General features: G+C 54.7%; 59 protein-coding genes, 3 tRNA genes and 2 riboswitches (2 of these 64 running past the window's edge). Of the genes, 24 read left to right on the top strand and 38 right to left on the bottom strand.

Features of this window, described 5'->3' with window-relative positions; translation table 11 throughout:
* Nucleotides 1-906, top strand: the 3' portion of a protein-coding gene (locus ABIE60_RS03530; RefSeq protein ID WP_354467806.1) for a UbiH/UbiF/VisC/COQ6 family ubiquinone biosynthesis hydroxylase. 303 nt of this gene lie to the left of the window's left edge; only the last 906 of its 1209 coding nucleotides appear in the window; its start codon lies off the left edge, out of view; its stop codon occupies nucleotides 904-906.
* A 67-nt stretch (nucleotides 907-973) separates the two neighbouring features.
* Here ABIE60_RS03530 and ABIE60_RS03525 read toward each other — a convergent pair whose 3' ends face one another.
* Complete coding sequence (locus ABIE60_RS03525) at nucleotides 974-1468, bottom strand: phasin family protein (protein WP_354407372.1); 495 nt, start codon at nucleotides 1466-1468, stop codon at nucleotides 974-976.
* Nucleotides 1469-1741: 273 nt separating this feature from the next.
* Nucleotides 1742-2116 carry a phasin family protein gene (locus ABIE60_RS03520; RefSeq protein WP_354467804.1) on the bottom strand — a complete coding sequence of 125 codons (375 nt, stop codon included), beginning with the start codon at nucleotides 2114-2116 and terminating at the stop codon, nucleotides 1742-1744.
* Nucleotides 2117-2444: 328 nt separating this feature from the next.
* On the opposite strand from ABIE60_RS03520, the gene ABIE60_RS03515 reads away from it, so the two are divergent.
* Nucleotides 2445-5369, top strand: a complete 2925-nt coding sequence (locus ABIE60_RS03515) for an insulinase family protein (protein WP_354467802.1) — start codon at nucleotides 2445-2447, stop codon at nucleotides 5367-5369.
* Nucleotides 5370-5468: 99 nt separating this feature from the next.
* On the opposite strand, the gene ABIE60_RS03510 is transcribed toward ABIE60_RS03515, so the two are convergent.
* Together ABIE60_RS03510 and metH are read right to left on the bottom strand one after the other, a co-directional pair.
* Nucleotides 5469-7697 (bottom strand): NADP-dependent isocitrate dehydrogenase, encoded by a 2229-nt coding sequence (locus tag ABIE60_RS03510; RefSeq protein WP_354467800.1) that lies wholly within the window; start codon nucleotides 7695-7697, stop codon nucleotides 5469-5471.
* A 264-nt stretch (nucleotides 7698-7961) separates the two neighbouring features.
* Entirely contained in the window at nucleotides 7962-11684 is a 3723-nt protein-coding gene (gene metH, locus ABIE60_RS03505; protein WP_354467799.1) for a methionine synthase, read from the bottom strand.
* Nucleotides 11685-12050: 366 nt separating this feature from the next.
* Between metH and panD the strand changes: the two genes are divergently transcribed.
* The 5 genes from panD (at nucleotide 12051) to ABIE60_RS03480 (ending at nucleotide 21729) form a co-directional block, all read left to right on the top strand.
* The gene (gene panD, locus ABIE60_RS03500; RefSeq protein WP_206841578.1) at nucleotides 12051-12485 is read left to right on the top strand and encodes an aspartate 1-decarboxylase; all 435 of its coding nucleotides are present in this window, start codon (nucleotides 12051-12053) and stop codon (nucleotides 12483-12485) included.
* A gap of 162 nt (nucleotides 12486-12647) precedes the next feature.
* Nucleotides 12648-14717, top strand: coding sequence for a propionyl-CoA synthetase (locus tag ABIE60_RS03495; protein WP_502914938.1), 2070 nt, complete (start codon nucleotides 12648-12650; stop codon nucleotides 14715-14717).
* Nucleotides 14718-14859: 142 nt separating this feature from the next.
* The gene (locus tag ABIE60_RS03490; protein WP_354467797.1) at nucleotides 14860-17217 is read left to right on the top strand and encodes a sensor domain-containing diguanylate cyclase; all 2358 of its coding nucleotides are present in this window, start codon (nucleotides 14860-14862) and stop codon (nucleotides 17215-17217) included.
* Nucleotides 17218-17344: 127 nt separating this feature from the next.
* A complete protein-coding gene (locus ABIE60_RS03485) occupies nucleotides 17345-19411 on the top strand; it encodes a DctP family TRAP transporter solute-binding subunit (protein ID WP_354467796.1) in 2067 nt (688 codons plus the stop codon).
* The gene (locus tag ABIE60_RS03480; RefSeq protein ID WP_354467795.1) at nucleotides 19408-21729 is read left to right on the top strand and encodes a putative bifunctional diguanylate cyclase/phosphodiesterase; all 2322 of its coding nucleotides are present in this window, start codon (nucleotides 19408-19410) and stop codon (nucleotides 21727-21729) included. The genes ABIE60_RS03485 and ABIE60_RS03480 overlap by 4 nt, the downstream gene beginning before the upstream one ends.
* A gap of 5 nt (nucleotides 21730-21734) precedes the next feature.
* Here the strand turns inward: ABIE60_RS03480 and ABIE60_RS03475 are convergent, their stop codons facing one another.
* Nucleotides 21735-22169 (bottom strand): DUF6691 family protein, encoded by a 435-nt coding sequence (locus ABIE60_RS03475; protein ID WP_354467793.1) that lies wholly within the window; start codon nucleotides 22167-22169, stop codon nucleotides 21735-21737.
* Nucleotides 22166-22612, bottom strand: a complete 447-nt coding sequence (locus ABIE60_RS03470; protein ID WP_354467791.1) for a YeeE/YedE family protein — start codon at nucleotides 22610-22612, stop codon at nucleotides 22166-22168. The genes ABIE60_RS03475 and ABIE60_RS03470 overlap by 4 nt, the downstream gene beginning before the upstream one ends.
* 167 nt (nucleotides 22613-22779) lie before the next feature.
* Between ABIE60_RS03470 and ABIE60_RS03465 the strand changes: the two genes are divergently transcribed.
* The 3 genes from ABIE60_RS03465 to ABIE60_RS03455 all read left to right on the top strand — a co-directional run bounded on the left by ABIE60_RS03465 (nucleotide 22780) and on the right by ABIE60_RS03455 (nucleotide 24062).
* On the top strand, nucleotides 22780-23112 hold the full coding sequence (locus tag ABIE60_RS03465) for a 4a-hydroxytetrahydrobiopterin dehydratase (RefSeq protein ID WP_354467789.1): 333 nt from the start codon (nucleotides 22780-22782) through the stop codon (nucleotides 23110-23112).
* Between the two features lie 89 nt (nucleotides 23113-23201).
* Complete coding sequence (locus ABIE60_RS03460) at nucleotides 23202-23483, top strand: hypothetical protein (protein WP_354467788.1); 282 nt, start codon at nucleotides 23202-23204, stop codon at nucleotides 23481-23483.
* 27 nt (nucleotides 23484-23510) lie between these two features.
* Entirely contained in the window at nucleotides 23511-24062 is a 552-nt protein-coding gene (locus ABIE60_RS03455; protein ID WP_354467786.1) for a DUF6933 domain-containing protein, read from the top strand.
* Between the two features lie 401 nt (nucleotides 24063-24463).
* On the opposite strand, the gene ABIE60_RS03450 is transcribed toward ABIE60_RS03455, so the two are convergent.
* The 4 genes from ABIE60_RS03450 to ABIE60_RS03435 are packed head-to-tail and all read right to left on the bottom strand — an operon-like array spanning nucleotide 24464 to nucleotide 26711.
* Nucleotides 24464-24760: a hypothetical protein gene (locus tag ABIE60_RS03450; protein ID WP_354467784.1), complete on the bottom strand. Its 297-nt coding sequence runs from the start codon at nucleotides 24758-24760 to the stop codon at nucleotides 24464-24466.
* Nucleotides 24761-24806: 46 nt separating this feature from the next.
* Nucleotides 24807-25547 (bottom strand): response regulator, encoded by a 741-nt coding sequence (locus tag ABIE60_RS03445; RefSeq protein ID WP_354467783.1) that lies wholly within the window; start codon nucleotides 25545-25547, stop codon nucleotides 24807-24809.
* Nucleotides 25548-25554: 7 nt separating this feature from the next.
* The gene (locus ABIE60_RS03440) at nucleotides 25555-26004 is read right to left on the bottom strand and encodes a response regulator (RefSeq protein WP_354467781.1); all 450 of its coding nucleotides are present in this window, start codon (nucleotides 26002-26004) and stop codon (nucleotides 25555-25557) included.
* 41 nt (nucleotides 26005-26045) lie between these two features.
* Nucleotides 26046-26711, bottom strand: a complete 666-nt coding sequence (locus ABIE60_RS03435) for a DNA-binding protein (RefSeq protein ID WP_354467779.1) — start codon at nucleotides 26709-26711, stop codon at nucleotides 26046-26048.
* A 142-nt stretch (nucleotides 26712-26853) separates the two neighbouring features.
* Here ABIE60_RS03435 and gap point away from each other — a divergent pair, with 142 nt between their 5' ends.
* From gap to ABIE60_RS03415, 4 genes are all read left to right on the top strand, one after another.
* Nucleotides 26854-27858, top strand: coding sequence for a type I glyceraldehyde-3-phosphate dehydrogenase (gene gap / locus ABIE60_RS03430; RefSeq protein ID WP_354467777.1), 1005 nt, complete (start codon nucleotides 26854-26856; stop codon nucleotides 27856-27858).
* A 108-nt stretch (nucleotides 27859-27966) separates the two neighbouring features.
* Nucleotides 27967-28052, top strand: a tRNA-Leu gene (locus ABIE60_RS03425).
* A gap of 281 nt (nucleotides 28053-28333) precedes the next feature.
* Entirely contained in the window at nucleotides 28334-28549 is a 216-nt protein-coding gene (locus ABIE60_RS03420) for a hypothetical protein (protein WP_354467776.1), read from the top strand.
* A gap of 37 nt (nucleotides 28550-28586) precedes the next feature.
* A riboswitch (glycine riboswitch) is annotated at nucleotides 28587-28671 on the top strand.
* 2 nt (nucleotides 28672-28673) lie between these two features.
* A riboswitch (glycine riboswitch) is annotated at nucleotides 28674-28772 on the top strand.
* Between the two features lie 29 nt (nucleotides 28773-28801).
* Nucleotides 28802-29419, top strand: coding sequence for a trimeric intracellular cation channel family protein (locus ABIE60_RS03415; protein WP_354467775.1), 618 nt, complete (start codon nucleotides 28802-28804; stop codon nucleotides 29417-29419).
* Between the two features lie 181 nt (nucleotides 29420-29600).
* Here ABIE60_RS03415 and ABIE60_RS03410 read toward each other — a convergent pair.
* From ABIE60_RS03410 to mtnN, 9 genes are all read right to left on the bottom strand, one after another.
* Nucleotides 29601-29674, bottom strand: a tRNA-Cys gene (locus ABIE60_RS03410).
* Between the two features lie 14 nt (nucleotides 29675-29688).
* Nucleotides 29689-29764: transfer RNA gene (locus tag ABIE60_RS03405), tRNA-Gly, on the bottom strand.
* An 89-nt stretch (nucleotides 29765-29853) separates the two neighbouring features.
* The gene (gene pgsA, locus ABIE60_RS03400) at nucleotides 29854-30402 is read right to left on the bottom strand and encodes a CDP-diacylglycerol--glycerol-3-phosphate 3-phosphatidyltransferase (RefSeq protein WP_354468205.1); all 549 of its coding nucleotides are present in this window, start codon (nucleotides 30400-30402) and stop codon (nucleotides 29854-29856) included.
* Between the two features lie 33 nt (nucleotides 30403-30435).
* Nucleotides 30436-32301 carry an excinuclease ABC subunit UvrC gene (gene uvrC, locus ABIE60_RS03395; RefSeq protein ID WP_354467774.1) on the bottom strand — a complete coding sequence of 622 codons (1866 nt, stop codon included), beginning with the start codon at nucleotides 32299-32301 and terminating at the stop codon, nucleotides 30436-30438.
* Nucleotides 32288-32605, bottom strand: a complete 318-nt coding sequence (locus tag ABIE60_RS03390) for an excinuclease ABC subunit C (RefSeq protein WP_354467772.1) — start codon at nucleotides 32603-32605, stop codon at nucleotides 32288-32290. Before ABIE60_RS03390 ends, uvrC begins: the two co-directional genes overlap by 14 nt.
* 78 nt (nucleotides 32606-32683) lie before the next feature.
* Nucleotides 32684-32830, bottom strand: coding sequence for a hypothetical protein (locus ABIE60_RS03385; RefSeq protein WP_354467771.1), 147 nt, complete (start codon nucleotides 32828-32830; stop codon nucleotides 32684-32686).
* A 71-nt stretch (nucleotides 32831-32901) separates the two neighbouring features.
* On the bottom strand, nucleotides 32902-33774 hold the full coding sequence (locus ABIE60_RS03380; protein ID WP_354467769.1) for an NAD(P)-dependent oxidoreductase: 873 nt from the start codon (nucleotides 33772-33774) through the stop codon (nucleotides 32902-32904).
* A gap of 9 nt (nucleotides 33775-33783) precedes the next feature.
* On the bottom strand, nucleotides 33784-34962 hold the full coding sequence (locus ABIE60_RS03375; RefSeq protein ID WP_354467768.1) for a pyridoxal-phosphate-dependent aminotransferase family protein: 1179 nt from the start codon (nucleotides 34960-34962) through the stop codon (nucleotides 33784-33786).
* Between the two features lie 34 nt (nucleotides 34963-34996).
* Nucleotides 34997-35767, bottom strand: coding sequence for a 5'-methylthioadenosine/S-adenosylhomocysteine nucleosidase (gene mtnN / locus ABIE60_RS03370; protein ID WP_354467766.1), 771 nt, complete (start codon nucleotides 35765-35767; stop codon nucleotides 34997-34999).
* Between the two features lie 405 nt (nucleotides 35768-36172).
* Between mtnN and ABIE60_RS03365 the strand changes: the two genes are divergently transcribed.
* Nucleotides 36173-36379 carry a cold-shock protein gene (locus ABIE60_RS03365; RefSeq protein ID WP_091824050.1) on the top strand — a complete coding sequence of 69 codons (207 nt, stop codon included), beginning with the start codon at nucleotides 36173-36175 and terminating at the stop codon, nucleotides 36377-36379.
* 135 nt (nucleotides 36380-36514) lie between these two features.
* Here ABIE60_RS03365 and ABIE60_RS03360 read toward each other — a convergent pair whose 3' ends face one another.
* A complete protein-coding gene (locus ABIE60_RS03360; RefSeq protein WP_354467764.1) occupies nucleotides 36515-37816 on the bottom strand; it encodes a DEAD/DEAH box helicase in 1302 nt (433 codons plus the stop codon).
* A 272-nt stretch (nucleotides 37817-38088) separates the two neighbouring features.
* Between ABIE60_RS03360 and ABIE60_RS03355 the strand changes: the two genes are divergently transcribed.
* The gene (locus ABIE60_RS03355; protein ID WP_354467762.1) at nucleotides 38089-38568 is read left to right on the top strand and encodes an S-ribosylhomocysteine lyase; all 480 of its coding nucleotides are present in this window, start codon (nucleotides 38089-38091) and stop codon (nucleotides 38566-38568) included.
* Nucleotides 38569-38580: 12 nt separating this feature from the next.
* Here the strand turns inward: ABIE60_RS03355 and ABIE60_RS03350 are convergent, their stop codons facing one another.
* Nucleotides 38581-39351 carry a pseudouridine synthase gene (locus ABIE60_RS03350; RefSeq protein ID WP_354467761.1) on the bottom strand — a complete coding sequence of 257 codons (771 nt, stop codon included), beginning with the start codon at nucleotides 39349-39351 and terminating at the stop codon, nucleotides 38581-38583.
* Nucleotides 39352-39494: 143 nt separating this feature from the next.
* Between ABIE60_RS03350 and ABIE60_RS03345 the strand changes: the two genes are divergently transcribed.
* From ABIE60_RS03345 to ABIE60_RS03315, 7 genes are all read left to right on the top strand, one after another.
* On the top strand, nucleotides 39495-40175 hold the full coding sequence (locus ABIE60_RS03345; RefSeq protein ID WP_354467760.1) for a Bax inhibitor-1/YccA family protein: 681 nt from the start codon (nucleotides 39495-39497) through the stop codon (nucleotides 40173-40175).
* A 68-nt stretch (nucleotides 40176-40243) separates the two neighbouring features.
* Nucleotides 40244-40642: a sulfurtransferase complex subunit TusD gene (tusD, locus tag ABIE60_RS03340; RefSeq protein WP_354467759.1), complete on the top strand. Its 399-nt coding sequence runs from the start codon at nucleotides 40244-40246 to the stop codon at nucleotides 40640-40642.
* On the top strand, nucleotides 40639-41001 hold the full coding sequence (gene tusC / locus ABIE60_RS03335) for a sulfurtransferase complex subunit TusC (protein WP_354467757.1): 363 nt from the start codon (nucleotides 40639-40641) through the stop codon (nucleotides 40999-41001). The genes tusD and tusC overlap by 4 nt, the downstream gene beginning before the upstream one ends.
* Entirely contained in the window at nucleotides 40998-41279 is a 282-nt protein-coding gene (gene tusB, locus ABIE60_RS03330; RefSeq protein ID WP_354467755.1) for a sulfurtransferase complex subunit TusB, read from the top strand. Before tusC ends, tusB begins: the two co-directional genes overlap by 4 nt.
* A gap of 1 nt (nucleotide 41280) precedes the next feature.
* Entirely contained in the window at nucleotides 41281-41616 is a 336-nt protein-coding gene (locus tag ABIE60_RS03325) for a TusE/DsrC/DsvC family sulfur relay protein (RefSeq protein ID WP_354467754.1), read from the top strand.
* A gap of 2 nt (nucleotides 41617-41618) precedes the next feature.
* Nucleotides 41619-42413: a hydroxypyruvate isomerase family protein gene (locus ABIE60_RS03320; RefSeq protein ID WP_354467753.1), complete on the top strand. Its 795-nt coding sequence runs from the start codon at nucleotides 41619-41621 to the stop codon at nucleotides 42411-42413.
* A complete protein-coding gene (locus tag ABIE60_RS03315) occupies nucleotides 42410-42976 on the top strand; it encodes a chemotaxis protein CheW (protein ID WP_091824021.1) in 567 nt (188 codons plus the stop codon). The genes ABIE60_RS03320 and ABIE60_RS03315 overlap by 4 nt, the downstream gene beginning before the upstream one ends.
* Before the next feature lie 27 nt (nucleotides 42977-43003).
* Here the strand turns inward: ABIE60_RS03315 and ABIE60_RS03310 are convergent, their stop codons facing one another.
* The 14 genes from ABIE60_RS03310 to ABIE60_RS03245 all read right to left on the bottom strand — a co-directional run bounded on the left by ABIE60_RS03310 (nucleotide 43004) and on the right by ABIE60_RS03245 (nucleotide 53805).
* Nucleotides 43004-43909 carry a radical SAM protein gene (locus tag ABIE60_RS03310; RefSeq protein ID WP_354467751.1) on the bottom strand — a complete coding sequence of 302 codons (906 nt, stop codon included), beginning with the start codon at nucleotides 43907-43909 and terminating at the stop codon, nucleotides 43004-43006.
* 1 nt (nucleotide 43910) lies between these two features.
* A complete protein-coding gene (locus ABIE60_RS03305) occupies nucleotides 43911-44690 on the bottom strand; it encodes a TatD family hydrolase (protein WP_354467750.1) in 780 nt (259 codons plus the stop codon).
* A gap of 12 nt (nucleotides 44691-44702) precedes the next feature.
* Entirely contained in the window at nucleotides 44703-45053 is a 351-nt protein-coding gene (locus ABIE60_RS03300; RefSeq protein WP_354467748.1) for a PilZ domain-containing protein, read from the bottom strand.
* A 19-nt stretch (nucleotides 45054-45072) separates the two neighbouring features.
* Nucleotides 45073-46065 (bottom strand): DNA polymerase III subunit delta', encoded by a 993-nt coding sequence (locus ABIE60_RS03295; protein WP_354467747.1) that lies wholly within the window; start codon nucleotides 46063-46065, stop codon nucleotides 45073-45075.
* On the bottom strand, nucleotides 46055-46690 hold the full coding sequence (tmk, locus tag ABIE60_RS03290; protein WP_354467746.1) for a dTMP kinase: 636 nt from the start codon (nucleotides 46688-46690) through the stop codon (nucleotides 46055-46057). Before tmk ends, ABIE60_RS03295 begins: the two co-directional genes overlap by 11 nt.
* Nucleotides 46691-46696: 6 nt before the next feature.
* Nucleotides 46697-47731: an endolytic transglycosylase MltG gene (gene mltG, locus ABIE60_RS03285; RefSeq protein ID WP_354467745.1), complete on the bottom strand. Its 1035-nt coding sequence runs from the start codon at nucleotides 47729-47731 to the stop codon at nucleotides 46697-46699.
* A complete protein-coding gene (pabC, locus tag ABIE60_RS03280; RefSeq protein WP_354467744.1) occupies nucleotides 47725-48570 on the bottom strand; it encodes an aminodeoxychorismate lyase in 846 nt (281 codons plus the stop codon). Before pabC ends, mltG begins: the two co-directional genes overlap by 7 nt.
* Nucleotides 48571-48586: 16 nt before the next feature.
* Nucleotides 48587-49825: a beta-ketoacyl-ACP synthase II gene (fabF, locus tag ABIE60_RS03275; RefSeq protein ID WP_354467742.1), complete on the bottom strand. Its 1239-nt coding sequence runs from the start codon at nucleotides 49823-49825 to the stop codon at nucleotides 48587-48589.
* Nucleotides 49826-49919: 94 nt separating this feature from the next.
* Nucleotides 49920-50153, bottom strand: coding sequence for an acyl carrier protein (gene acpP / locus ABIE60_RS03270; protein WP_010323864.1), 234 nt, complete (start codon nucleotides 50151-50153; stop codon nucleotides 49920-49922).
* 182 nt (nucleotides 50154-50335) lie between these two features.
* Nucleotides 50336-51079, bottom strand: a complete 744-nt coding sequence (gene fabG, locus ABIE60_RS03265; RefSeq protein WP_354467741.1) for a 3-oxoacyl-ACP reductase FabG — start codon at nucleotides 51077-51079, stop codon at nucleotides 50336-50338.
* Between the two features lie 25 nt (nucleotides 51080-51104).
* Nucleotides 51105-52034: an ACP S-malonyltransferase gene (gene fabD / locus ABIE60_RS03260; protein WP_354467739.1), complete on the bottom strand. Its 930-nt coding sequence runs from the start codon at nucleotides 52032-52034 to the stop codon at nucleotides 51105-51107.
* 93 nt (nucleotides 52035-52127) lie between these two features.
* The gene (plsX, locus tag ABIE60_RS03255) at nucleotides 52128-53171 is read right to left on the bottom strand and encodes a phosphate acyltransferase PlsX (protein WP_354467737.1); all 1044 of its coding nucleotides are present in this window, start codon (nucleotides 53169-53171) and stop codon (nucleotides 52128-52130) included.
* A 2-nt stretch (nucleotides 53172-53173) separates the two neighbouring features.
* Entirely contained in the window at nucleotides 53174-53353 is a 180-nt protein-coding gene (rpmF, locus tag ABIE60_RS03250; protein ID WP_091823987.1) for a 50S ribosomal protein L32, read from the bottom strand.
* A 17-nt stretch (nucleotides 53354-53370) separates the two neighbouring features.
* Nucleotides 53371-53805 (bottom strand): YceD family protein, encoded by a 435-nt coding sequence (locus ABIE60_RS03245; RefSeq protein ID WP_354467735.1) that lies wholly within the window; start codon nucleotides 53803-53805, stop codon nucleotides 53371-53373.
* Between the two features lie 212 nt (nucleotides 53806-54017).
* Between ABIE60_RS03245 and ABIE60_RS03240 the strand changes: the two genes are divergently transcribed.
* Nucleotides 54018-54611, top strand: coding sequence for a Maf family protein (locus tag ABIE60_RS03240; RefSeq protein ID WP_354467733.1), 594 nt, complete (start codon nucleotides 54018-54020; stop codon nucleotides 54609-54611).
* Here ABIE60_RS03240 and ABIE60_RS03235 read toward each other — a convergent pair.
* The 3 genes in view from ABIE60_RS03235 to ABIE60_RS03225 are tightly spaced (at most 44 nt apart) and all read right to left on the bottom strand, a layout consistent with a single transcriptional unit that may run on beyond the window.
* Entirely contained in the window at nucleotides 54603-55643 is a 1041-nt protein-coding gene (locus ABIE60_RS03235) for a S49 family peptidase (protein WP_502914937.1), read from the bottom strand. The two genes, ABIE60_RS03240 and ABIE60_RS03235, sit on opposite strands and share 9 nt — an antisense overlap.
* A 9-nt stretch (nucleotides 55644-55652) precedes the next feature.
* A complete protein-coding gene (locus ABIE60_RS03230) occupies nucleotides 55653-56318 on the bottom strand; it encodes an HAD-IA family hydrolase (RefSeq protein ID WP_354467732.1) in 666 nt (221 codons plus the stop codon).
* Nucleotides 56319-56362: 44 nt separating this feature from the next.
* On the bottom strand, nucleotides 56363-56376 hold the 3' portion of the coding sequence (locus ABIE60_RS03225) for an SDR family oxidoreductase (RefSeq protein ID WP_354467730.1). Its footprint extends 733 nt past the window's final position; only the last 14 of its 747 coding nucleotides appear in the window; its start codon lies off the right edge, out of view; it ends in the stop codon at nucleotides 56363-56365.

Raw genomic sequence — 56376 nt, 5'->3', positions numbered from 1 at the left:
GGCTACGACCACCTTGGCCATATCGTTGAGAACCGCCTGATCCAGATCGCACTGCTGGAGCGCCTGAAGGCATTCGACAACGTTGATCTGATTTCACCAGCCCCAACAACACGGATTGACTACGCTCCTGGCGCGACGCTGGTGCAGCTGGAGGATGGTCGTGAACTGGTCGGCAGGCTGGTCGTGGCAGCGGATGGAGGAGACTCAAAGGTGCGCCAGGCGGCCGGTATCGGTGTGACCAAGTGGGATTACGAGCAGCACGCACTGGTCGCCGGTGTCACGACTGCCTACGGCCAGCAGGACATCACCTGGCAGCAGTTCACTCCGACCGGGCCACTGGCCTTTTTGCCATTGAGTGGGAATAACGCTTCGCTGGTCTGGTACAACACGCCAAACGAGGTCAAGCGCCTGCTGGCGTTGCCTGAAGAGCAGTTCCTGCAGCAACTGCATGCTGTATTTCCAAGCGAGTTGGGTCACATAACTGAAATACAGGGACGCAGCAGCTTCCCGTTAAGACGTCAGCATGCGCAGCAATATTGCCATGAGGGCGTAGTGCTGGTTGGGGATGCGGCGCATATGATTCATCCGCTGGCCGGGCAGGGCGTCAATATTGGCCTGTTGGATGCAGCAGCACTGGCGCAGACTCTGCTTGCAGCACACCAGTGTGGTGAGTCAATCAGCGACTTAAGTGTGCTGGAACGCTACGAAAAACAGCGCCGCCGTCACAATCTGCTGATGATGCAGGTCATGGACGGATTCTATCGCATATTCAGCAATGATATCGGGCCGCTCAAACTGCTTCGGAATGCGGGGCTGGGTCTGGCCGGGCACTTGCCGCCGGCACGTAACCGGGTAATGGAGTTTGCGATGGGGCTCAGAGGAGAGCTACCCGATCTGGCAAGATAGGCGCCGGGTACAGAAACAAAAATGACCGCCCAAGGGCGGTCATTTCATATACAGCGAAGAGGCGGTATCAGGATGCAGCAGAGGCACTGGCTGCTGAAGCGGCCTTGCGAGCAGCAGGTTTGGCTGCCGGCTTTTCAGCTTCAGTTTTCGGCATGAAGTTGCTGATATCGAACTTGGTCATATCAAACTGGTTCATGTCGAACTTGGGCAGATCGAGTTTGGTCAGGTCGAAGTAGGGCATTTCGCTCAGTGAGCTCAGGCTCTGCTCGAACAGGCTGGATACTTCTTCACGCACTTCATTCAGCGTGGCCAGTTCCTGTTCGGCAACTTCGGTCCACTTCGCTTCCTGCTGCTTGATGAAGCCCATCTGAAGCTCCAGCGCCTGCTTCGGCTCTTTCACTTCAGCCAGTGCCTTGACCTGGGCCAGGCTGGCATTAACGCAATCGGCAAAATAGCCGGACTGCAGAGCAAAAATCTTCTCAACAGCTTTCTTGTTGATTTCAGCCAGCTCGGTAACGGGCTTCATTTTGTCCTGCATCTCTTTCAACATGTTGTCGTACATAGTCACTTACCTTTAATAACAGTGCAAAGAACCGACTTCAGCGTTTTTGCTGCGGTGCAAAAACTGCATGATAGACATTCAATTCTCACTCTGTCAAACTTGCAGCCAACAAAGTGAATTCTTTTTGATTTGCGTTAATCTGACCGGCAGATCGACGAAATTCAGTACCTTTTAGCAGACAGCATAGCGCTGAAAGCAGGCCGTCGGTTGGCATCATTCCCGTGCGGCCAGTAGCCAGGGATATGTGCAGGTGCACAATCCCTGTCGACCGATTTACTTGGTGCTCTTGGCAGCCATGTCCATCGGCTTCATGAACTTCTGCAGTTCAGCCATGAAGGGAACATCCTTCAGATCACCAATTTCGGCAACGCTTTTCTCAACCAGACCGGTGAGCTCTTCCTTGGCTTCAACCAGGGCAGCCATCTCTTTTTCGGCCACGTCGGTCAGTTTGGCTTCGATCTCTTTCAGGTATTTGACCTGAAGTTCCAGTGCGGCCTTGGGATCGCGGGACTCAGACAGGGTCTTCATTTGATTCAGACTGGCGTTAACGAATTCAGACACGTAGGCAGACTGCAGGGCAATCAGCTTCTCGGTGGTCTTTTTGTTGATTTCAGCCATATCCATGACCGGCTTCATTTTATCTTTCATGTTCTCGTACATAGTAAGTCACCTCTTCAATGACGTTTGCAGCATTCGCTGCGTTTTTGTGCATTGCAACAATGAGTTCACTTTAGTGATATGAGAGCAGAGTGTCAAGCCTGTTTTGTGCATTGCACAATAATATTTTTTCGCAGCCTGCACTGCCTGAATATACAGGGATGATGAGCGATGGGGCGGCTTTATGCCAACAACCCTGTCATCATTGGGGGCGGCATGCGGCAGTGCAACAAACAGGTCGACCGGGTTGAACTGCAATGATGATCCGGAATGGTTACAATGAGGTAAATACGACATGAATTCCGACACAAGGCACTTTATGCATACTGAAATCTGTCATCCCGGGTTCCGCTTTCTACAGCGCAAGACGATCGAGTCACTCAATATTGAGGTGGGAGAGTACGAGCACAGGGCAACGGGGGCACTGCATTATCATATCGCGTCAGAGCATGACGAGAATGTATTTCTGGTTGCCTTCAGGACCATGCCGGAAGACTCTACCGGCGTGGCACACATTCTGGAACACACCGCACTTTGTGGCAGTGAGCGCTATCCCGTACGTGATCCCTTCTTCATGATGACCCGGCGCTCGCTTAATACGTTCATGAATGCATTCACCAGCAGCGACTGGACGGCTTACCCTTTTGCCAGCCAGAACCGGAAGGATTTCTTCAATCTGCTGGATGTGTATCTGGATGCCACCTTCTTTTCACGGCTTGATCCGCTGGATTTTGCTCAGGAAGGTCATCGTGTCGAGTTCAGCGAAGCGACCAACCCTGACTCCTCACTAGTGTACAAGGGTGTGGTATACAACGAGATGAAGGGGGCGATGAGCTCACCGGTTTCCACACTATGGCAAACGCTGACACGCTACCTGTTTCCCACCACCACCTACCACTACAACAGTGGTGGTGAGCCGGATTGCATTCCGGATCTCAGTTATGAAGAGCTGCTGGCGTTCTATCGCAGTCACTATCATCCCAGCAACGCGGTCTTCATGACGTTTGGCAACCTGCCGGTTGAAGAGCTGCAGCAGCGTTTTGAAGAGCAGGCTCTGTCCCGCTTTGAACGCCGTGATGAGGCGCTGAGTGTGGATGACGAGAAGCGTTATTTCGCACCGGTACGCGTTGAAGAAGCATATGCGCTTGAGCAGGACGACCTCACGGCTGCGACCCATCATGTAATGGGCTGGCTGCTGCCGCGTTCAATTGAGCTGGACCAGCTGATGCAGGCACATCTGCTCAGTCGGGTGTTGCTGGACAACTCCAGCTCTCCGCTGCGGGCGGCGCTTGAATCAACCGACCTGGGCAGCGCTCCTTCACCACTGTGTGGACTGGAAGACTCCAACCGCGAGATGAGCTTTATGTGCGGCCTTGAAGGCAGCGAGCCCGAAAAGGCAGTGGCCTTCGAGCAACTGGTGATCGATACGCTTGAAAAGGTTGCAGAGGAGGGCGTACCGCAGGAAATGGTTGAGGCCCAGCTGCATCAGCTGGAGTTGAGCCAGCGCGAAATTACCGGTGACGGCTATCCATTTGGGCTGCAGCTGATTCTGTCTGCCATGCCGGCCGCCATTCACCGCGGCAACCCGATTGGTGTACTGGATATTGATCCCGCTCTGGAAAGGCTGCGTGAGCAGATCAAGGATCCGGCGTTCATTCCTGGACTGGTCCGCCGCTGGCTGCTGGACAATCCGCACCGTGTGCGCCTGACCCTGCGACCGGATGCCGAGCTGGCTGTTCGCCGTGATACTGCTGAAGCGGCACGGCTGGAGCAGATCAAGGCGAAGCTGAGTGAAACCGACAAACAAGGCATCATTGAACGCGCTCAGGCGCTTGAAGCACGTCAGCAGCAAGTTGATGATGACAGCATTCTGCCCTGCGTGACGCTTGAAGATGTCCCTGCCGAGCTCAATCTGCCGACCGCAAGCGAGCTGTCTACTGACCCGCTGAAGACAACCTGGTTCGGTGCCGGTACCAATGGTTTGGTGTATCAACAGGTGATTATTGACCTGCCCGAACTGAGTGAGCGCGAGCAGTCCCTGATGCCGCTCTACACCTACTGCCTGACAGAGCTGGGTTGTGGTGAGCGCGACTATCGCGCCAATCAGGCCTATCAAAGCCAGGTGACCGGAGGCCTGCATGCCTACACGAGTCTGCGAGGCAGCGTCGATGACGAACAGCAGGTCAGTGCCTACCTGGTCATGTCCGGCAAGGCTCTCAGTGTCAACAGTGAAAAGCTGACCGCACTGATGGCCGAAACACTGGCTGATGCACGCTTTGATGAAACCGCCCGCATTCGGGAAATTGTGGCGCAGCAGCGTGCTCGTCGTGAGCAAAGCGTTACCGGCTCAGGGCACAGTCTCGCCATGATGGCAGCAGGTGCGGGCTTCAGTCCGGTCGCTCAGCTGTCACATCAGACCCGCGGTCTGGCAGGGGTTCGCTTCGTCAAGCAGCTGGACAAGAGCCTGGCCGAAGAGAACATGTTGACCGCCCTGTCAGCCGAGCTGACGGCGCTGCATGAGCGTATTCGGTCGGCGCCGCGCCGCTTCCTGCTGGTTGCGGAAGAAGAGCACCGCGACAGTTTGCGCCAGCAGATGGAGCAGTTCTGGTCAGAGGGTATTGTGCGTAGCCAAACCGATTTCATACCTCTGTCACTGCCGGAAACCCGCTCTGCCGTGCAGCAGCTCTGGCTGACCAGCACACAGGTCAGCTTCTGTGCCAAGGCCTACCCGACAGTACCTACAGGCCACCCGGACGCAGCGGCATTGACCGTACTGGGTGACTATTTGCGTAACGGCTATCTGCACCGTGCCATCCGTGAAAAAGGCGGTGCCTATGGCGCAGGAGCGGGGCAGGACAACGGTGATGCCATCTTCCGCTTCTTCTCTTACCGAGACCCTCGTATCGAAGGCACGCTGGATGACTTTGATCGGGCACTGGAGTGGTTGGCCACCTCTGAAGGCGATCCGCAGCGACTACAGGAAGCGATTCTGGGTGTGGTCAGCTCCATGGACAAGCCGGGCTCACCGGCAGGTGAAGCCAAGTCGACCTATCACAGCGGGCTATTCGGGCGCACGCCGGAAATTCGTCAGGCATTCCGACAGCGCATTCTGTCGGTCACGCTTGATGATCTCAAGCGCGTGGCATCTACCTGGCTCTCGCCCGAAAAGGCGAGCCTGGCCGTTGTGACCAGTCACAAGGCTGCAGATGCACTGCCGGCAGAGTGGGAACGAATCGAAATCTGACATCCGCTTGCGGCAGCATGCAACATGGCTGCCGTAATGCTTACAGACAGACACAAAAAACCCGGGCAAGCCCGGGTTTTTCTTTTTCGATCTCAGTGATTACTTCTTGAAGTCATCCAGGATCTTGTTGAAGGTAGCGCTTGGGCACATCACCTTGAACACGGTATCCAGATTGGCGTGGTAGTAGCCATCCAGCTCGGCAGGCTTGCCCTGTACCGCATTCAGCTCGTCCACAATGGCCTGCTCGTTCTGAGTCAGGGCATCAGCCAGCGGCTTGAATTCGGCTGCCAGGTCAGCGTCATCGGCCTGAGCGGCAACTTCCTGTGCCCAGTACAGGGCCAGGTAGAAGTGGCTACCACGGTTATCCAGCTCGCCGGCCTTGCGGGAAGGTGACTTGCCATTCTCCAGCAGACGCTCGGTTGCCTTGTCCAGTGCTGTTGCCAGTACTTTGGCGCGGGCATTGCTGTGCTTGATGCCCAGCTCCTCAAGGGACACTCCCAGTGCCAGGAATTCACCCAGCGAATCCCAGCGCAGGTGGTTTTCCTGCATCACCTGCTGTACGTGTTTCGGTGCAGAACCGCCGGCACCAGTTTCGTACATGCCACCGCCAGCCAGCATCGGCACGATGGACAGCATCTTGGCAGAGGTTCCCAGCTCCATGATCGGGAACAGGTCGGTGAGGTAGTCACGCAGTACGTTACCGGTTACGGAGATGGTGTCCTGGCCGCGGATCAGGCGCTCCATGGAGAAGCGGATCGCTTCGTTGTAGGACATGATGTGGATTTCGAGACCTTCAGTGTCGTGCTCTTTCAGGTACTCTTTGACCTTCTTGGTCAGTTCCAGGTCGTGGGCACGTTCCTGATCCAGCCAGAAGACGGCCGGAGTGTCGGACTGGCGTGAACGGTTGACTGCCAGCTTGACCCAGTCACGGATCGCCGCGTCCTTGGTCTGGCAGGCGCGCCAGATGTCACCTTTTTCCACTTCGTGCTGCATCAGCACTGTGCCGTCAGCCTTGACTACACGCATGGTGCCGTCAACTTCAATTTCGAAGGTCTTGTCGTGAGAGCCGTATTCTTCGGCCTTCATCGCCATCAGGCCAACGTTCGGTACGCTGCCCATGGTGGTAGGATCGAACGCACCGTTGGTCTTGCAGAAGTTGATCATCTCCTGATAGATGCGGGCATAGGTGGACTCAGGCATAACCGCCTTGGTGTCCTTGGTCTTGCCATCGCGGCCCCACATCTGGCCGGAGTTGCGGATCATCGCCGGCATGGAGGCATCAACGATCACGTCAGACGGGATGTGCAGGTTGGTGATGCCCTTGACAGAATCCACCATCGCCATTTCAGGACGGTGTTCGTAGCAGGCATGGATCGCTTCTTCGATCTCATCCTGAGTGGACTGGGGCAGGGACTTGATCTTCTCGTAGACGCTGCTCATGCCGTTGTTCGGGTTAACGCCAAGCTGCTCGAACAGTTCACCGTACTTGTCGAACACTTCACGGTAGAACACACGCACCGCGTGACCAAACACGATCGGGTGAGACACCTTCATCATGGTTGCCTTGACGTGCAGGGACCACATGACACCGGCTTCTTTACAGTCCTGCAGCGTGTCTTCGAAGAAAGCGTCCAGCGCTTTGGCACTCATGAACATGCTGTCCAGAACTTCGCCTTTTTCCAGGCTGAGCTCTTTTTTCAGAACAGGCTGACCACCCTTGGGAATGAATTCGATGCGCACATCGGTTTCTTCCGGCATGGTGACCGATTGCTCGCTGGAGAAGAAATCACCGCCACGCATGTAATCAGCGTGGGAGCGTGAAGACTTGCTCCATTTGCCCATTGAATGCGGGTGCTTGCGAGCGAAAGCCTTGACCGCAGCCGGTGCACGACGGTCAGAGTTGCCCTGACGCAGAACCGGGTTTACAGCGCTGCCGAGAATGCCGGCGTAACGGGACTTGGCTTCTTTTTCTTCGTCGGTCTGCGCGTTCTCAATGTATTCAGGCACGTCGTAGCCCTGCTCCTGCAGCTCTTTGATGGCGGCACGCAGCTGGGGAACGGAAGCACTGATATTCGGCAGTTTGATGATGTTGGCATCAGGGTCTTTGGCCAGTTCGCCGAGGAAAGCGAGGCCATCTTCGACGCGCTGCTCTTCGGTGAGGCGCTCGGGGAAGGCAGCAAGAATACGGGCAGCCAGGGAGATATCGCTCAGATCAACTTCAATATCGGCAGAAGAAGCGAAGGTGCGAATAATCGGCAGCAGCGAAGCGGTCGCCAGTGCCGGAGCTTCATCAGTTAGGGTATAGATGATTTTTGATTTTGTAGGCATGTTTTTCCCCGAAATGATTTATGGCTGGATTGCCAAGGGCTCGTTCGGGCGATGGATAATCACCCTGCGCTGTTTGAATGAGCCTGGCGCTTGTAAATCGGCTACAAATTATAAAGGCTGAAGGGCCGTTTTGATACCCGGGCACTATCGACTTAGGGCTAAAGAGTGGGGTGGAAATGATAAAAAAGCGTTACAGGATGTAGCCAAACGACAACCGATCAGACCTCGACAGGGAGGTCTGATCGGATACAGCAGGGCGGTGCTTCAGTTCTGTTCCGGCTCGTAACCCAAATTGGGCGCCAGCCAGCGTTCGGCTTCATCCATGCTCATTCCCTTGCGTTTGGCATAGCTTTCAACCTGATCTTCACCAATTTTGGCCACACCGAAGTAACGTGCATCAGGATGGCTGAAATACCAGCCGCTCACCGCTGCCGTTGGCAACATGGCAAAGCTTTCGGTCAGTACCATTCCTGCGTTGTGTTCCACATCGAGCAATTCCCACAGCAGGGCCTTCTCGGTGTGATCCGGGCAGGCCGGATAACCCGGAGCGGGGCGGATACCCTGGTACTGCTCACGAATCAGGGCATCGTTATCAAGATTTTCATCTGCCGCATAGCCCCAGAACTCGGTACGAACGCGCTTGTGCATGCATTCAGCAAAGGCTTCGGCCAAGCGATCGGCCAGCGCCTTGACCATGATGCTGTGGTAGTCATCATGATCGGCTTCAAACTCGGCGATCATTTTGTCGATGCCAATGCCGGCCGTGACCGCAAATGCGCCGATGTAATCCTCAACGCCTGAATCGTGAGGGGCAATATAATCACCCAGACAGTGATTGTAGCGTCCCTCGACTTTTTGTGTCTGCTGGCGAAGGTGATGCACACGCATGCGTACCTGATCCCGCGTGTCATCGGTATAGATTTCGATGTCATCCGCGTTACGACTATTGGCCGGGAACAGGCCGATTACACCACGGGCACGCAGCTTTTTGTTGTCGATGATATCGCGCAGCATCAGCCTGGCATCTTCATACAGCTTGCGTGCTTCTTCACCAACAATTTCATCATCAAGAATGCGCGGGAAGCGCCCGGCCAGCTCCCATGACTGGAAGAAGGGTGTCCAGTCGATGTAGCGACTCAATTCTTCCAGCTCATAGTCTTCAAACACATGAATGCCGGGCTTGGCCGGTGCAACCGGAACGTAACTGCTCCAGTCGATCGGTTGGCGATTGGCACGGGCGGCCTCCAGCGTTACCCGGCGCTGATCGTTCTGACGCGCCGCATGACGCTCGCGTACTGCCTGATATTCATCCTGTATCTCTTTGATGAAATTGATTCTTTTTGTCTCAGACAGCAGCGATGATGCCACGCCGACAGAGCGCGAAGCGTTCGTGACATGCACGACCTGATTGTTCTTGTAGTTGGGTTCAATCTTCACCGCCGTATGCGCCTTGGAAGTGGTAGCGCCGCCGATCATCAACGGAATGGTAAAGCCCTGGCGCTGCATCTCTTTCGCCACATGCACCATTTCGTCCAGTGACGGGGTGATCAAACCGGAAAGGCCAATAATATCGGCATTGTGCTCACGGGCGGCCTGCAGGATTTTTTCCGAAGGCACCATTACGCCCAGGTCGACGATTTCGAAGTTATTGCACTGCAGAACGACACCGACGATATTCTTGCCAATATCATGAACATCACCTTTCACGGTGGCCATGATCACCTTGCCGGCGGAGCTGCTGGCATTGTCGGCCTTTTCCTCTTCGATGAAAGGCATCAGATAGGCGACCGCCTTTTTCATCACGCGAGCGGACTTCACCACCTGGGGCAGGAACATTTTGCCGGCGCCAAACAGGTCACCCACAACCCCCATGCCGTCCATCAACGGGCCTTCAATTACCTGCAACGGGCGCTCATAGAGGTGGCGACACTCTTCCACATCCTCTTCAACATAGTCAGCAATCCCCTTGACCAGTGCATGAGCCAGGCGCCTGTTGACCTCCCAGCTGCGCCACTCCAGATCCTGCTTGACCGAAGATTCAGAAGCACCGCCCCGATATTTCTCCGCCAGCTGCAGCATCCGTTCGGTGCCGTCTGCACGTCGGTTCAGAACGATGTCTTCGACATGCTCGCGCAGGTCTTGTGGCAGGTCATCATAGATCGCCAGCTGGCCGGCGTTGACGATACCCATATCCATGCCGTTTTTGATGGCGTGGTAAAGGAAGACGCAGTGAATCGCTTCACGCACCTTGTCATTGCCGCGGAACGAGAAGGAAACGTTGGAGACGCCACCGGACACCTTGGCGTAGGGCAGGTGCTGCTTGATCCAGCCGGTGGCATTGATGAAATCGTTGGCGTAGTTATCGTGTTCTTCGATGCCGGTGGCAATGGCGAAGATGTTAGGGTCAAAAATAATGTCTTCCGGCGGGAATCCCACCTTGTCCACCAGCACACGGTAGGAACGCTCACAGATCTCGATCTTGCGCTTGTAGGTATCAGCCTGGCCGGATTCATCAAACGCCATGACCACTACGGCGGCACCGTACTGACGAATCTTGCGCGCCTGTGCGATGAAGTTTTCTTCGCCCTCCTTGAGGCTGATCGAGTTGACCACACCCTTGCCCTGAATGCGCTTGAGCCCTTCCTCCATCACATGCCACTTGGAGGAGTCGAGCATGATCGGTACCCGGGAAATGTCCGGTTCGGAGGCGATCAGGTTCAAGAAACGGTTCATCGCCGCTTCGGCATCCAGCATCCCTTCATCCATATTGATGTCGATGATCTGGGCACCGTTCTCCACCTGCTGGCGGGCAACCTCAAGCGCGGTCTCATAGTCTCCTTCCTTGATCAGACGGCGGAACTTGGCGGAACCGGTGACGTTGGTACGCTCACCCACATTGATGAACAGGGTATCGGCACCAATATTCATCGGCTCCAGACCGGACAGGCGGCATTCGACAGCCAGCTCGGGAATTTTTCGTGGGGCCTGATCCAGCAGCGCTTCGCGAATGACGCGGATATGTTCCGGCGTGGTGCCGCAGCAGCCGCCAACGATATTCACAAAACCGGATTGTGCCCACTCGCGGATTTCGTCTGCCATCTGTTCGGGCGTTTCGTCATACTCGCCGAATGCATTGGGCAGGCCGGCATTGGGGTGCACGGACACGAAGGTATCGGCCACGCGGGACAGTTCTTCCACGTACTGGCGCAGCTCTTTCGGCCCCAAAGCGCAGTTGAGACCAATGCTGATTGGGCGAGCATGGCGCACCGAGTTCCAGAAGGCTTCTGTGGTCTGTCCGGAGAGCGTACGCCCGGAGGCATCGGTGATGGTGCCGGAAATCATGACCGGCAGGCGGATATCATGCTGCTCAAAATAGTACTCAATAGCATAGATCGCCGCCTTGGCGTTCAGCGTATCGAAAATGGTTTCGATCAAAATGATATCGATGCCACCTTCAAGCAAACCGTCGATGGACTCGGTGTAGGCCTCTACCAGCTCATCAAAGGTTACATTGCGATAGCCGGGATCGTTTACATCCGGTGAAATGGTCGCTGTACGGTTGGTCGGGCCAAGCACACCGGCAACATAGCGGGGACGGTCCGGAGTTTGTGCCGTTACCCTGTCGGCCGCCTCACGTGCCAATCGCGCTGCCGCCACGTTGATTTCGCGGGTCAACACCTCCATCTCGTAGTCGGCCATGGCGATGCGAGTGGCGTTGAAGGTGTTGGTTTCGATAATATCCGCGCCCGCCTCAAGGTAGGCGATATGGATGTCGCGAATGAAATCCGGCTGAGTCAGCACCAGAAGGTCGTTGTTGCCCTTAACGTCCAGGTGCCAGTCGGCAAAACGCTCGCCACGATAATCCGCCTCAGACAGCTTGCGCTCCTGGATCATGGTGCCCATGCCGCCATCAAGCATCAGGATACGCTGGTTCAGTGACTGGCTGAGCTGTGTGTGCAGATTTTTGTTGTTCACGTGTACATCCATTGCAATAACCTTTGAGAGAGCGCCATTGTAGTCCAAACAGAGGGCGCTTTGCCTGAGGGCTGGTCATACAGTATTGAAAATATTTTGAGATTGCTGCGTTGCATAAATTTTCCTGAACGCGCACTTATAATTTGAAACAAACGTGCTAGAATGCACCCGCTTTTTCAGATCGCTGTTTCTCAGGACCAATTCGACGTCCATCCCCTCCATGGCACCCTCAGACTTCCAACCGGAACCTGTGGGATCACTTTGCCTATTGAGTGAAGGGGTAGCCGCGGACGGACGTCCGGTATCACAGATACCAGAGAGCGGTGTTAATGAGTACCGGCAAGCCGGTCATACAGAGAGAAGACGCAGGTTTTCAGTATGCTGCAGACATTCTTGAAAGCGAAACTGCACCGGGTAACTGTTACCCATGCAGAGCTTCATTATGAAGGTTCATGTGCCATCGATGGTGAATTGCTGGAGAAATCCGGCATTCGTGAATATGAGATGATCCATATTTACAACATCAACAATGGCGAACGCTTCACCACATATGCCATCAGGGCTGAAAATGGCAGTGGCGTCATTTCTGTCAACGGAGCGGCCGCGCACAAGGCTCAGAAAGGCGATCTGCTGATTATCTGTTCCTACGTCCAGCTGGACGAGCAGGAAGCAGAAGGCTACCAGCCAACTCTGTGCTACTTCGAGAATGCCAAGTCGGATAACGGCGTCGGCATTACCGATGATGAGCTGCGCGCTCGCAACCAGCTGACTGGTATGAAGTCAGCCATCCCGGTCCAGACAAGCGACATGTAACGCGAAACTGGATTGAAGAACCCGCCCGGCACTCGCCGCGCGGGTTTTTTTAGTGGCTGTCTCTATTGGTAGGTATTTACCCTTACTGCATGACGCCATGTCGACACTTTGAGACTATTCGTATCATAAGTGATCAACATCAATTTTGCCGCAACCTGCAGCATGGCTCGCTTTGCGGCTCTGCAGCCTTTATTGAAGTGGCTGTTTACGCCTTTTGTCTTAGTTTACTCGGCAAGAACTTTCGCTAAAGTGTCGCCACCTGCCTCAGGGACTGTCAACAATACAACTATAAACCTCCTGAGCTATTCACCAACCCGAGAGTTAGAGGCCGCTGCGATGTCTTACCATGCAGAGTACACCAAGTCTGTTGAAAACCCGGAAGCCTTCTGGGCCGAAAAGGCGGCAGACCTGCCCTGGTTCAAACAGCCCCAAACCATCCTCTCCAAGGATGAAAACGGCATTGACCGCTGGTTTGCGGATGGCGAAATGAACACTGCCTATATGGCACTGGATCATCACGTTGAAAATGGTCGCGGTGACCAGCTGGCTGTCATCTACGATTCACCTGTCAGTGACACCAAGCGCCAGCTGACCTACCGCGAAATGCGTGACCAGGTGGCTCTGTTTGCCGGCGTGCTCAAGGCGCAGGGAGTCGAGAAGGGCGATCGCGTTGTAATCTACATGCCGATGGTGCCTGAAGCCCTGATCGCCATGTATGCAGTGGCACGCCTGGGCGCCATTCACTCGGTTGTATTCGGCGGTTTTGCGCCCCACGAGCTGGCAGTCCGTATCGATGACGCTGAGCCCAAGGTTGTGGTAACGGCATCCTGCGGCCTCGAAGTTTCCAAAATCATTGAATACAAGCCGATGCTGGATGAGGCGATCGAGCAGTCCGCCCACAAGCCGGAAAAATGCATCATTCTGCAGCGCCCGCAGGCAAAAGCCGAACTGATCGCCGGGCGCGATCTGGACTGGGAAGAGGCCGTAGCATCTGCAGAGCCGGCCGATTGCGTCCCGGTAAAAGGCACCGACCCGCTCTACATCCTTTACACCTCCGGTACCACCGGCAAGCCCAAGGGCGTAGTGCGTGACAACGGTGGCCACGCTACCGCACTCAAATACTCTATGAAGGCGATCTATAACATCGACGCCGGTGACACCTTCCTGGCGGCATCCGATGTTGGTTGGGTTGTAGGACACTCCTACATTGTCTACGCGCCGCTGCTGGCCGGTGCCACCACTATCGTGTACGAAGGCAAGCCGGTACGCACACCGGACGCCGGTGCATTCTGGCGTCTGTGTGAAGAGTACAAAATCAAGGCGCTGTTCGCGGCACCGACTGCCTTCCGCGCCATCAAGAAGGAAGATCCGGACGCGAAAGAGATCGGCAAGTACGATCTGTCCAGCCTTGAAATCATCTTCATGGCAGGGGAGCGTCTGGACCCGCCGACCTATCACTGGACCATTGAGAAAACCGGCAAGCCGGTGATTGACCACTGGTGGCAGACCGAAACCGGCTGGGCCATTTGCGGCAACCTGATGGGCATCGAGCAGAAAGAGCCGAAGCCGGGTTCTGCCACCTTGCCGGTTCCGGGCTTCAATGTGCAGATTCTGGATTCAGAAGGCAACCCGATGCCGGCAGGCGAGCAGGGCTCCATTGCCATCAAGCTGCCACTGCCACCGAGCTGCCTGCCGACCATCTGGGGCAATCATGAGCGCTTCCGTGCCGGCTACCTGTCTGACTTCCCGGGGTATTACACTTCAGGGGATGGCGGCTACAAGGATGAAGACGGTTATGTGTTCATCATGGGTCGCACCGATGACGTAATCAACGTGGCGGGCCACCGCCTGTCCACCGGCGAAATGGAAGAGATCGTCGCGGATCACCCCGCAGTTGCCGAGTGCGCGGTCATCGGTATCAATGACGCACTGAAAGGACAGGCGCCCATTGGCCTGGTACTGCTCAAGGATGGCATTGATCTGGATGAGGCAGAGCTGGAGAAGGAATTGGTTGCAATGGTGCGCAAGGAGATCGGCCCGATCGCCTGCTTCAACCGCGCCATCGTGGTACAACGCCTGCCCAAAACCCGCTCCGGCAAGATTCTGCGCAAGCTGCTGCGCCAGATCGCGGATGGTCATGAATACACTGTGCCGTCTACCATCGACGATCCAGCCAGCCTGTCTGAAATTGAAGGCATCATGGACAGTCACGGCCTGGTTCAGCACAACTGATCAACCTGAATGAGCGAACAAGGGCAGCCACAGGGCTGCCCTTTCTGTTTTCGTTATCCAATAGTCCTGATACGGTCGTAACTGACGCTCCATCTGGTAGACTGTCTGTTTAAAGATACTCTTCAAGGCCCCTGCGTCCGTTATGCGAACCATCTCCTTTCGCGCACTTTTGATCATCTCCAGCCTGCTACTGCTGCTGATTTTTTTTGGAATGACCCTCTACAGCCTGAGCGAGCGTCAGAGCCTGTTCCAGCAGCAGCTTGAACGCAAGGCAGACGCACTGCAGCAGAGCTTTGAGCTGACGCTGCATGAGCAGGAAAACAAAATGGTATTGCTCGCCTCAATGATAGCGGCTGACCCGGTGGTACAAGAGCTGTTCTACCACGGCTCCCGTATGGTACTGATAGAAGGGGGAGGCAAGGGCGGTGAAGAGGCGTCACGGCTGCGACAGTCCCTGTTCGATCGAGTGGCGCCTGCTTGGCAGCAGATGCAGGAGCAGCACGCGCTGCGTCAGCTGCACTTCCACCTGCCACCGGCAAAATCCTATCTGCGCGTTCATGCGCCAGATCATTTTGGTGACGACCTGTCATCCGTACGCCCCATTATTGTAAATACCAATCACACAGGAAAGCCCCAAACCGGTTTTGAAATCGGGCGCGTCTATTCTGGTATTCGCGGTGTTACACCGGTTTGGTATACCCGCCAGGATGGCTCACTGGCTCATACCGGAGCGCTTGAGGCTGGCGCATCGGTTGATAGCGTGCTGACCCGACTGGCCTCCATGCTGGATGCCGAACTGGCCCTGCTGTTAAGCCGCAGTCATGTTGAACGGACAGTATGGGACGCGTTCAAGCCAGAGCCTGTGTCAGCCTGCGACTGCTACATCGAAGCGACAACTTCAAATCAGATCACACAATGGCTGCAGCGCTCAGCACTCTCATTTGATGGACTGACTCAGCAGGCTGATGCACAGATACTGAGCTGGGAAGGACGTGTATACAGCCTGGCTCGCTTCCCGCTGCAGGATTACAGCAGCAGGGCAGAAAACTCCGCCCAGTCACCCGCTGGCATTATCATCGGCTGGCAGGATATCACCGAACTTTGGCATAAAGAGCGGCGCTCACAGCAGCTGCTGATCCTGGTGACCACCGGTGCCTACATACTGACCCAGCTATTGCTTCTGCTTTTGCTGCGCAGACTGAGACAGATGATGCAGCAGCATGTGAACGCTGCCGCCGCCGAGGCCGAACAGGCGCAGCGCCAGCTCAACAGTCTGCTGAGCGACTCCCCGGTCGTCACCTACAGCCTGCGCATTCCCGGCACGTCACTTGACTACATTTCGCCTAATTGCACGCACCTGCTGGGCTACCATCCAGAGCATATCATTGGGGATAACAACTGGTGGATTGAGCATATTCATCCGCATGATCGGGAGCATGTCCGCCAGACGCTGGACTGGACTCAGTGGCCCGCCAAGGGCATTCGCAGGCGCTATCGACTGCAGCACAACAACGGACAGTGGCGCTGGATCGAAGACCGGTGTCGCGCATCCCGCTCTGCAGATGGTGTGCAGATGCTGAATGGCGTGCTGCTTGATGTTACGGCACAGCATCGCGCCGAGGAGGCCTTGAAGGAAAGCGAACGCAGCTTGCGCCGGGCGCAGCGGATCGGTGCCGTAGGCAGCTGGGAGTATCATTTTGCCGATCAGTCCCTGACCTGGTCAGAAGAAACCTACCGAATTTTCTCGGTAACACCGGAGCAGACGCCCGATTACGCTCTGTTTATCAGTCGCGTTCACCCCGATGACCGCGAGTTGGTCGACAGCGCCTGGCATGGCGCCATGCAGGGTGAGCGTTACGACCTTGAGCATCGTATCCTTGCAGGCGGAGAGGTTCGCTGGGTGCGTGAAATGGCTGACTTCGAGCACGACGAAGCTGGTGTGCTGCGGGCTACCGGCATGGTGCAGGACATAACCAGTCAGAAGCTGCGCGAGCAGGAACTGCATCGACTGGCCACAAGTGATGCACTGACAGGGCTCGCCAATCGGCGTTATTTCATGGAGCGACTGGAACAGGAGCGGGCGAGAGCCGTAAGGTTCAATACCCGCTGCGGACTGATGATGATCGACCTTGATCACTTCAAGCAGATCAACGACCAGTTTGGCCACGCTACCGGCGACCGAGTTCTCAAGGCCTTTGCTGAAACGGCCACGGCGCAGCTGCGTCAGATCGATATTATAGGCCGCATTGGAGGTGAAGAGTTTGCTGTGCTGTTACCAGGCACGGATCTGGCAGGCACAGAAGTCCTGGCAGAGCGACTGCGACTGGCCGTAGAAGCCATCAGTCTTGCCGATATCGAGTCATTACAGGTCACCACCAGTATTGGTATAACTGTAATAACAGCATCGGATCATGAGGTTGATACACCGCTAAGCAGGGCCGACAAGGCTGTTTATGCCGCCAAGGGGAATGGTCGCAATCGCACGGAGATTTCAGACTGAAATGTATTTTTAATACCTAATATGTACTGTGTAATTTTAGTATCGGCACCGTATCTCCTGATCTGGAACAGATATCCTTATTAAGGTTGCGGTATATTGAACAGATCAAAACATTCTGGCTCACAATATGAAGCGCACCCTTAGCCTGCTCGCCCTGACAATATTGCTGCTCATCCTGACTCTGCTGATCATTTGGCCGTTCGGGCAGAGTACCACCGTTGAGCAGAGGCAAGAGGACACCAGGCACGGCAGCCAGGTACTGCGCTTCGGCTACAACATCCCTGAACGCAGTGCGCTCCATCTGGCCGCCGTACGCTTCAAGGAAGAGGTTGAACGCCAGACAGAAGGGCGTGTCGAAATCCAGCTTTTCCCCAATCAAATTCTGGGCAATGACCACCAGATGCTGGAAATGGCACGCCGAGGCGAGCTTGATCTGCTCTTGATACCTTCCGCCAAACTCAGCGTTGCACTGCCGGAAATGCAATACGCCGACCTGCCTTTTCTACTGCCCGCACGAGAGGACATGTATGCAATGCTGGACGGCGAGCCAGGCAGATTATTGCTGGAAAAAATGAACAGAATCAACATGGTTGGCATAACCTTTTGGGGTAATGGATTCAAACACTTCACAGCCAATCAGCCCTTGAAAACACCATCCGACTTTGCTGGCCTTGATATCAGAATCATGAAAAGCCGCCTGCTGCGCGATCAGTTCAATCTGATGGGCGCCGAAGCGGTTCCGATCGATTTTCACGAAACCCGGCAGGCGCTTCTTGATGGGGTTGTGGACGGCCAGGAGAACCCACTGGTGGCCATTCATGGAATGGGAATACACGAAGCACAAACCGACCTGACACTGAGTGAACACGCCTATCTGGCCTATATTTTTGCCATTAGCGGCAAACGGTTTAACCAGCTTCCCGGACACCTGCAGACCCTTCTGATTGAAACAGCCCGGGATCTTACGCCCTGGCAGCGAGCCGAAACCGAGCGCCAGGAAAGCGAGTTTCTGGCCGAGATTGAGGCAACAGGCGTCCGTATCCATCGATTAACCGAATCCGAGCGGATACAGTTTCAGCGCGCGATGCAGCCGCTGGCTGAACGCTTCGAAACCATCATTGGCGCTGACATCCTTGCTTACACTCAGGAATACGCAACACTGCAGCACCCAAAGGATAACCGTTGGCTTATCGGCGTAGACACCGATCTGAGCACGGTTTCACCCCTGCTCGGACTTGAAATCAAGCGCGGTGCAGAGCTGGCGATCCAACGCTTTCGCGAGTCAGACCCCATACTGAGCCCGGATATTCGAGTGGTGACCCGCGACAATCGCAACCTTACAGGTCGCTCAAGCCGAGCGCTGGATGATTTTGCACGCCAGCCGTCCATGATCGGGGTTATCGCCGGGGTAGGGCCGCTTGCATTTCAGGCCCTCCAAATGCCGCTTGAATCATCATTGCCGGTGCTTAATCCATGGATGAACCATTCAGATCTGTTTACGACTGACAGCCGCCTTATCAACCTGGTATCACCTTCATATCAGTTTGCCGAACAGCTGACAGAAGAGCTCAGGCAACAAAATATCAGCACAGTACAACTGCTTACGGAAACAACAGCCTTGAGCGAAGACCTGGCCCTGGCCATAGAAACCGAAGCGATCAAGTCAGGCCTGGAGGTCCGCTCAAAAGCCAGGCTGGACCCGGCAAAATCCTTGGTTGACCAGCTTGAAATCAGACAGAACATATCGACAGACGCTATTATTCTGGTATTGCACAGCCAACTGCTGGAACAGAGTCTGGAGTGGTATGAGGCACATCCCGATTCACCCTTGCTGATTTCAACGGTGGACTGGACTGTTTCAGCCCGCGCACCCAAAGTACTCAGCATGCAAAGCTGGCATCATGGGGATACTGCAACAGAGGTGATAGCAGCGTACATTAATCGTTACGGTACTGAACCGAGCTCGGTTTCAACACTTTTGCAGTCTCATGATGCAGCCTGGATACTTCTGCTCGCGGCAACTCGGTGCGAGGCCGGACTGCATGACAATATTAAGCAGGCACTTAATGCCGCAGCTCCATGCGAGCAATTGGTAACGGATTTTTCATCGACAACGCCCGGCCAAACGGGGCGATTCAGGCTGCATCTGGCACCAGCCTATCGGCAAACCGATAGCCAAAGAGGAACACCATGAAGTTATCAACCTCTGACCAGCCGCCAAAACGCTATCGCAGCCTTCAGCGTAAACTGACCCTGACCATATGCGGATTTGTAGCCCTGGTGATGCTCATCGTCACCTTTACGGTTGCCTATATTCTTCGCAATGAGCTGTATCAGCAGGCATACAAGGGGCTGGGGGAGAGCGCTCGCTCGTCATTGATACAGCTGGAAAACCGCATTGCCTATCTGGTTGAAGGCACCGCAAGACTGGCAGAAAACCCCTTCATGGTAAACGGGTTGATTGATAGCCAGGCCCGCAGCACTGACCTGCCACCGCTGCTGAAAAATTTTTCATCCGGTACCTCCATGCGCTCGGCAGCCTTGCTGGATTTCGATGGCCAGCCGGTATATCAGGATGAGCATTGGCTACCGGAGTTCAATCAGTCTACAGAGCTTAGAGCAGCGCTCTCCATGGGAGAAATTGCGCTCTATAACGACACTGCCAATCGGCAAATGACCGTTATTGCACCCATCAAGTTCTACGCAACAACTCAGGGCGCACTGCTGGCCGCATTCGACCTTCGAGAGCTGGTTTCGCGCCATGCTTTTCGCGAAAACGACGGCTTCCTGCGACTCTACACCAAAAATGACTCCATACTGACACTGGGGCATGACGAAGCAATCAAATACATCAGCAGCCGGCAGCGCCCAACATCGGATACACCTCTGCTGCAGCAACTTGATCTCAGCCTTGAAGCAGGTATTCCCGAGTCACAGTTCGAATCCGTCATTACAACCACAGTGACCCGATTCATTGGGATTGGCATTATTTTGACCTTGATTGCCGCCATACTGGCAGCATGGATCGGGCAGGGAATTGCATCCCCCATAATCGAGCTGTATCGCAGAGTTAAGGATACACGCCGCGGAGCCTGCGCCCCTCTGGGGACACATGATGAACTTGAAGCGCTGGCAGAAGCCTTTGATGAACGCACACGCGCCCTTGAAGTGGCGCAGCAGGGGCTGCAGGAACAGCGCGACCGTTTTGAATACGAGGCCAACCACGATTCACTGACAGGACTGCCCAACCGTTTCAACTTCAATCAACAGCTGGACCTTGCAATCAGCCAGGCTATTCGCAGCGATTTGAGTTTTGCACTTGCCTACATTGATCTGGACCGATTCAAACTGATCAATGACAGCCTTGGCCACCCCGTGGGAGACAAAGTATTGATCACCGTCGCCAACCGGCTCAAAGAGCTTCTGGGAGAGGGCGATCGACTGTTTCGTCACGGCGGTGATGAATTTTTCCTGCTGTTTGCCGCAGGCGCCGATACCTGCCGTGAAGACGAACTGCTTCCCCGCATTGTAGCGGCCCTATCAAGCCCCGTAATCAAACACGGGCATCACCTGGATGTCCGCGCCAGCATCGGTGTCACACGCTGCCCACAGGACGGCAATACCGCTCAGGCGCTGACACGCAACAGCGATCTGGCCATGTATCTGGCCAAAAAACACGGTGGCGGGCAGTATCAGTATTTTCATACCAGCCTGAGCGATCAGGCTCTGCAACGCATGGAAGTTGAGGCAGGGCTGAAACAGGCACTGCGCCAGGGAGAGTTGCGAGTGCACTACCAGCCGCAGGTCGATATGCGAAGCGGGCGAATGACTGGCACTGAGGCACTGGTACGCTGGCAGCATCCGGAAAAGGGCTTGCTGATGCCGGGCGCATTCATTCCAATTGCCGAAGAGACCCGGCTGATCATCGATCTGGGCAATGAAGTGATGCGACAGGCCTGCCTGCAGCAGGTCGAATGGTATCGTGCCGGCTTCAACCCGGGGCGGGTCTCAGTCAACCTGGCCGGCGCTCAGATTCACGAAGCCGATCTGGTTGAGTCCATTCAAAACGTTTTGAGCCTGACTGGCTGCAAACCGCAATGGCTGGAACTGGAAGTGACCGAAGGCTTTATTATGCAGGACCCGGCCAGAACCGTGCCGGTCCTCAAGCAACTAAAGGAAATGGGAATACTGCTGTCGATTGATGATTTCGGCACCGGATACTCATCCCTGACATACCTTAAACGACTGCCGGTTCGCAGACTGAAAATCGACCAGTCGTTTGTACGCAATTCGGTGATGGACCCCAACGATCTTGCCATTATCGAGGCAATTATCGCGTTGGCCAACAAGCTGGACCTGGAGCTGATCGCAGAAGGCGTTGAAACGGAAGAGCAGAAAAAACTTCTGCTGCAGGCGGGATGCCCATATGCACAGGGCTATTTATACGGCAAGCCCATGCCGGCACTGGAACTGATGGAAATGCTCCGCGAGAACCAGACCGGCACAATCTAGAGGCGTTAAAGACTTCGGCGAGCCAGCACCCAGCGTGCAGCAAACGTGCCCACCACAAAAGCGATTACGACGGTAATGATATCACTGTCAGCAAAACTCAGTGAAGCAATCATCGGACCGGGGCAGTAACCAGCAAGCCCCCAGCCTATGCCAAACAGAATACCCCCGATAATGATGCGATTATCAATTTCAACCTTGGTCGGAAGCCTGAAAAATTCAGCCAGCAGCGGGCGCTTTCGCTTCAAAATCAACGGTGTCACCAGCGCATTTACCATCAGGCCGCCAGCCATTACAAACGCCAGCGATGGGTCCCAGCTGCCAAAGATGTCAAGAAAATTGGTTACCTTGGCGGGATCGACCATCTGAGAAAGCCCAAGGCCAAAACCGAACAGTGTACCGGCAGCAAGTGCGGCCAGCAGCTGTTTCATGGATTGACTCATGCGGCACCTCCCATAAGATGGCGCACAACATATACAGTCACAATCGCACTGCCCATAAAGCAGAGAGTTGCCACCAGCGAGCGCGGACTGCGTCGTGCAAGGCCACAAATACCATGCCCACTGGTGCAGCCAGTACCAATCTGAGTGCCTATACCGACCAGCAAGCCCGCAACAATCAGTACAGGCTTGTCGACAACCGCGGCAATATGCTGCACCCCAACCCCCAACCCGGACCACTGGTAGATAAAGCCACCAAGGATAAGACCAAGAATGAACACAATCCGCCAACTGATATCAGCACGGGACTCAGGATAGATAATACCGCCCGCAATACCGGAGATACCGGCCACGCGCCCTTTCGCAAGTAGCAGGAACGCAGCCGACAAGCCGATTAAAGCCCCTCCGAGCAACGCGGGAACAGGAGTAAAGTTTATGATCGTCATCAATGGAAGCTGCCTTGAAGGTTGATACATAGATTAGTTAACACTCATATAAAGAGAATTATCCCTTAACTGGTGAAAAGTGCAAGCTGGAGAAGCAGGGAAGGGCAGCAACAGCCTTTGCCACAGCGTCTACACTTCAGCCATAACCAAAAAACAAGGAGACCGACATGTCACTGGCAGAGAAACGCTGTATACCGTGCCACAGTGATACATCAGCACTGACACGAGAAAGCGCCGAGCAGTACCTTGAACAGGTAAAGGACTGGTCGTTTTCAGACAATTCAAGCCGCATCTATCGAGAGTTTATGTTTCCTGACTTTAAAACTGCACTGGGATTTGCAGCGCATGTTGGAGAGCTGGCAGAGGAGGCCGGCCACCATCCAGAAATATGCTTTGGCTGGGGACATGCCAGGGTTGAGATATGGACACACAAGATTGGCGGTTTGCATGAAAATGATTTCATCTTGGCAGCACGAATAGACAATCTAAAAGAGACATAGATTCAAACAGTTATAGCGATAATAGATAACTAACATTAGAAGCAACCGATTAGAAAAAGCTCAAATCAACGAGCATTTCAGGCGGCTATTTGAGAATTCACGCTACTGGAAAGCCGAGTGATAAGCTCAAAAAAGCGGGCTCTGCAATCGCCGATACTGCCGAGAGTGTTAACGAACGCGTGATGCACCAGCTCAGAAGCAACTCGCCCAATCAGGCTTTTCTTGGGGATTTCCCGCAGGCAGTAGATGATGCAGTCATGAGCAGCTCTGAAGCGCATCAGAACCAAATGCTGCAGATTCTCAGTAACCCACAGGTCGCACAAGGCTTTGCTCGAGTGGTATTTGACATGCTGCTTAACAAATATAACTAATTAATATCAATATATTATGCTAATAACATGAGAATCCACGTTACCAAGAAGTTAGCCGATAAGCTCAAGAAAACAGGCTTTGCGATTGCAGGTGCGCCTGAAGACAGCCCATCTATATTGGGTGACTGGCATGCCAATATCACCACGATTCAGCGTCGTCAGTGCCTGGTGTTTACACACGACCAGACCCGATTTTCGTTGACACTGATCGGCGTTACTCAGAAAGAGCTAAAGGCACTGACGTTCTGGTTCAGCGATATGCTGGCCAACACCATGCTAAAGCTGGGCTATCCTGCAGATTTGATGGAACGTGCCGTGAGCTCATTTAGTGAACTCAGCTTCGATACACAGTGCAGCCGCTCAGTTCAAGGAACGCTGCGGAACATGATCCGGGACCTGGAATCGTTTACGTGGGACGGCACACAGATCACTGACTTGGCACCATACTCGATTTCCGCAAGGCTCTGTGAACGTCCATGCAGCATCAAGGGTATGAAAGAGCTGGACTGCCTGTGGCCAGCCAAAGAGATGCAGAAGCTACTGGAGCAGTTACCAGACCCACATGAGACACTTCACTGATTGATCGGATCAGTCCAGAATCACGCCAATCACAAATCGTCACCAGCTTGCACGGAACGACACTCAACCCACGAAACTGAAATCTTCGACGCTCTCCGCACGAGCTGGTTAAGGCTTAATCACACCCGAAAATTCTGCTCAGCGTTTTGCGCTCGAAAAAGCAGGATCTCATCGTATCGGCAGTTAACGGTTTTGGCGGGACAGGGCGAATCAGCCTGTAGGCCAGGCGCTGTCTAGCATTGAGCTTTAGTACGTAAGATGAGACTGATCTCACAGTAAAATACAAATAACAAACCTTGGCCACACCCGAAAACCCTCAGTCACTGTATTTAACATAATATACATTATACGAACTTATTTATTGCCGCAAGAAAGGGCTTCTGGCCTCAGTGAGTACTTATTTATGCATGGTATATTTCGTGAGGATTTTCCAGATAATTGCAGATCAGGCCTGGATGCAGCTGGATCAGTTCGTCGGTCAATTCAGACTGTACGACAAACATGGGGTGACACGGAGAAAGATCGGTTTTAGCCAGCACCTCATACAGATGCCCTCTCGTTAGAACGCGTGTATTGTGGTCAATCAGATCCGCCTCAAGCTGCACCAGCGAGCCCACATCAATCTCATTCCAGAGATGAAGTGACTCCAGCATCATGTCAGCCACGAAGTCTACCGAGGTATCAGGGTACGGACTCATAATGATCACCTCCTGCAGCAAAAGCCTGCAGTCAGTATAGACCCGATCAGGCCTGGATGATTCCGGTCCGCAATGCGAGGTGAATGATTTCAGAGCCATTGGTAAGACTAAGTTTGCGCAGGATGTTAGCGCGGTGCGAATGAACCGTTTTGGGACTGAGAAAGATGGTTTCAGCAATGGCATTCACGCTGCGCCCTTCTGCCAATAACGTGAAAATTTCGAGTTCACGCCGGGTCAGCTGCGCAATGGGAGAATGCTCAGGCGGTACATTTGCATCCTGGCCAATCTGATCACTGACCGATTTGGAAAAGTAGCTACGCCCACCATAGATTTCACGCACGGCATGCACAAGCTCATCCTGGGCACAGCGTTTGGTGACATAGCCCTTCACCCCGGCATCAGCAACACGGGCCGGATAGGGACTGGCCTCCCAGATTGTCAACACCAGAATACGGGCATGGGGGTCCAGAGCCAAAATACGCTTGATGGCATCAAGGCCACCAGTCGTCGAGGTCGCCTCTACGGTCGCACTGTCAGCAGGCATGGCGAGATCCATCACAACCACATCAGGCGATAGTTCCTGATACAGTTCAAAAGCCTGCCTTCCATTTTCAGCCTCAGCCAAAATCTCCATATCCGCCTCTTTCAACAACATATGCTGAAATCCAGCACGGACGATCGAGTGATCATCAACCAGCAATATGCGGATAGTGTCGCCCATTTCAGCTCCTGTATGTTGATCAATACGCGCAGGAAGAATACCAGAACCACCCTGCCAACTCATCATTCAGGAGTTACCCTTTGGTATATTCCCCTATGCTGTCAGCCCCTCGGTAAACACCGGAGGTGTCAACATCTACAGCCTCTGCCGAGAGACAAGCGCTGTTATCAAGGTGGGCCGGCACCGCTACCAGCTCATCACTGAAACCGATCAGTCGAATTCCTTCCTTATCACAATGAGAAAGAACACGCTCCAGCGCTTTCAGGACTGCTTCCTGGCGATCACTGAATCGATCCAGCTTTTCGACTTCATGCCTGCGGCGACTGGTGACCGTACGCAACACATAGTCGCCAGCATCCAGCAACTGAATCGTGAGCCCTGTCAGCTTTTCTCGCACCAGCACAGCCTTGGCGACCTCGAACAAGGCCTCGTCAGAGCAACTCACCTGATCGCCCGGTGAACAGGCACGCAGGCGCTCAGTCACTTCCTGCACACCGGTATCGCTGGATAAATAAAATTCCATAATTTCAATTCATTAAGGAAACAAGTTAATAAACTGGATCATCAATCATTCAGCCTATTCCGCAATCGGGCATTTTCCTGGCTTAGTCGATCACCAAGTTCGCGCAAGCGTTGAAGCTCTTCCTCCTGCATCCGCGAACGCACGCGAAGCTCAATCATCGCCTCAGATTGACCACCACTGTCGGCACCGATGTGCTGCAACTGGCGCACCTCGCGATGAGCAGCATCACGCTCTACCGTAAGCTTCAACTGCTGCTCTTCCAGCTCGAATACTCGCTTCTCGAGCTCACGCTTCTCCTGGGCCAACTGCTCACAGCGATCAAGCAATCTCGCATTCTGGCCTTGAGCATCTGCCAGCGCCCTCTCGCCACCACTGCTCTTTTGTTGCACCGACTGCAACAGCTCCTGCTGCTTCTGCTCAAACGCCTGCTTTTGCTCCAAAAACTGATGCTCGGCATAAGCCAGGGCGCGATCCCAGGCCTGATTGGCCAGCGTCAGAACCGGCTCGGGAAGCTCCGGGTGTTCGTTTCGGCGAGAAATGCGCTGCGCAAGAGTATGCCACCAGTCGTTCAAGGCACGATTGATCGTTGTCAGGCTACCGCTACCCAACCTGTCACGCACATTTTGCTGTGTTGGCCTGATTCCCTCTTCCAGAAGCTGGTCGGCCACCTCAATGACCCGACTATGTGTATCACTTTTCTTGGGCATATAGTACGCAATATGTATTGAATGATATGTATTGATTTAAGCCAATTAAACGCTTCGTTGCCCGGAAACGCAAGTCGCACATACCCTGATCTGCCAAACTCATCTAAGATGCTGTAAAGCCGACAAAAAAGGAGCAACAATCATGGCTATACGCATTGCAATCAATGGCTACGGAAGGATTGGCCGTAACATCCTGCGCGCACTCTACGAGAGCGGTCGCGAGCATGAATTTGAAGTGGTCGCAATCAACGATCTTGGCGACAGCGCCATCAGCGCCCACTTGACCGAATATGACTCCGTGCATGGTCGCTTCATGTGGCCAGTCCGTGCCGATCAGGATTGTTTGATTCTTGGAGAACATTCCATTCCGATGCTGCGCGAAGCCGACCCGCACGCCCTGCCCTGGCGCGAACTGGGTGTTGATATCGTACTTGAGTGCACAGGTCGGTTTACAGACCGCGAAAAGGCCAGTATTCATTTGCAGCAGGGAGCTGGCAAAGTACTGGTTTCAGCACCTGCCAAGGGAGCCGATGCAACCGTCGTCTTTGGTGTGAACGAGTCAACACTCACATCAGAGCATCGAGTCGTATCAAACGCATCATGCACAACAAACTGCCTCGCACCCATTGCAAAAGCCCTGAATGATACGATTGGCATCCAGCAAGGCCTGATGACAACGATTCATGCCTATACCAATGATCAGCATTTGACCGATGTTTACCACACCGACCTGTATCGAGCCCGAGCAGCCGCCCTGTCCATGATTCCAACCAAGACCGGTGCCGCCAAAGCCGTAGGCCTGGTACTGCCGGAGCTCGATGGCCGACTTTCCGGCCTTGCCGTACGCGTCCCAACTCCGAACGTTTCACTGGTTGACCTGACCTTCACCGCCAACAGGAACACTACCGTCGAGGAGGTTAACGCAATCATGCAGCGAGCAGCAGAGGCCAGTAACGGAATTATCGAGTACAACAGAACCCCTCTCGTATCGATTGATTTTAACCACCACAGCGCCTCTTCAATCTTTGACAGCCTTCAGACTCAGGCGCTTGGCAATATGGTTAAGGTATTTGCCTGGTATGACAATGAGTGGGGGTTCTCCAATCGGATGCTGGATACAGCCAGCTGCATGCATATAGCCTCCTGAACCTCTTGATCGGAAGCGCGCATTTCGTTTGACTTTTTCCCTAAGCAACGGGAGAATGCGCGCTCAACGCATTGATTGAAAAGACTCCTCCCTTCAGTCATTTGCAAAGCCCCGATGGTGAAATTGGTAGACACAAGGGATTTAAAATCCCTCGGCCTTTGGCTGTACCGGTTCGAGTCCGGTTCGGGGCACCAGCCGCAATCACACTTTCTTAAAACCCGCCTGAAGCCAAAAGCAATCAAGCCTTTCTCATTGCTTTATATCAGACCGACGCTTCATTATATTGACGCCACTACGTCCCAACAGACTTAACCCCGCACCTTCTGAATAAGGCTTGCAGGTGATCTGTCGCCTATATACAATTCATGCCAGTGCTTCTTATCTGCTGCACGCCGCCTGAATCCAACACCTTTTTTTATTCTCTGTACCGGATGTACACTTAACGTGATACTGACTTGTCAGGAACTATATTGGTATGAGTGAAGCCGAATTGCCTGCCTATTTAATGAGCTTGGAGCCAGAACAACTGGAGCAGGTTCGCAAAATGCTCCTTCAGCGTCTTGAGGAGCAACAACAGAAGAAACTCAAGCAGCGCTCTCTCCCCCCTGCCTTTCATGACCTCGATGCCCTTGCAGCCAATACCGGACTTGATTTGTCCAGCCTGATGCGTGACATCAAACGCCGTAGCTGATACGAATGGTTGCCTTATTCCCTGCAGAAGCTATAATCGCCGCATCGCAGGAGAGAGGGTTTACACCCCGCCGAAGGCGCAAACTCCCATAATCGCTCAGGCTCAGGTACTGCGATCACACACATCTACGTCGACTGGAGAGCGGTCAGCCAGAACTGACCCACCGAAGGGGCAACACGCTCAAAGCGTGCAAACTCTCAGGTAACCGGACAGAGGGAGAGACGGATAAACACCCAAACGGGAGGTTTACACGTGCTCACCTATATTTACATTCTTGCCATCACCGCAGAAGCCATGTCCGGCGCACTGGCCGCAGGCCGTCGTAACATGGACATCTTTGGTGTAAGTGTTATCGCTTTTATCACCGCATTAGGTGGCGGCACAATACGTGACATGCTACTTGGACACTTTCCCGTGTCCTGGACGCAACACCCTGAATATATCTACCTCACGGTTTCGGCCGGACTGGTTACCATTGTGATCGCCCGCTTCATGCACCACCTGCACAGAATTTTTCTGCTGCTGGATGCCATGGGGCTTATTGCATTCACCATCATTGGCTGCAATGTAGCGCTTGAGCTCGGTTACAGCACACCGATAGCCGTCATGGCCGGCATGATAACAGGGATATTCGGTGGTATTCTGCGCGATGTACTGTGCCAGCGAGTACCTGTCGTATTTCGACATGAGCTTTATGCCAGTATTTCCTTACTGGTTGCCCTGCTTTATCTTCAGCTGGAACAAATGGGATTAAACCACGATCTTAATCTGGCTCTTTCTTTCGCCACCGGCATTTTGATGCGAGTTGCTGCCATATACTGGCACTGGTCACTGCCGGTATTCCGCTACGCTCCCGGGCGCTGGAAATAACAGATACATACATACGGGCGAGCGTCAGCTTGCCCTTTTGGAACGACTGATTAAAACGAAAACAGAAATTGCATAAGCGCTTAAATAAACGAAATGCGGTGAATATATTGGGATTTTAACACGAACGGGGGGATTTTGATGGATCCATTCCTGTCAGGTGCAAAAAATCACCTGACAGGAATGGAGGCTGGAGTCGGAATCGAACCGGCGTACACGGAGTTGCAGTCCGCTGCATGACCACTCTGCCATCCAGCCATCACCGTTGAGATTGGAGCGGGAAACGAGACTCGAACTCGCGACCCCGACCTTGGCAAGGTCGTGCTCTACCAACTGAGCTATTCCCGCGCCTCAACAGTGGTGCGTATTATAGAGAGATCCCGCAGGGTGTCAACCATAATACTGAAAAAAATTTGCTTAAATATTAACCACTTACTTCAAATATCGTCACTCAGGTGCGGCCATGCTGCACGCAGGTAAAGCACCATTGACCACAGCGTCAGCGCCGCTGCGCCGTATAGCGCAACAATCCCCAGCCACGACAGCGGACTGTACAACGGCATCGCTATCAGGATCAGAATCGAGACCATCTGCAGTGTTGTCTTGATCTTGCCGATATTCGATACCGCCACACTGGCACGGGCACCGAGCTCGGCCATCCACTCACGCAGCGCCGAAATGACAATTTCTCGCCCGATGATGACAATCGCCGGAACAGTAACCAAGGGCGAGGCAAACACCTCAACAAGCACCACCAACGCAGCCGCCACCATCAACTTGTCCGCAACAGGGTCAAGGAAAGCACCAAAGGGAGAGGCCTGATCAAGCTTGCGAGCCAGATAACCATCAAACCAGTCAGTAATTGCAGCCAAACCAAAAATGGCGGAAGCCGCCCAGGGCGACCAAGCATATGGCAGATAATAAACCAGTATGAAGACCGGAATCAGGACGATGCGAAGCAGCGTCAGTAGGTTGGGTAATTTTATAGTGTGCAAGCGAATGTCCCGTTACTTCCTGCTTCAACTTTCGGGGTGGAGCACGGCATAAATTTCCTGTGCCAGCGTCCGACTTATAGTAGAGACTTTTGCAATTTCTTCAACACTGGCCCGCTCGACTTCCTTGACCCCACCAAAGTGTTTCAACAGCTCGCGCCGGCGCTTGGGACCCACTCCCGGGATCCCTTCCAGTGTCGATTTGCGGCGAGCCTTGCCACGCCGAGCCCGATGTCCGGTAATGGCAAATCGATGCGATTCGTCACGAATATGCTGCAGCAGATGCAAAGCGGGCGAATCTGATGCGAGCACTGTCTCTTCGCCACTATCCCCTCGGATCAGCACTTCAAAGCCCGCTTTACGCGTCGGCCCCTTCGCCACACCTACGACCAGCACCTCGTTAATTTGTAACTCCTCCATAACCGCCATCGCCTGAGCAACCTGACCCTTGCCACCATCAATGATCAACAGGTCCGGCAGCACCCCCTCTCCCTTGCGGACACGGGTGTACCGACGACTCAGGGCCTGGTGCATGGCCGCATAATCATCCCCGCCGGTAATGCCTTCAATATTGAAACGCCGATAATCCGACTTCCGTGGGCCCTCTCGGTCAAAGACAACGCAGGACGCCACCGTAGCCTCACCCGAGCTGTGACTGATATCAAAACACTCAAGTCGCTGCGGTATTGAGTCCAGCCCCAGCGCATCCTGCAGAGCCAAGTAGCGGTTATAGATATTCTGCTTGCTCGCAAGATGACTGCCCAACTGCTGCTCAGCATTGGTCTGAGCCAGACGCTGCCAGCCGGCACGATCACCTCGCACCCGCGACATGATGGCCATCTTACGTCCCCGTCGCTGCTCCAGTGCCTGCTGAATACAGTCCTGATCCGGCAGCTCAACGGGCACAATTACGGCGGCCGGAATCTCACGCGGGCCGCTTAAATAAAACTGTGCAATAAACGCAGACAACACCTCTGCCGGCGTATCTTCTATCGACACCCGGGGGTGGTATACCTTGCTGCCGATAACGCGCCCGCCCCTGACAAACAGAGCATGAACACAGACCCCACCAGGCTGAACCGCGCATCCCAGCACATCCGCATCACCACTTTGCCCACTGACAAACTGTTGCTCCTGAACTTGTTGCAAAGCACTGATCTGATCACGCAGACTGGCAGCACGCTCAAACTCCAATCGAGCGGCAGCGTCATCCATCTCCCGTGCAAGCGTCTGCATCAACTCGTGATTACGCCCCTGCAAAAACTGCATGGCGTGGTCAAGATCCTGACGGTACGCATCTTCACTGATCAGGCCAACACAGGGCGCAGTACAGCGTCTGATCTGGTACTGCAGACAGGGCCGAGAGCGATTACGAAAGAAGCTGTCTTCACACTGGCGAATGCGAAACACCTTCTGCAACAGGCTCAGACTCTCCTTAACAGCCCCGGAGCTGGGATAGGGCCCAAAATAGCGCCCCTTTTTGCGCCCCGTTCCACGCTGAAACGCAATGGCCGGGAAGGCATCACGATCACTGACAAAAATATAGGGGTAGGATTTGTCATCGCGCAGGAGGATATTGTAAGGGGGGCGCTGTTGCTTGATCAGATTTTGCTCGAGCAACAGCGCTTCCGTCTCACTGCCGGTGACCGTAACTTCAATACGGCGGATACGCGCAACCAGTGCCTGAGTCTTTGTGCTCAAACCACTGGAGCGAAAATAGCTGCTGACCCGGTTCTTGAGATTTTTGGCTTTACCAACGTAAAGAATCTTTCCGTCGGCATCATACATCTGATACACGCCGGGCCGCTGGGTCAGCCGACGCAGAAAGGCTTTACTGTCAAACCCTTCAGCGCTATCGAGAACTGAGCCGCGCTGTTCTTCAGCTGACTTCATTCAGGTTTTTATTGGCATCCATGTGCAGATGGGTAGCTTCACGATGAATAGCCTCAAGTTGCTCTCGAGTTGCGTCAAGAATCCCCGCTCCCCGGGAAAGCGACACCTCAAGATAAACGCCGATTTCAGCATAGTAGTACAGGCGCGCATCAAAGCTTTGCGCCCGTTTAAGCTTGCTGAGAGAGATCTGTGCACCATTTACCAGGATGGTATTGATGTCATTGTCAGACAGTAACGGATGGCGCTCTCGATCGCTCGGCTGTGCAACCGAAGCAGCCTGACGCCGGCTGTTGATGGTTGTCATCTGATCCCTCCTCAACCTGATTAGAGGCCTACTTTGCCTCTGAAAAAACTCAGGCGGCCGAAGCCGCCTGAAAGCCTGTTACTTCTGCTGCTGCGCCCGGGCCGCATCCTTGGCGATTTCGCGCTTCAGGAAGCGCACACCAAAAAACGTCATTGCCAGCATTGCCGCTACAATCGCAATACTCGGCGCGAATGAAATCATGCTGTATTTATCGATATTCAACATAGAAACCGTTCCTCAATCGTTGTAATAATCATATTCGCACCACGGGGCGAAAGAACGGCATTATCTGCAGTTCAACTGCCTTTCTCAAGCCTTTTGATCAGACTTGATGTATCGAGGCGACCATCACCTTCAGCCTGCAGGTCAGCATAAAACTGGTCAACAAGGGCCGTAACCGGCAAGCGGGCACCATTGCGCCGAGCCTCCTCAAGCGCAATACGAAGATCCTTGCGCATCCAATCCACAGCGAAGCCGAAATCATAACGATTGTCGAGCATGCTCTGATGACGGTTCACCATCTGCCATGACCCGGCAGCGCCATGCTGAATTACATCAAAAACAGCCTCACCCTCAAGCCCGGAGCGCTTAACGAAGTGCACAGCCTCGGCCAATCCCTGCACCAGCCCGGCAATGCAGATCTGATTGACCATTTTGGCAAGCTGACCACTTCCCGCTTCACCCAGCAGACGATGGGACTTGGCATAGGCGTCCAGCAGTGGCGACACCCGGGTGTAGTCACCCTCCGCTCCGCCAATCATTACGCTCAGCGCACCATTTTCGGCGCCGGCCTGGCCGCCCGAAACAGGCGCATCAAGAAAGCCGCAACCCTGCCCCCTTGCCTGCCGATCCAGCTCTCGCGCCACCTCAGCCGAGGCTGTGGTATGGTCAATCAGAACAGAGTCCGGCGAAAGCGTTTTCAGGACACCTTTCGACCCAATCGTCACTTCACGCAAATCATCATCATTACCCACACAGGTAAAGGCGAACTCAACACCCATCGCGGCATCAGCCGGTGTTGCCGCCGACCGGCCGGGATAGGTTGCACACCAGTGTTCGGCCTTGCTCCGGGTGCGGTTGTAAACGCATACATCATGCCCGGCACGTGCCAGGTGCCCTGCCATCGGAAACCCCATGACACCCAGGCCGATAAAAGCAATTTTAGCCATGTGCCCCTCCTACTCAGCGTAAGCAGCCGATGCAGCCTGCGCCGCCACACCAGCATGAATATCAGCCCCAAGCTCAAGCAGCGTATTCTCGAGCGCATCAATACACACCATGACGTGGCGTCGTGTGCAAGAGCTGCCCATAAGACCGATGCGCCACACTTTACCTGCCAGAACCCCCAGTCCTGCACCGATTTCCAGCCCGTAACGCTCAAGCAAAAGCGAGCGAACACGGGCCTCATCGATACCCTCAGGCACGGCAACCGAGTTCAACTGAGGCAAACGAACAGCTGCATCAACCGTAAAGCGAAGCCCCATCGCCTCAAGCCCTGCGCACAAGGCGCCATGATGATGCTGATGGCGCTTCCAGGCGTGCTCAACCCCTTCCTCCTGCAGCATGACAAGAGACTCATGCAAGCCGTACAACGCGTTAACCGGTGCCGTATGGTGATAGGCACGCTTTTGCCCGCCTCCCCAGTACCCCATCACCAATTTTTTATCAAGGAACCAGCTGGGAACACGACTCTCTCGCTGCCGTACTTTTTCAAGCGCACGCTCACTGAAGCTGACGGGGGAGATTCCGGGTGGAGCCGACAGGCATTTTTGAGTACCCGAATAGAGGGCATCTATCCCCCAGCCATCAACTTCAAGCTCGATTCCACCCAGGGAGGTGACGGCATCAACGATACTCAGACAGCCGTAATCTCTCGCCATGCGGCAAAGCGCCTCGGCATCGGAGCGGACACCGGTTGAAGTTTCGGCGTGCACAAATGCAAGCAACTTGATGTCGTCATGTTGCTCCATCAACGCCCGAACTTTCTCCAGACTGACCGCCGTACCCCATTCATCTTCAACCATAAGAGCGATACCGCCGAAGCGCTCAACGTTCTCTTTCATTCGACCGCCAAACACACCGTTCTGGCAAACGATGACCTTGTCACCCGGCTCCACCAGGTTAACAAAGCACGCCTCCATCCCCGCTGAACCCGGTGCCGAAACAGGCATTGTCAGCTCGTTCTCAGTACGCAGGGCATACTGCAGCAACTGCTTGATCTCATCCATCATGCCAATAAAGGCGGGATCAAGATGACCAATGGTCGGGCGCGCCATTGCCGCAAGCACACGCGGACTGACGTCAGAAGGCCCTGGCCCCATAAGGGTTCGCAGCGGAGGATGGAAAGAACCGATCATACCAATATCCTTTGATAACAATTAATTATGATTATTACTTCGTGTTATTTGTAGCTCTTGCAGCGATCCGTTTTACAATCGCAATCACCATTTCGGCCGAATGCTGCGCCGCCTTCTCAAGAAACTGCTCGAATGACAGATTTGACTCCTTGCCGGCAATATCAGAAAGCGCACGGATGACAATAAATGGTGTACCAAACTGATGGCAGGTTTGAGCAATAGCAGCCGCTTCCATCTCAACAGCCTTCATGGACGGGAATAAAACGCGGGTACTCGCCACACGCTGTGGACAGTTCATGAAGCTGTCTCCCGTTGCGATCAGGCCCCGAACCGTGTTGACATGCGGCATCTGCGCAATGCACTCCTCTGCCATACGCGCCAGCAAAGGGTCGGCCGTGAAGGCTGCAGGCAACCCGGGCACCTGGCCAGGTTCGTAGCCAAATACTGTTACATCCACATCGTGATGACGGACTTCATCCGAGATCACGACATCACCCACATCCAGTGCAGCATCAAATCCCCCGGCCGAGCCGGTATTGATTACACAGTCAGGATTGAATTGCTGTAACAGCAAAGTGGTACCAATCGCAGCGTTAACCTTGCCGATACCTGACTTGAGCAGCACCACCTCAACCCCGTCCAGCATTCCAGTGTAAAAGGGATAGCCGGCCACCATGCAGGTGTCGGCATTTTGCAGGGTATTTTTGAGCAACTCGATCTCTTGATCCATTGCACCAATAAGGGCAATGCGCGGGGGACGGGTCAGATTTTCAAGTGCTTCGGCAAAGGAGGGCTTTGTTGTCATTGAGATAGCGCTTCAGAGTTCGATATGGCGGAAAAAACTCATGCTACCACGACCGGTCCAATACGCAATTTAGAACCGCACAAAACCCGCCACTCTTACCACCATTACCGCCGATCCACACAATAAAATATAAAAATACAAGATACATACTTAAGTATTATAAATACAAAAAGATGCCGGAATTTATTTCAATAACCGCCGCAATATTTGATTGACACGGTCAGACAACCGTATAGAATGAATTTCAGCTTGAAAGTAACGCATATATTTACGTACGACCATTTCGAAGTCCTGCCTTGTAGTTAGTACTCGTCCTGAGATTCATAAGTAGATAGCAACTTTTAGAGCAAAACCGCCTCGACATTGTCCTGGCAAAAAAATATTTGAAATTTAGGATAGATCATCATGTCTACTACTACCGGCACCGTTAAGTGGTTCAACGAAACTAAAGGCTTCGGCTTCATCGAGCAGGAATCCGGTCCGGACGTCTTTGCTCACTTCAGCGCTATCCAGGGCTCAGGCTTCAAAACCCTGCACGAAGGCCAGAAGGTTGAGTTCAAGGTTACTCAGGGCCAGAAAGGTCCTCAGGCTGAGAACATCGTTCCGCTGTAAGTTCACTCTTACTGCTGAATCTGAAAAAAGCGACCATGTGTCGCTTTTTTTGTATCTGCCTTTTACACTTTTAAACCCTGAACAGCCTGCTCAGGCAAGACATCCCGGAAAACCGAGACGCCCCACCCTGACACATCAACCTGCAGCCGCAACCGCGCGCGGACGACGAGCACGACGGCGAGCATGCGCACTGCCTGCGGGCTTCTGACCATCCTTGTGCTCTACCTTGGGCTTGCGGGCGCCCCGCTTCTGATCTCCACCACGCTTTGACGCAGGCACTCGAGTGCCCGCAGGCGGCAGCGGATGCACAGGCTCGAAGCCTTCAACTTCCTGGCGTTCGATGGTCTGCCGCGTCAGGCGCTCAATACCAAACAACAGATCAGCCTCGTCGGCACACACCAGCGAAACAGCCTGGCCCGAGGCACCAGCTCGCCCGGTACGACCTATGCGATGCACATAATCTTCAGCCACGTTTGGCAGCTCGAAGTTAACCACCTGTGGCAACTGGTCGATATCCAGCCCGCGAGCCGCGATATCAGTTGCCACCAGTACCTCTACCGTACCGGATTTGAAGTCAGCCAGCGCCTTGGTGCGCGCACCCTGGCTTTTGTTGCCATGAATGGCGGCCGACTTGACACCGGCATCGTCCAGAAACTTGGCCAGCTTGTTGGCACCATGCTTGGTTTTTGTAAACACCAACACCTGCTTCCAGTCATGCTGACGAATCAATTCAAGCAACAGATCCGGCTTACGCTTTTTATCAACCGGACTCAGCCATTGCCTGACTGTATCCGCCGTGCTGTTGCCGGGACTGACCGACACCTCAACCGGATCATTTACAATACCCTTCGCCAGCTTGCGAATCGGATCGGAGAAGGTGGCTGAGAACATCAGGTTCTGACGTCGAGCCGGCAGCAGCGCCATGATCTTGCGAATATCATTGATAAAGCCCATATCCAGCATACGGTCGGCTTCATCCAGCACCAGAATTTCAAGGTGGTTGAAGCGGATGGCATTTTGCTGGTACAGGTCCAGCAGTCGCCCTGGAGTTGCCACCAGAACATCCACCCCACCGCGCAACTTCTGCATCTGAGGATTGATCTTGACACCACCAAACACCACTGCAGAGCGCAGCTTCAGGTTGCGTCCATAGGTTTCAACACTTTCACCCACCTGGGCAGCCAGCTCACGGGTTGGAGTCAGTACAAGCGCGCGCGCCTGATTGGCACCCGCAGGCTTTCCACCCACCAGGCGCTCCAGCATCGGCAGAGTGAATCCGGCCGTTTTACCGGTGCCGGTTTGAGCGGCCGCCATCACATCACGGCCCGCCAGCACAGCAGGAATCGCCTGCAGCTGGATGGGAGAAGGGGTGTCGTAGCCCTGATCAGCTACTGCTTTCAGCAACGGAGCAGACAGCCCCAGAGAAGCAAAACTCATGCAACATTAATCTCTTTAAGTACAACAGGGATAACCAACAGACTGGAATAGCCTGACGGAGATGTGAGGTGTAACAGGTGTAATTGGAAAGTTACTGTCCGCTAGCTTACCCTAGATACCACTCAACAGCCATCTGAATCTCATCCAGTACCTGTCAGGTGTTCACACCTCTGCTATCATATCGCCAAGAGCGTTACATCCGGCACCGCATCAAAAACCTCCTGCGTTACTGGATATTTAAATCTTATATTTTTGTTTCTAAAGGGCTTTTAATGAACGTTGAATCATTCAATTTCAATCACACCAAAGTCATTGCTCCCTACGTTCGACTCGTTGGCGTCACCGAAGGCAAGCAGGATCGGGTGCATAAATATGATATTCGGTTCTGTCAGCCCAACAAGGCACACATGCCGATGCCTTCTCTGCATTCACTGGAGCACATGATTGCCGAGTTGATACGCAACCACCTTGATTGCGTGCTGGACTTCAGCCCCATGGGTTGCCAGACCGGCTTTTACCTTTCAGTCATGAACCATGACGATTACAACGAAATTCTTGAAGTACTCGCTCGCACACTTCAGGACGTGCTGGACGCAACCGAAGTACCGGCCTGCAATGAGCTGCAGTGTGGCTGGGCTGCAAGCCACGACCTGGAAGGCGCCAAGTCCATTGCCCGTGAAATGCTCAACCACCGCAACGAGTGGCCGCAGGTATTTGCCGACGAAAACGACCCAGACAACTGGCTGTCCTGATACCCAAGCCGGTCAGCTCAGAGTCGTCACGCTGCTGCTGACCGGATAATCCTGCTCCCAGCCAAGGCGCTGGAACAATGTCTCCACATCCTTGCCGACGCCTGCCTCGATCTGCATTCTCTGCCCCGTCACCGGATGCTCAAATTCTATCGCAACAGCCATCAGCAGCAGACGATGCGAATCCAGGTACTCACGAAACAGTCGATTGTGACGCCCCTCCCCATGTTTGGTATCACCGACGATGGGGTGCAGAATATGCTTCATGTGACGGCGAATCTGGTGTTTGCGCCCGGTTTTCGGCTTGACCTCAACCAATGAATAGCGCGCTTCAGGGTAGCGCCCCACCGCAATCGGCAGAGATACGGTTGCCAGTCGCCGGTACTCGGAGACCGCCTCTTTCGGTTCCTTGTCCGGACTTGCCAGCGGATCCGCATATTTGTCATGAATGGGCTTGAGCGCATAGTCGATCACCCCGGCCTCTTCCGTCCAGCCTCGCACTACACACAGATAGGTCTTGTGAATACTGCGTTCGATGAACTGCTGCTGCAGATGCTGACCGACTTCCTTTCGACGTGCGAACAGAATAACCCCCGAGGTTGCACGATCAAGACGATGCACTGTATGGACGGTTTCACCCGGATAGCGCTGCTTGAGCATGGAGACAAGATTCGGAGTTCTGGCCGGCGCAATCCAGCTGGGATGAACCAACAACCCCGCCGGCTTGTTAACAGCCACAAGGTATTCATCTTCATACAGAACAACGAGTTCAGTCGGGTCAGTCACAGGCTACTCTTGGCATCGGCGGGAGGAGAATCGAATAGACAAAATTCTACCGGGAATCTTTTTGCAGTTAAACGGTCGAAACCTGCGTGAATCCCAATTAGAATCCGTTATCAGTACCGATGGACACCAACAAGAGGTTAATGATGGATAACGTTCGCACACTCGAAGGCCGCTCTCAACAGGCGGTACTGGAGACCAACAAGGTCATCCGTAACACCTATATGCTGCTGGCCATGACACTGGTATTCAGTGCCGTGACAGCGGGTATCTCCATGGCAATCAACCCTCCGTTCATGGTGTATCTCGGCAGTGTGATTCTGAGCTTCGTACTGCTGTTTGTCATTAACCGCAAGCAGAACTCGGCGGCTGCACTGCCCCTGACTTTCGCTTTCACCGGCCTGCTTGGTTTCGGCCTGGGGCCGCTGCTTAACCACTACCTGGCACTGCCAAACGGCGGTCAGGTGATCATGACCGCCATGGGCATGACCGCCATCACGTTCCTGGGACTGTCAGCCTATGTACTAAGTTCTCGCAAGGACTTCAGCTTCATGGGCGGGTTTCTGGCTGCAGGTTCCATCATTCTGATCGTGGCGATGCTGGCCCTGTTTGTACTGCCGCTGTTTGGTGTGGACATTTCCGGCATCAGTCTGGCGTTTTCGGCCGCTGTTGTGCTGTTGATGTCAGGCTTCATTCTGTATGACACCAGCAACATCGTGAACGGCCGCTATACCAACTACATCATGGCTACAGTTGGCCTGTACCTGAGCATTTACAACCTGTTTGTGCATCTGCTCAGTCTGGTTGGCGCTTTCAGCGACGACTGATCATCGGCTGCCATCAAGCCCCGCAAATCTGTTAAGATTGCGGGGCTTTTTTATGTCTGGTTGCCACAATGAAATTCACCCTTGTTATTCACTCAGCCCCCTACCAGTCCGCATCGGCCGATACCGCGCTGCGTTTTGCACGCGCACTGCTGACAGGCGGTCATGAGCTTTACCGCGTGTTTTTCTACCGCGATGGCGTGCATAACGCCAGCGCACTGGCGTCACCACCACGAGATGAGCACTCCGTGCCACTGGCGTGGCAACAACTGGCGCAGGAGCATCAGCTGGATTTGGTGGTCTGCATTGCAGCCGCCGTACGCCGTGGCGTTCTGGACGATAACGAGGCCAAGCGATATCAAAAACCGGCGGCCAACCTGGCGTCCGGTTTTGAATTGTCAGGACTGGGACAATTAAGCGAGGCACTGATCCAGTCAGACCGGGTTATCACCTTCGGAGGACGTGGATGAACAAGCCCAACGTACTGATCATCTGCCGGCGCGCACCCTACGCATCATCCGCCGCCCGCGATGCCATTGATGTTGCACTCAGCTGCGCACTGTTTGAACTGCCCGTGACACTTCTGTTGCTTGACGATGCGGTACTGCAGCTTTTGCCAGACCAGCAAAGCGGTCGCATTGGCCAGAAAAGCCCCAACGCCATGCTGGGAGCACTGCCGATGTACGATATCGATCAGGTCTATACCAGCACACAAAGTCTGGCTCTACACGGCCTGGAAGCCTCACGGCTTGATCCTGCCCCTGTTGTGCTGGATCAGGACGAGGTGCGGGCTTTGATGGCACGACACTCTCGGGTTATAACGCTATGATTCTGCACACTCTGAACACCTCCCCATCTGATCGCACTGCCCTCCAGACCTGCGCTGCCAGTCTGAGCGAAAACGACACACTGCTGCTGATTGAAGAGGCCGTCTACTGGCTGCTGCCACATCACAGGAGTGAGCTGACGCGACTGCCCGCACGCATTGTGGCACTTGAGCCTGACCTGCTTGCACGGGGTATCACCCCAGATGGAGTCAGCTGTGTGGACGATGCCGGATTCGTTGAACTGGCGGTAAACCATGATAGTGTCATAAACTGGTTTTGATATGACAACACTAATTATCAACGGAAGCACTGTGGAGCTTGACGAAGAAGGCTATCTTTATGATCCCTCACAATGGACTCCTGATGTTGCATCATATTTGGCACAGAAGCTGGCAATTGAGTTAACGGATGCGCACTGGGAAATCCTGTATCTGCTGCGAGACTTTTACCGGCAGTACCAGCTATCCCCGGCCATGCGCCCCCTCGTTAAAGCCGTCAGCCAACAGCTCGGCAGGGACAAGGGGCGCAGTATCTATCTGATGCAGCTGTTTCCAGGCAGCCCTGCCAAGGTCGCCGCGCTGCTTGCCGGCCTTCCCAAACCTGAGAACTGTCTCTGACCATGCTGCGTTTTGCTGCCAACCTCAGCCTGCTGTTCACCGAACGCCCTTTGCTGGAGCGCTTCGCAGCCGCCCGTGCTGCAGGCTTTTCGGCGGTTGAAATTCAGTTTCCCTACCTTTGGGGACTGGAAGCTGTCGCCGATGCCCTTGACGACCAGCAGCAGGAGCTGATTCTGATCAACATCCCGGCCGGCGACTGGGCCAACGGCGATCGCAGCTTGTGCTGCGACCCAACACGCCAGGACGAGTTTGCGGACGGTCTGGGGCTCGCGATTGAGTGGGCACAACAGTTGAATGTGCCCCGGCTTAATTTTCTGGCGGGTGTTACACCCTCAGGGCAGGATGAACAGCGGGTGCAGCAGACACTGGAATCAAACCTGAAACTGGCCGCACAGCAGTGCCACAAGGCCGGAATTGAGCTGCTGATCGAGGCAATCAACACCGAAGACCTGCCCGGTTTCAGGCTGCACCACAGTGACCAGGTCGTTGATCTGATCCACCACCTCGGTCTGACAGGCGCACGTCTGCAGTACGACCTCTATCACATGCAGATCATGGAAGGGAACCTGATCAGCACCCTGAGCCGCCTGAGCTCACACATCGGACATATACAGATCGCGGATGTTCCGGGCCGTCATGAGCCCGGCAGCGGTGAAATTAACTTCTCTAACCTTTTCAAGGCTATTGAGGCTATGGGATACTCCGGCTATATCAGTCTTGAATACAACCCTTCAGGCCGAACCGAAACCAGCCTTGAATGGTTGCAACCTTGGATTACACAGGACAGAACAGCATGAGTCTAAACGCCGCGGCTGAACACCTGAAAACCCTGCAGGCCGGACAACAGGCCGATTCCGAACGCTCACGCCGTGCCCAGCAGGAAGAGATCGTCTACCATCAATGGGCCACTTTCCGAGTGGACGACGAGCTGTATGGCATCGACGTAATGCAGGTTAAGGAAGTCCTGCGCTTCAGTGAGATTACCCCGGTACCCGGCGCTGACAAGGCGATACTCGGGATCATCAACCTGCGCGGCAATGTGGTGACCGTCATCGATACCCGCCGCATGTTTGGTCTTCCGCTGGTACCTTACGACGACGACACACGGGTGATCGTGGTCGAATTCAATGAGCAGGAAGTGATCGGACTGGTGGTCGACAGCGTGGATGAGGTCATCAACCTGCCTCACAATGATGTGGATCGCGCACCGAATGTATCCGGCGATGATTCCACCAAGCGCTTTGTACAAGGCGTGTGCTACTACAACAACATCCTGATCATTCTGCTGGACCTGACCAAGATGCTGTTGAGCATCACACCTCTGAGCGAAGAGGAACTCAAGGCTCAGCGCGGTTACTGATCCTTCAAAAGGGGGCCTTCGCCCCCTTCAGAACGACCCCTGCTGACGCAAAGGTATATGATGCGTGCGAGCCCACTCGATCGCCGTTTCGATCTCGTCCAGCATGCGCGACCTGTCCCGCCCCAGCGTGCCTTTCAACACCAGCGCATTGGACACATGATCACTTCGAAAGATCGTTTGTTCCAGTTCCGTTGCTCCGATCAGTTGCTGCATTTCACGAAACAGACCTTCCGCACTCAAGGGTTCAAAATCACCATCGTAGCCAGCACGTACTCGCTGCTCAGCACCTCGACGAAAGAACAACACCAGAGTTGCCAGGTACTCAGGCTGCGTCACGTTGACCAGCCTGGCTGAAGCCTCGGCATGCTCGTCTGAATAGCGCTTGCCCCCTGCCCCGTTAATCAGCATCACTGAGCGCTTGATGCCTGCTTCTTGCGCCTTTAGCAGGGCCTCTGCGGTACTCTCAAAGGTTTCCCCCTTGTCGAAGGCTGCCAGGACGCTGTCAGAGCCACTTTCAGCGCCCATGTAGACCAGCGTCAGCCCTAGCTCACGCAGCTGCTGCAGATCTGCCACGCTCTTGCGCTTGAGGTTGGCCGGCAGGCAGTACGCCGAAACCCGTCGCACCTGCGGCAGGTGTTTTCGAATCGCCTCCAGAATGCTGCGCAGACGCCTCACTGACAGCGCCATGGCGTCACCGTCCGCCAGAAAAACGCGTCGCACCCAGGGCATCGCCTGGCCACAGCGCTCGATTTCGGCCAGAACGTCAGACTCAGCCTTGGGCCTGAACCCCTTGTGCTCATCAATATACATGTCACAGAAGGTACAGCGATTCCAGCTGCAACCATTGGTGACCTGAAGGATCAGCGAATCCGCTTCGCTGGGCGGGCGGAATACAGGCTCAATGTAATCAACGGGTGGCTGGTAATAATGCATTTCAGGATTGAGTACGCTTGAACAACTGATGGAAGTTGGCCGTTGTCTGCTCCGCGATCTGCTCCAGCGGCAGCCCCTTGAGTTCGGCAACGCAGGCGGCAACATCGGCCACATAGGCCGGCTGATTCTGTCTGCCACGGTGCGGCACAGGAGCCAGATAGGGCGAGTCGGTTTCGATCAGCATTCGCTCAAGCGGTACCGCTTTCACCACTTCACGCAGTTCAGCCGCGTTACGAAAGCTGATAATGCCTGAAAACGAAATCATGTAACCGAGATCGAGTGCCGACTTCGCCATCTCCAGTGATTCGGTGAAACAGTGCAGTACGCCGGCCGTGTCCGGGTTGCCATGTTCACGAATCAAACGAATGGTATCTTCGCGCGCATCCCGGGTGTGCACAATGACCGGCAGGTCCATCTCGCTCGCCAGCTGCAGGTGCCCGGCAAAGCTGTCCTGCTGCTGCTCCAGCGCCTCCATGGTGTAGTGATAGTCAAGACCGGTCTCACCCAGCGCCACGATGCGTGGATTCTGAGCCAACTCTGCCAGCCGAACCCGATCAAACGGACTCTCTTCAACATGCAACGGATGGATGCCGGCAGAAAACCAGACATTGGACTGGCCTTCTGCCGCGGAAACCATGCTGTCAAACTTGTTCAGATCGACGCATACGCAGAGCATTTGCTCCACCTGGCGCTCGCGAGCCGCCGCGATTACGTTGTCTAGCGAATTGTCATGTCTGGACAGATCCAGCATATCGAGGTGGCAATGTGAGTCTATAAACATGTTAGCTCTTGATCAAAGGGTGTTGGTGCGTCGTCCTGACTCCATGGCACCGGCCAGGTAAGTCTCGATCTTGCGCACCAGTGCAGCGTCATCGCCGGACAGCTGAATACCGATGCCTGGTGTGCGACCGCCCTGGGCAGCCTTGGGTGTGACCCAGATAACCTTACCGGTAACCGGTACCTTATCGGGTTCGTCCATCAACATCAGCAGCATGAACACCTCCTCCCCCAACTGGTAGGTTCGGGTTGTCGGAATGAACAGGCCTCCGTTGGTAACAAACGGCATGTAAGCTTTGTACAAGCTGTCCTTGTTGTCGATGGACAGCGACAGGATACCGTGACTGATTCTTGGTATGACCGCCATGGATGCAACGCTCCTCTGTTTAACGTGACAGCTCAGCCCACTGCAGCAACAGCCTTTCCAGCAATAGCTGCCGGTTCGGGTTCTGACGCAGCAAAAGGCTGACGCGCTCTTCCTGAATTCTGTCTGCCAGTGCAAATACCTGCGCACTGGACGCTCGCTTGGCAATGGCCTGCAGCATCCGCTTCATGTCAGCGTTGACGGCAGGCTCCTGCAAATCAGCCAGCTGAATCCGTACAATATCGCTCAGCAGGCTGTTGATCCAGTCCAGGCATTGTAGCAGGTCTGCCTTGAGCAGTTGTTGCGCCAGCTCAGTGGCTGCCATGCGCCCCCGCAACAGATCAGCCAGCCCTGACATCAGCTTCTTGCGCTGCTCCAGCAGGTCTCCTTCATACAGCGCCTGAGCCTTGAGGGGAGCACCATGACACAACCGCAGCAGCTGGGCTGCCCGGTCCTGCTCCAGTTTAAGCTTCTGCTGCAACCAGAGTTCGCTCTGCTCAGCCGAAGGTGTGGCGAAATCGATTCGCTGACAGCGACTGCGAATGGTCGGCATCAACTGCCCCGGTTGATGGCAGACCAGTAACAGCAATGTATTGCGCCCCGGTTCCTCAAGAATTTTCAGCAGGGCGTTGGCCGAAGAGGTATTGAGCGACTCTGCCGGACTCATGATCACTACCCGGTAACCGCCCTGCTGTGCGGTACTGTGCAGATGCTCGATCAGCTCACGTACCTGATCCACCTTGATCGGCTTACCCTCCGCTTCCGGAGAAACGCGCACAAGGTCGGGGTGATGACCGGCCGCATGCAACTCACAACTGTGGCAGTGACCGCAGGGAGTATCATTATTCGGCTGGTGGCAAAGCAACAGGCTCGCCAGTGTTTCTGCAAAGCCCTCCTTGCCTACACCGACAGGCCCGGACAGCAACAATGCATGCGGCAGACGGTCGGCAGCTCTTTGCTGCAGCAAACGCTGCCATTGTGCTTCACACCAGGGAAAGAGCTGCTCAGCGGACATTATCTGACTCCAGCCCCGCAAGCGCCTGACTGACGGCCTGTTGTACCTGTTCCAGAGGCGGGGCAGCGTCAATCACTGCAAAGCGCTGCGGCTCAGCGACTGCCCGCTGCAGATAACACTCACGTACCCGCTCAAAGAACGCCTCCGCTTCAGCCTCGAAACGGTCCGGCGCACTGCGCGCCCGTGCCCGCGCCATGCCCTGACGGGCCGGCAGATCCAGAAGAATCGTGAGATCAGGTTTGAGTTCACCCTGCACAAGGGTTTCAAGCTGGGCAATGCGTGACTGATCCAGGCCACGCCCACCACCCTGATAGGCGTATGTGGCATCGGTAAAGCGATCGCAGAGCACCCAGGCACCTCGTTCCAGAGCAGGCCGAATGCACTGATCAATATGCTGTGCCCGGGCTGCAAACATCAACAGAAGTTCAGCCATCTCAGCAACTGGCTCCATACGTGGAGCCAGCAGCAGCTCTCGGATCGATTCCGCCAGGGGTGTTCCTCCCGGTTCTCGGGTGCGAACCACTTCCAGCCCAAGGCTCAGCAGGTATTGATGGATGAACTCCAGATTAGTGGTCTTGCCCACCCCTTCAATGCCTTCAACAGTGATAAAACGGCCTGTGCTCATCTGTGCTTACTTCCCGGGTGATGAGCGGTAGTCCGCTCGCCGCTGCAGTTGATACTCTCGAACGGCACGGTTGTGCTGTTGCAATGTATTGGAGAACTGATGGGTTCCGTCCCCCTTGGCGACAAAATACAGTGCCTCGCCATCCTCAGGATTCAGCGCCGCATGTATTGCTTCACGCCCGGCCAGAGCAATGGGGGTGGGTGGCAGACCATCAATCACATAGGTGTTCCAGGGCGTAGGCCGGCGCAGGTCTGCCCGCGTAATGCGGCCCTCATAGCGCTCCCCCATACCATAAATCACGGTTGGATCTGTCTGCAGTCGCATGCCTCGCTCCAGACGGCGTACAAATACGCCAGCGATCCTGCCGCGCTCGTCCGGCACACCGGTCTCCTTTTCAATGATCGAAGCCATGATCAGGGCCTCATAGGGTGATGCATAGGGGAGCCCCTCTGCGCGCGTCTCCCAGGCCTGCTGCAGAAAAGCATTCAGGTCCGCATGGGCACGCTCCAGCAGTTGAAGGTCTGTCATGCCCCTTTCAAAATGGTAGGTTTCAGCCAGAAAAAGGCCTTCAATCGCCTTCGCATCACTGCCCAGATGGGTCAGCAGCTCTGCCTCTGTCATCTCCGTGGCACGCTGCTCAAGTACTTCATTGCTCGCCAGCGCCGCCATCAATTGACGGAAGCTCATTCCTTCAATAAAGGCAAAACTGTAATCGACCGTATCACCGGCCAATACACGCTGCAGAAGCTGACGCAGGCTCATACCCGGCTCCAGCCGGTATTCTCCCGCTCTGATCTGGGTAATGGATGGATTGAGCCTTGCTTCTATTCGCAACCAGAGCGGATCATCAATAAGCCCTTCCGCAGCCAACTGCCGGGCAAAACTGCCAAACCAGGTTCCCTTGGCAACCATCAGGGAGCGCTCAGCTTCCAGCGCCAGTGGCTGATTCAACTTCTGTTGCTGCAGCTTATATCCATACCCAAGCGCCAAGACCCCAACGGTCACAAGCAATACCAGTAGCAGTACAATTTTCTTCAGCATGAGATCATCCGTTGCTGCAGGGCGGTCTGCAGTTGTGCCGTGAATGGACCTGGCGCATACCTGCGCTCTCCCAACCGTGTTATTGGCCAGATACCGATCAGGCTGTTACAAAGCAACAGCTCGTCGGCGGACTCAACCTGTTCGGGAGTATATCGCCCCTGCTCGGTTTCCAGTCCCAACTCGGCTGCCAGCTGCAGCAGCTGATTGCGCACAATCCCCTCGATCCCCGCCTGATCCAGCAGTGGCGTGCAAAAACGCTGATGCTTGATAAAACACAGATTGCTCATGGTACCTTCGATGACCCAGCCATCGGTGTCACACACAATGCCTTCCCGTACGGCTGGGTCGGTCCATTCGTTTCGTGCCAATACCTGTTCAATCCGATTCAGGTGCTTGATACCCGCCAGCAACGGCTGGCAAGCCAGGCGCGTGCTGCACCAACGCACCTGTACACCCAGCTCTGGCTGGTCCGGATACGTCGGCATCGGCGTTAGCATCAGGATACGGACGGGAGAAGCGGGATCGGGCGTCAGATAGCCCCTGCCCCCACTGCCACAGGTGAGGATCAGTTTGAGCACGGCGGGAGTGTGAGGCAGCTTCATGCACTCGAGATCGGCTTCAAGCTGCTGCGCTAGCCCGGCAACCGGAATGCCAAGCCGTTCACAGCCATGCAGCAGCCGCTGCAGGTGAGCCGGATAGAAAACCGGCTTGCCATTGAGTACCAGCAGAGTTTCAAAAAGGCCGTGACCGTACGCGAGCGCACGATCGGTGACATCAATCTGTGTGGCCGGGCGGCCATTGACCAGTGTCTGAGCCTGCATGGAATATGGGGAGGCCAAGACGCCTCCCGCCTCCTTAGAGCCGATTGAAGATCAGGGTGCCGTTGGTGCCACCAAAGCCGAACGAGTTCGACATGGCCGCGTCGATACGGCAACTCTGCGCCTCATGCGGCACATAGTTCAGGTCACATCCCTCGGACGGGTTGTCCAGGTTGATGGTGGGCGGAGCGATCTGGTCACGCAGTGCCAAAACACAGAATGCCGCTTCGACAGCACCTGCCGCGCCCAGCAGATGACCAATCATCGATTTGGTTGAACTCATCCGCACCTGCTCGGCCGCACTGCCCAAGACACGCTTGGCAGCATTGGACTCGGCAATATCTCCCGCCGGCGTAGACGTGCCGTGAGCATTGATATAGTGAATCATATCGGGGCTGATGGCCGCATCATTGATTGCATTCTGCATCGCCAAAGCGGCGCCCGCACCATTTTCCGGCGGAGCCGTCATGTGAAATGCATCATCACTCATGCCAAAGCCTGACAGCTCACAGTAGATATGTGCACCACGCGCCTTCGCATGCTCATACTCTTCCAGCACCAGAACACCGGCACCATCACCGAGTACAAAGCCGTCACGATCACGATCCCACGGACGGCTTGCCGCCTGCGGAGCATCATTACGAGTCGACAGTGCACGAGCGGCCGAGAAGCCGGCCACCCCCAGCGGGGTTGTAGCCATTTCAGCGCCGCCAGCCACCATTACATCAGCATCACCATACTGAATCATGCGCATGGCGTGACCAATGTTATGAGTACCTGTGGTACAGGCAGTCGTGATCGCAATATTGGGCCCACGGAAACCGTACTTGATCGCCACATTGCCTGAAATCATGTTGATGATGCTGCCCGGTACAAAAAACGGCGAGACCCGGCGCGGGCCGCTGCCATTAAGAATATCGTGGGTTTTCTCGATCATCGGCAAGCCACCGATACCGGAACCGATGGCGCATCCGATACGGTGAGCATTGGCGTCACTGGCTTCAATGCCGGAATCGTCGATGGCCTGGGCTGCAGCGACCATTCCGTACTGAATAAACAGATCCATTTTGCGCCCCTCTTTGGGGCTCATGTAAGGCTCAAGGTCAAAGTCCTTGACCGAAGCAGAGAAGCGAGTTGCGAATTGGGAAGCGTCAAAAAAATCGATTGGTGCCGCACCGCTCTTACCGGCCAGGATATTGCTCCAGGTGTCCTTAACGGCACTGCCTACGGGTGTCAGCAGACCAATACCGGTCACAACAACTTTTCTGCGAGACATCCTACTCCTCCAGCCAACGAAGGCCTGTACAAAAGAAAAGCCGCACTATATTCGCATATAGATGCGGCTTTTCGGCTAATTCGGTCGGGATTGATTACTGATGAGCGTTGATGTAATCGATCGCCAGCTGAACAGTCGTGATCTTTTCAGCTTCTTCATCAGGAATTTCAGTCTCGAATTCCTCTTCCAGCGCCATTACCAGCTCAACAGTATCCAGGGAGTCGGCACCCAGATCTTCAACGAAGGAAGCAGAGTTAACAACTTCTTCTTCTTTAACGCCCAGCTGTTCAGCGATGATTTTCTTTACGCGCTCTTCAATGTTACTCATATCTCTTCCTATTTTCTTCTCAACACCATCACATCGCAGGATGCGACATGGAATTTTAGAAAACCCATTACGCTCTGGCAACAAGCGTGACGGTCTGAATTTCATTTACCGTCAGCTGACGGCCAATTATCAACAAATCGGCGGAAAAAACAAATTTTTGTGATGTCCGCCTTTGTCCCTGATCAGGACATGTACATTCCGCCATTCACGTGAATGGTATCACCGGTGACATAGGCTCCGCCATCACCCGCCAGGAAGCCCACTACAGCGGCCACCTCTTCGGGCTGCCCAAGGCGACTCATCGGAATCTGGGACTGCAGGCTCTGCTTGTGCTCATCGGCCAGCCCTGCGGTCATATCGGTATCGATAAACCCAGGGGCGACGCAGTTGACCGCAATGTTACGAGAACCAACCTCCCGGGCCAGCGCGCGGGTAAAGCCTTCCATGCCTGACTTGGCGGCGGCATAGTTGGCCTGCCCTGCGTTCCCCATGGATGCAACAACGGAACTGACGCTGATAATGCGTCCCCAGCGGGCCTTGGTCATGCCACGCAGGCAACCCTTGACCAGGCGATAGACAGAGGTCAGATTGGTATTCAGAACCGAATCCCACTCGTCGTCTTTCATCCGCATGAGAATGTTGTCGCGCGTGATGCCGGCATTGTTCACCAGAATTTCAATCGTGCCAAAATCGGCCTGAATCCGCTTCAGCACGGCATCAACGGAAGCGGCGTCCGCCACGTCCAGCACCATACCACTGCCCTTGTTGCCCACTTCAGCCAGGTAGGCGCTGATCGCATCAGCACCCTTTTCACTGGTTGCCGTACCGATCACCACCGCGCCCTGAGACGCCAGATTGGTTGCTATCGCCTTGCCAATGCCTCGGGTTGCGCCCGTTACCAGCGCCACTTTTCCTTCAATACTCATTCTGCCTTCCCAATCGTCTGAATACTCAGCCCAGCGCCTTTTCAAGGCCCGCCGGATCACTGATCGACACACCCGCAAGCGCGCGATCAATCTTCTTGTTCAAGCCTGTCAGCACCTTGCCCGGACCGCATTCGATGAGTGTTTCAATGCCATCGCCGGCCATTTTCTGTACCGAAGCGGTCCACAGCACCGGACTGTAAAGCTGCTGCAGCAGGTTGTTTTTAAGGCTGTCCAGATCAGATGCCACATCGGCACTGACATTCTGCACTACCGGAATACGCGGCATCTGCAGTTCAATCGCACTCATCGCCTCGGCCATCTGATCTGCCGCAGGACGCATAAGAGCACAATGTGACGGCACACTGACAGGCAACGGAATTGCACGTTTGGCACCGGCCGCCTTACACGCCTCAATGGCACGCTCAACGGCGGCTTTTTCACCGGCAATGACAACCTGCCCCGGGCAATTGTAGTTCACGGGTGATACCACGGCACCCTCTGCAGCCGATTCGCAGGCTGTTGCAATAGCATCATCATCGAGACCCAGAATCGCAGCCATCGCACCCGTACCGGCCGGCACGGCCTGCTGCATGTACTCTCCGCGCAATTTGACCAGACGAACACCATCCGCAAGGCTCATCGCTCCGGCACATACCAGCGCCGTGTACTCGCCAAGACTATGACCAGCCATGACAGTCGGCTGAGCACCGCCTTGCTGCAGCCACAGCCGCCACAGCGCAACACCTGCCGTTAACAGCGCAGGCTGAGTATTCTCGGTACTGTTAAGTGCTTCCTCCGGGCCATTCTGGGTCATATCCCACAGATCAAAGCCCAGCGCCTGCGAGGCCTCTGCGAAGGTTTCCTGAATAACCGGATGATCCGCAGCCAGTTCGGACAGCATACCCAGCTGTTGAGACCCCTGGCCGGGAAAAACGAAAGCAAGCGATTGAGACATGGCTTCCCCATTTCTGCACACAAGTGACTTGGCCCTTCAATGCTGCTGCACAAGGACGCTCAAAGGGGGTAAGTGTACAACATTCGGATGTAATTAGAACGTTTTGGCACTGCCGTCACGGCTTTGCAGATAGAGCTCAAGCTGCTCGCTGATACGTTCCGGCACATTCATTTGTGCCTCTGAGACCGCCTGATCCAGCGCGTAGCCAAAACAGCTGCGATTGGCACCACCGTGACTCTTGACCACGATCCCCTGCAACCCGAGCAAACTCGCGCCGTTACGGCGACCGGGATCCAGCTGCGCCTGTAACTCCTGCAGCACAGGCCGGGCCAGCACTGCCAACAGGCGACGATAGAGATTAAGGCCAAAGCTGCGCCGCAGCTTGCGGCTGATCAGCCTTGCCAGCCCTTCGCTGCTTTTGAGTGCAATATTGCCAACAAAACCGTCACACACCACCAGATCCGCTTGGCCTGTAAAGACACCGTCGCCCTCGACAAAACCAACGTAATTGAGTTGCTTCTGCTCCGCCAGCAGGCGAGAGGCCAGTCGCACCTGCTCATTACCCTTGATCTCTTCAGCACCGATATTGAGCAGCCCCACACGCGGGCGGTCGATATCTTCCACCGCCTTGACCATAACCGACCCCATGATGGCAAACTGCAGCAGGTGACTGGCGGTACAATCCACATTGGCACCAAGGTCCAGCATATAGCAGTGACCATTTACGGTCGGGACAGCCGAGGTGATGGCCGGCCGATCAATACCCGGCAAAGTCTGCAAAATGCCACGCCCCAGCACCATCAGAGCTCCCGTGTTACCTGCACTGACACAGGCATGAGCACGACCATCAGCAACAGCCTGCAGAGCGAGATACATGGAAGAATCCTTGCGACGGCGCAACGCAAGCGCAGGCTTTTCGTCCATGGCAACCACAGACTCGGCATGAGCAACAGAGAGGCGATCGGGTTCAGATTGAGCGTAACGGGATATCAGGGGGTCTATCTGCTCCTGCCTGCCAACCAGAAGAATCCGGAGGGAGGGGTGACGCCGCAAGGCATCAATGGCAGCAGGAACGGTAACACGGGGACCGAAGTCCCCGCCCATTGCATCAACCGCGATGCAATACTTAGCCGTCAAGCTTACTCGTCGCCCTGGGCGATGACCTGACGACCACGGTAAAAGCCGTCAGCGCTGACGTGGTGACGACGGTGTACTTCACCGGTAGTTGCGTCTACAGCCAGAGTCGGGCCGCTCAGTGCATCGTGAGAGCGACGCATATCGCGCTTTGAACGAGACTTTTTGTTCTGCTGTACTGCCATGGTATATAGCTCCTGGTTTAACTCTTATCGGCCTTTTCTTTAAGCTGGGCCAATACACTGAAAGGGTTTGGTTTTTCTTCCTGCGTCCGGGCCGTCTCTGCGTCACCGAACGAGGTCTGAATACTGCAATCATCGTGAAAGGGCACGAGCGGCAGGCTCAGCATCAACTCATCCTCGATGATTGGCAGCAGTTCAATCTCGTCCGTTTCCATGATCAAGGGATCATAGCAACGGGGCAGATTCTGTGCCTGCTCGTCTGTCAGTGTCACGGCAAGATTGAGCGATGCATCAATCTCGACACTGACGGGCTCAAGACAGCGCTGACAAGTCATGCGGACCCTGCCATGCGCTTCGCCACTGATAACCCGCAAGCGCTGTTCATCCTTGGCAAACCGGATCTGGACCTCAACGGTACCTTCATCATCCACAAGACAGGAGGCCAGTCTTGGCATGTCAGCAATTTTCGCTGTGCCTTTAAACTCGGCTTCCCGCTCCGCCAGTTTGCGAGGGTCAACTTTCTTCGGTAATGGACCGTACGACATAAGCGCGCAATTCTATGGTCAGAACCCCGTCCTGTCAAAGAAAATAGGGGTTTCAGGGATTAATTTTAGGGTTAACATGGGCACGACCGGTTTTTTATTTCGCAGTCGTGTAAGGATATCCCATGTTGCCCAACCTTGTTCTTGCTTCCAGCTCACCCTGGCGCCGCCAGGTACTCGACAAGCTTGGCCTGCCCTACCGCACCAAGCACCCCGACATTGATGAAACTCCGATACCGACAGAAGCGCCTGCAGATCTGGTCGCTCGCCTGGCACTGGAAAAGGCTCAGGCGGTGGCACCCACCTTCAAGAACGCTCTGGTCATCGGATGTGATCAAGTCGCTGTGCTCGATGACCACATCATCGGCAAGCCCGGCACGCACGAACGTGCTCGCCAGCAGCTGCAAAACGCATCGGGTCGCACACTGACCTTTTTGACCGGCCTTTGCCTGCTGAATACCACCACAGGGCAGCATCAGCTGGCGGTTGCGCCCTACCATGTGCACTTCCGCCCGCTCAGCGATCAACTGATCGAGGGATACCTGCAACATGAGCAGCCTTACAACTGTGCCGGCAGCTTCAAGTCGGAAGCAGGCGGCATTGTACTCTTTGAACGCCTCGAAGGGGATGACCCCAACGCCCTGATCGGACTGCCACTGATCGAGCTGGTCCGAATGCTTGAGCAGGAAGGGGTCAACGTCTTCCAGATTTCAGCGTAACACCTGCTCAGAGCCCAATCCGAGCTCCAGCGCCAATTGCTTGGCAACACCAATACCCAGCCGCTCGATAATACGTTCCAGCGGCTGCGGTCGAGCGGTATAATCAACCAGCTTCTCCACACCCACGACTTCACGCGCCACCATGGATGTGCTGCCAAGACCATCAATCAGCCCCAGATCAAGCGCCTGCTCTCCCGTCCAGATCAACCCTGAAAACAGCTCATCACCCCCTTTCAGCCGATCACCACGCCCTTCTTTCACCTGGCGAATAAACTGCTGATGTGTGGTTTCCAGTACCGTTTGCCAGAACTCACGATCTTCATCCTTGAGCGGACTGAACGGATCAAGGAACGCCTTGTTCTCACCGGCGGTCAGGGTGCGACGCTCAACACCGATCTTGTCGATCAGCTCCACAAAGCCAAAGCTGGATGAGATTACCCCGATTGAGCCAACCAGACTGGCCTTGTCGGCATAGATCTCATCAGCTGCTGCGGCCATGTAATAGGCTCCGGAGGCACCGATATCGGTTATCACCGCATAGAGCTTTTTCTGTGGGTACAGTTCCCGCAGGCGCTTGATCTCGTCATAGACATAGCCGGACTGCACCGGACTGCCGCCGGGACTGTTGATCCGCATCACCACGGCATGACTGCGATCCGCCTTGAAGGCATTGCGCAGCGCGGTAATGATGGCATCGGCACCGGCCTCTTCTCCATCCATGATCGGCCCCGACACCTCAACCACGGCCGTATGCGCCTGCGGCACCACATCCTCCGCATTGAAACTGCTGCTGGACCAGAACAGCCACAACAGTGCAAACAGATACGAGAATGTCAGCAGTTTGAAGAAGATACCCCAGCGACGCGCGCGTCTGTGTTCAACATTCAGACTGTTGACGACTTTTTCAATCAGACGCCACTCACGTTGCGTACTCGGGCGATCCGCTGCCTTTGCATCCGTTGTTATTTTTGATGATTCCGCATCCTGTGACCGGCCCGTTTCTCCCGGCTCACCCCAATGATTGTCGCTCACATTAATCCCTCAACTGATAAGTTTGTCCCGCAGGCCATCAAGCCACTGCTCCAGCTCAGGGAAGTGGTGCACTTCCCTGACCGGTCTGAGCACCTTGAGGCGGTCAATATGATGAGCACCATAGCTGACCGCTACCGTATCGATTCCGGCGCGACTGCCCATCTCAAGATCGTATTCGGTATCACCGATCATCAGCGCCTCATGCCGGTCCACGCCAGTCTGCTCAAGAATCTCATGCAGCATGTGCGGGTCTGGCTTGGAGGTTGTTTCATCCGCACAGCGCGAAAGCTCAAACAGCCAGCCCAGACCTGTTTCGGCAAATACGTGCTCAAGCCCGCGACGGCTTTTGCCGGTTGCAACCGCTAACCGATACCCCTTGCAGTGCAGGCTTTCAAGCGTATGCTGCACTCCGGGAAACAGCGCAGTCGGTGTTTCATCTGCACCCAGATAATAGTGGGCATATTGCCGGGTCATGGGCTCAATAACCTCGTCACCCGAGGCCGGAAACAGAATTCTGAGCGCCTCCGGCAAACCCAGCCCGATGATATCGCGCGACGCCTCTTCCGTGGGCAGCGGCAGCTCAAGGTCTCGTGCCGCAGCACGAATACTGGAAACAATGCGCCCAGTCGAGTCGATTATGGTGCCGTCCCAGTCAAAAATCAGCAGCTTGTACAAGCCAGACTCCTTAAAATCACACTGCAAGCGTGTCTGCCCGCGTCTCAGTTTTCCTGCC

Source organism: Marinobacterium sp. MBR-109, from assembly GCF_040547565.1.
Classification (GTDB): Bacteria; Pseudomonadota; Gammaproteobacteria; order Pseudomonadales; family Balneatricaceae; genus Marinobacterium.
The sequence above is the reverse complement of the archived record's forward strand: the minus strand, read 5'-3'. Positions and strand labels throughout refer to the sequence as shown.

Coding starts and splice junctions, on each gene's coding strand:
- ABIE60_RS03525 (WP_354407372.1), bottom strand. CDS start 1,468: ATGTACGACAACATGTTGAAAGAGATGCAGGACAAAATGAAGCCCGTT.
- ABIE60_RS03520 (WP_354467804.1), bottom strand. CDS start 2,116: ATGAAAGATAAAATGAAGCCGGTCATGGATATGGCTGAAATCAACAAA.
- ABIE60_RS03515 (WP_354467802.1), top strand. CDS start 2,445: ATGCATACTGAAATCTGTCATCCCGGGTTCCGCTTTCTACAGCGCAAG.
- ABIE60_RS03510 (WP_354467800.1), bottom strand. CDS start 7,697: ATGCCTACAAAATCAAAAATCATCTATACCCTAACTGATGAAGCTCCG.
- metH (WP_354467799.1), bottom strand. CDS start 11,684: ATGGATGTACACGTGAACAACAAAAATCTGCACACACAGCTCAGCCAG.
- panD (WP_206841578.1), top strand. CDS start 12,051: ATGCTGCAGACATTCTTGAAAGCGAAACTGCACCGGGTAACTGTTACC.
- ABIE60_RS03495 (WP_502914938.1), top strand. CDS start 12,648: ATGGCTCGCTTTGCGGCTCTGCAGCCTTTATTGAAGTGGCTGTTTACG.
- ABIE60_RS03490 (WP_354467797.1), top strand. CDS start 14,860: ATGCGAACCATCTCCTTTCGCGCACTTTTGATCATCTCCAGCCTGCTA.
- ABIE60_RS03485 (WP_354467796.1), top strand. CDS start 17,345: ATGAAGCGCACCCTTAGCCTGCTCGCCCTGACAATATTGCTGCTCATC.
- ABIE60_RS03480 (WP_354467795.1), top strand. CDS start 19,408: ATGAAGTTATCAACCTCTGACCAGCCGCCAAAACGCTATCGCAGCCTT.
- ABIE60_RS03475 (WP_354467793.1), bottom strand. CDS start 22,169: ATGAGTCAATCCATGAAACAGCTGCTGGCCGCACTTGCTGCCGGTACA.
- ABIE60_RS03470 (WP_354467791.1), bottom strand. CDS start 22,612: ATGACGATCATAAACTTTACTCCTGTTCCCGCGTTGCTCGGAGGGGCT.
- ABIE60_RS03465 (WP_354467789.1), top strand. CDS start 22,780: ATGTCACTGGCAGAGAAACGCTGTATACCGTGCCACAGTGATACATCA.
- ABIE60_RS03455 (WP_354467786.1), top strand. CDS start 23,511: ATGAGAATCCACGTTACCAAGAAGTTAGCCGATAAGCTCAAGAAAACA.
- ABIE60_RS03450 (WP_354467784.1), bottom strand. CDS start 24,760: ATGAGTCCGTACCCTGATACCTCGGTAGACTTCGTGGCTGACATGATG.
- ABIE60_RS03445 (WP_354467783.1), bottom strand. CDS start 25,547: ATGATGAGTTGGCAGGGTGGTTCTGGTATTCTTCCTGCGCGTATTGAT.
- ABIE60_RS03440 (WP_354467781.1), bottom strand. CDS start 26,004: ATGGAATTTTATTTATCCAGCGATACCGGTGTGCAGGAAGTGACTGAG.
- ABIE60_RS03435 (WP_354467779.1), bottom strand. CDS start 26,711: ATGCCCAAGAAAAGTGATACACATAGTCGGGTCATTGAGGTGGCCGAC.
- gap (WP_354467777.1), top strand. CDS start 26,854: ATGGCTATACGCATTGCAATCAATGGCTACGGAAGGATTGGCCGTAAC.
- ABIE60_RS03420 (WP_354467776.1), top strand. CDS start 28,334: ATGAGTGAAGCCGAATTGCCTGCCTATTTAATGAGCTTGGAGCCAGAA.
- uvrC (WP_354467774.1), bottom strand. CDS start 32,301: ATGAAGTCAGCTGAAGAACAGCGCGGCTCAGTTCTCGATAGCGCTGAA.
- ABIE60_RS03390 (WP_354467772.1), bottom strand. CDS start 32,605: ATGACAACCATCAACAGCCGGCGTCAGGCTGCTTCGGTTGCACAGCCG.
- ABIE60_RS03385 (WP_354467771.1), bottom strand. CDS start 32,830: ATGTTGAATATCGATAAATACAGCATGATTTCATTCGCGCCGAGTATT.
- ABIE60_RS03380 (WP_354467769.1), bottom strand. CDS start 33,774: ATGGCTAAAATTGCTTTTATCGGCCTGGGTGTCATGGGGTTTCCGATG.
- ABIE60_RS03375 (WP_354467768.1), bottom strand. CDS start 34,962: ATGATCGGTTCTTTCCATCCTCCGCTGCGAACCCTTATGGGGCCAGGG.
- mtnN (WP_354467766.1), bottom strand. CDS start 35,767: ATGACAACAAAGCCCTCCTTTGCCGAAGCACTTGAAAATCTGACCCGT.
- ABIE60_RS03365 (WP_091824050.1), top strand. CDS start 36,173: ATGTCTACTACTACCGGCACCGTTAAGTGGTTCAACGAAACTAAAGGC.
- ABIE60_RS03360 (WP_354467764.1), bottom strand. CDS start 37,816: ATGAGTTTTGCTTCTCTGGGGCTGTCTGCTCCGTTGCTGAAAGCAGTA.
- ABIE60_RS03355 (WP_354467762.1), top strand. CDS start 38,089: ATGAACGTTGAATCATTCAATTTCAATCACACCAAAGTCATTGCTCCC.
- ABIE60_RS03345 (WP_354467760.1), top strand. CDS start 39,495: ATGGATAACGTTCGCACACTCGAAGGCCGCTCTCAACAGGCGGTACTG.
- tusD (WP_354467759.1), top strand. CDS start 40,244: ATGAAATTCACCCTTGTTATTCACTCAGCCCCCTACCAGTCCGCATCG.
- tusC (WP_354467757.1), top strand. CDS start 40,639: ATGAACAAGCCCAACGTACTGATCATCTGCCGGCGCGCACCCTACGCA.
- tusB (WP_354467755.1), top strand. CDS start 40,998: ATGATTCTGCACACTCTGAACACCTCCCCATCTGATCGCACTGCCCTC.
- ABIE60_RS03325 (WP_354467754.1), top strand. CDS start 41,281: ATGACAACACTAATTATCAACGGAAGCACTGTGGAGCTTGACGAAGAA.
- ABIE60_RS03320 (WP_354467753.1), top strand. CDS start 41,619: ATGCTGCGTTTTGCTGCCAACCTCAGCCTGCTGTTCACCGAACGCCCT.
- ABIE60_RS03315 (WP_091824021.1), top strand. CDS start 42,410: ATGAGTCTAAACGCCGCGGCTGAACACCTGAAAACCCTGCAGGCCGGA.
- ABIE60_RS03310 (WP_354467751.1), bottom strand. CDS start 43,909: ATGCATTATTACCAGCCACCCGTTGATTACATTGAGCCTGTATTCCGC.
- ABIE60_RS03305 (WP_354467750.1), bottom strand. CDS start 44,690: ATGTTTATAGACTCACATTGCCACCTCGATATGCTGGATCTGTCCAGA.
- ABIE60_RS03300 (WP_354467748.1), bottom strand. CDS start 45,053: ATGGCGGTCATACCAAGAATCAGTCACGGTATCCTGTCGCTGTCCATC.
- ABIE60_RS03295 (WP_354467747.1), bottom strand. CDS start 46,065: ATGTCCGCTGAGCAGCTCTTTCCCTGGTGTGAAGCACAATGGCAGCGT.
- tmk (WP_354467746.1), bottom strand. CDS start 46,690: ATGAGCACAGGCCGTTTTATCACTGTTGAAGGCATTGAAGGGGTGGGC.
- mltG (WP_354467745.1), bottom strand. CDS start 47,731: ATGCTGAAGAAAATTGTACTGCTACTGGTATTGCTTGTGACCGTTGGG.
- fabF (WP_354467742.1), bottom strand. CDS start 49,825: ATGTCTCGCAGAAAAGTTGTTGTGACCGGTATTGGTCTGCTGACACCC.
- acpP (WP_010323864.1), bottom strand. CDS start 50,153: ATGAGTAACATTGAAGAGCGCGTAAAGAAAATCATCGCTGAACAGCTG.
- fabG (WP_354467741.1), bottom strand. CDS start 51,079: ATGAGTATTGAAGGAAAAGTGGCGCTGGTAACGGGCGCAACCCGAGGC.
- fabD (WP_354467739.1), bottom strand. CDS start 52,034: ATGTCTCAATCGCTTGCTTTCGTTTTTCCCGGCCAGGGGTCTCAACAG.
- rpmF (WP_091823987.1), bottom strand. CDS start 53,353: ATGGCAGTACAGCAGAACAAAAAGTCTCGTTCAAAGCGCGATATGCGT.
- ABIE60_RS03245 (WP_354467735.1), bottom strand. CDS start 53,805: ATGCCAAGACTGGCCTCCTGTCTTGTGGATGATGAAGGTACCGTTGAG.
- ABIE60_RS03240 (WP_354467733.1), top strand. CDS start 54,018: ATGTTGCCCAACCTTGTTCTTGCTTCCAGCTCACCCTGGCGCCGCCAG.